Annotated in this window: 52 protein-coding genes and 1 tRNA gene (1 of these 53 running past the window's edge); 32 read left to right on the top strand and 21 right to left on the bottom strand. The window is 38.5% G+C overall.

The window, feature by feature from the left end; genetic code table 11:
• Positions 1–203: the final stretch of a malic enzyme-like NAD(P)-binding protein gene (locus tag H6G25_RS17595; RefSeq protein ID WP_190393605.1), read on the top strand. 1,189 nt of this gene lie to the left of the window's left edge; 203 of the gene's 1,392 nt are visible here — the last part of the coding sequence; the start codon falls outside the window, past its left edge; the stop codon is at positions 201–203.
• Positions 204–520: 317 nt separating this feature from the next.
• Here the strand turns inward: H6G25_RS17595 and H6G25_RS17590 are convergent, their stop codons facing one another.
• On the bottom strand, positions 521–2,107 hold the full coding sequence (locus H6G25_RS17590) for a glucose-6-phosphate isomerase (RefSeq protein WP_190393604.1): 1,587 nt from the start codon (positions 2,105–2,107) through the stop codon (positions 521–523).
• A gap of 240 nt (positions 2,108–2,347) precedes the next feature.
• Between H6G25_RS17590 and H6G25_RS17585 the strand changes: the two genes are divergently transcribed.
• The 6 genes from H6G25_RS17585 to H6G25_RS17560 all read left to right on the top strand — a co-directional run bounded on the left by H6G25_RS17585 (position 2,348) and on the right by H6G25_RS17560 (position 6,892).
• Positions 2,348–3,481, top strand: coding sequence for a branched-chain amino acid ABC transporter permease (locus tag H6G25_RS17585; RefSeq protein WP_190393603.1), 1,134 nt, complete (start codon positions 2,348–2,350; stop codon positions 3,479–3,481).
• Between the two features lie 56 nt (positions 3,482–3,537).
• Positions 3,538–4,107: a Uma2 family endonuclease gene (locus H6G25_RS17580; RefSeq protein WP_028083028.1), complete on the top strand. Its 570-nt coding sequence runs from the start codon at positions 3,538–3,540 to the stop codon at positions 4,105–4,107.
• Between the two features lie 88 nt (positions 4,108–4,195).
• The gene (locus H6G25_RS17575) at positions 4,196–4,981 is read left to right on the top strand and encodes an ABC transporter ATP-binding protein (protein ID WP_028083027.1); all 786 of its coding nucleotides are present in this window, start codon (positions 4,196–4,198) and stop codon (positions 4,979–4,981) included.
• 13 nt (positions 4,982–4,994) lie between these two features.
• Entirely contained in the window at positions 4,995–5,225 is a 231-nt protein-coding gene (locus tag H6G25_RS17570) for a type II toxin-antitoxin system HicA family toxin (RefSeq protein ID WP_027402977.1), read from the top strand.
• Positions 5,222–5,446: a type II toxin-antitoxin system HicB family antitoxin gene (locus H6G25_RS17565; RefSeq protein ID WP_137907159.1), complete on the top strand. Its 225-nt coding sequence runs from the start codon at positions 5,222–5,224 to the stop codon at positions 5,444–5,446. The genes H6G25_RS17570 and H6G25_RS17565 overlap by 4 nt, the downstream gene beginning before the upstream one ends.
• Positions 5,447–5,530: 84 nt before the next feature.
• Entirely contained in the window at positions 5,531–6,892 is a 1,362-nt protein-coding gene (locus H6G25_RS17560; protein ID WP_190393602.1) for a DUF697 domain-containing protein, read from the top strand.
• Between the two features lie 246 nt (positions 6,893–7,138).
• Here H6G25_RS17560 and H6G25_RS17555 read toward each other — a convergent pair whose 3' ends face one another.
• The 4 genes from H6G25_RS17555 to apcB all read right to left on the bottom strand — a co-directional run bounded on the left by H6G25_RS17555 (position 7,139) and on the right by apcB (position 14,190).
• The gene (locus H6G25_RS17555; RefSeq protein WP_190393601.1) at positions 7,139–7,960 is read right to left on the bottom strand and encodes a TlyA family RNA methyltransferase; all 822 of its coding nucleotides are present in this window, start codon (positions 7,958–7,960) and stop codon (positions 7,139–7,141) included.
• Positions 7,961–8,162: 202 nt separating this feature from the next.
• On the bottom strand, positions 8,163–8,810 hold the full coding sequence (locus H6G25_RS17550) for a DUF1361 domain-containing protein (RefSeq protein ID WP_190393600.1): 648 nt from the start codon (positions 8,808–8,810) through the stop codon (positions 8,163–8,165).
• A 264-nt stretch (positions 8,811–9,074) separates the two neighbouring features.
• A complete protein-coding gene (locus H6G25_RS17545; RefSeq protein WP_190393599.1) occupies positions 9,075–13,361 on the bottom strand; it encodes a hypothetical protein in 4,287 nt (1,428 codons plus the stop codon).
• A 319-nt stretch (positions 13,362–13,680) separates the two neighbouring features.
• Entirely contained in the window at positions 13,681–14,190 is a 510-nt protein-coding gene (gene apcB, locus H6G25_RS17540) for an allophycocyanin subunit beta (RefSeq protein WP_028091669.1), read from the bottom strand.
• A gap of 370 nt (positions 14,191–14,560) precedes the next feature.
• On the opposite strand from apcB, the gene glnA reads away from it, so the two are divergent.
• Entirely contained in the window at positions 14,561–15,976 is a 1,416-nt protein-coding gene (gene glnA, locus H6G25_RS17535) for a type I glutamate--ammonia ligase (protein ID WP_190393598.1), read from the top strand.
• A 64-nt stretch (positions 15,977–16,040) separates the two neighbouring features.
• Here glnA and H6G25_RS17530 read toward each other — a convergent pair whose 3' ends face one another.
• The 5 genes from H6G25_RS17530 to H6G25_RS17515 form a co-directional block, all read right to left on the bottom strand.
• Complete coding sequence (locus tag H6G25_RS17530) at positions 16,041–16,241, bottom strand: hypothetical protein (RefSeq protein WP_028091667.1); 201 nt, start codon at positions 16,239–16,241, stop codon at positions 16,041–16,043.
• Between the two features lie 229 nt (positions 16,242–16,470).
• Entirely contained in the window at positions 16,471–17,517 is a 1,047-nt protein-coding gene (locus tag H6G25_RS17525) for an alcohol dehydrogenase catalytic domain-containing protein (protein ID WP_190393597.1), read from the bottom strand.
• A gap of 56 nt (positions 17,518–17,573) precedes the next feature.
• A complete protein-coding gene (locus H6G25_RS21340) occupies positions 17,574–17,981 on the bottom strand; it encodes a hypothetical protein (protein ID WP_242035008.1) in 408 nt (135 codons plus the stop codon).
• On the bottom strand, positions 17,969–18,424 hold the full coding sequence (locus tag H6G25_RS21335; RefSeq protein ID WP_242035007.1) for a PIN domain-containing protein: 456 nt from the start codon (positions 18,422–18,424) through the stop codon (positions 17,969–17,971). Before H6G25_RS21335 ends, H6G25_RS21340 begins: the two co-directional genes overlap by 13 nt.
• A 12-nt stretch (positions 18,425–18,436) precedes the next feature.
• The gene (locus H6G25_RS17515; protein WP_190393596.1) at positions 18,437–18,910 is read right to left on the bottom strand and encodes a helix-turn-helix domain-containing protein; all 474 of its coding nucleotides are present in this window, start codon (positions 18,908–18,910) and stop codon (positions 18,437–18,439) included.
• Positions 18,911–19,058: 148 nt separating this feature from the next.
• Between H6G25_RS17515 and mreD the strand changes: the two genes are divergently transcribed.
• Both mreD and ribD read left to right on the top strand, forming a co-directional pair.
• Positions 19,059–19,673: a rod shape-determining protein MreD gene (gene mreD, locus H6G25_RS17510; RefSeq protein ID WP_190393595.1), complete on the top strand. Its 615-nt coding sequence runs from the start codon at positions 19,059–19,061 to the stop codon at positions 19,671–19,673.
• Between the two features lie 123 nt (positions 19,674–19,796).
• Positions 19,797–20,867 (top strand): bifunctional diaminohydroxyphosphoribosylaminopyrimidine deaminase/5-amino-6-(5-phosphoribosylamino)uracil reductase RibD, encoded by a 1,071-nt coding sequence (gene ribD / locus H6G25_RS17505; RefSeq protein WP_242035009.1) that lies wholly within the window; start codon positions 19,797–19,799, stop codon positions 20,865–20,867.
• 26 nt (positions 20,868–20,893) lie between these two features.
• Here the strand turns inward: ribD and H6G25_RS17500 are convergent, their stop codons facing one another.
• Positions 20,894–21,112 carry a hypothetical protein gene (locus H6G25_RS17500; protein WP_028085144.1) on the bottom strand — a complete coding sequence of 73 codons (219 nt, stop codon included), beginning with the start codon at positions 21,110–21,112 and terminating at the stop codon, positions 20,894–20,896.
• Positions 21,113–21,634: 522 nt separating this feature from the next.
• On the opposite strand from H6G25_RS17500, the gene H6G25_RS17495 reads away from it, so the two are divergent.
• The gene (locus H6G25_RS17495; protein WP_190393593.1) at positions 21,635–23,779 is read left to right on the top strand and encodes a DNA phosphorothioation-associated putative methyltransferase; all 2,145 of its coding nucleotides are present in this window, start codon (positions 21,635–21,637) and stop codon (positions 23,777–23,779) included.
• A gap of 7 nt (positions 23,780–23,786) precedes the next feature.
• On the opposite strand, the gene H6G25_RS17490 is transcribed toward H6G25_RS17495, so the two are convergent.
• Positions 23,787–24,437, bottom strand: coding sequence for a hypothetical protein (locus H6G25_RS17490; protein WP_242035006.1), 651 nt, complete (start codon positions 24,435–24,437; stop codon positions 23,787–23,789).
• Between the two features lie 229 nt (positions 24,438–24,666).
• Between H6G25_RS17490 and H6G25_RS17485 the strand changes: the two genes are divergently transcribed.
• The 6 genes from H6G25_RS17485 (at position 24,667) to H6G25_RS17460 (ending at position 31,917) form a co-directional block, all read left to right on the top strand.
• Complete coding sequence (locus H6G25_RS17485; RefSeq protein WP_028091660.1) at positions 24,667–25,236, top strand: pentapeptide repeat-containing protein; 570 nt, start codon at positions 24,667–24,669, stop codon at positions 25,234–25,236.
• A 393-nt stretch (positions 25,237–25,629) separates the two neighbouring features.
• Positions 25,630–26,382, top strand: coding sequence for a response regulator transcription factor (locus H6G25_RS17480; protein WP_137907199.1), 753 nt, complete (start codon positions 25,630–25,632; stop codon positions 26,380–26,382).
• A 53-nt stretch (positions 26,383–26,435) separates the two neighbouring features.
• The gene (locus H6G25_RS17475; RefSeq protein WP_190393592.1) at positions 26,436–27,746 is read left to right on the top strand and encodes an ATP-binding protein; all 1,311 of its coding nucleotides are present in this window, start codon (positions 26,436–26,438) and stop codon (positions 27,744–27,746) included.
• Positions 27,747–27,787: 41 nt separating this feature from the next.
• Positions 27,788–28,456 carry a phosphate signaling complex protein PhoU gene (gene phoU, locus H6G25_RS17470; protein ID WP_190393608.1) on the top strand — a complete coding sequence of 223 codons (669 nt, stop codon included), beginning with the start codon at positions 27,788–27,790 and terminating at the stop codon, positions 28,454–28,456.
• A gap of 490 nt (positions 28,457–28,946) precedes the next feature.
• The gene (locus tag H6G25_RS17465; RefSeq protein ID WP_190393591.1) at positions 28,947–30,644 is read left to right on the top strand and encodes an iron uptake porin; all 1,698 of its coding nucleotides are present in this window, start codon (positions 28,947–28,949) and stop codon (positions 30,642–30,644) included.
• A gap of 790 nt (positions 30,645–31,434) precedes the next feature.
• Complete coding sequence (locus tag H6G25_RS17460; protein ID WP_190393590.1) at positions 31,435–31,917, top strand: NADAR domain-containing protein; 483 nt, start codon at positions 31,435–31,437, stop codon at positions 31,915–31,917.
• Positions 31,918–32,141: 224 nt separating this feature from the next.
• On the opposite strand, the gene H6G25_RS17455 is transcribed toward H6G25_RS17460, so the two are convergent.
• The gene (locus tag H6G25_RS17455; RefSeq protein WP_190393589.1) at positions 32,142–34,157 is read right to left on the bottom strand and encodes a family 10 glycosylhydrolase; all 2,016 of its coding nucleotides are present in this window, start codon (positions 34,155–34,157) and stop codon (positions 32,142–32,144) included.
• A gap of 1,005 nt (positions 34,158–35,162) precedes the next feature.
• Here H6G25_RS17455 and recN point away from each other — a divergent pair.
• Positions 35,163–36,893, top strand: a complete 1,731-nt coding sequence (recN, locus tag H6G25_RS17450) for a DNA repair protein RecN (protein WP_190393588.1) — start codon at positions 35,163–35,165, stop codon at positions 36,891–36,893.
• A gap of 36 nt (positions 36,894–36,929) precedes the next feature.
• Here recN and rdgB read toward each other — a convergent pair whose 3' ends face one another.
• Entirely contained in the window at positions 36,930–37,508 is a 579-nt protein-coding gene (rdgB, locus tag H6G25_RS17445; protein ID WP_190393587.1) for an RdgB/HAM1 family non-canonical purine NTP pyrophosphatase, read from the bottom strand.
• 86 nt (positions 37,509–37,594) lie between these two features.
• Entirely contained in the window at positions 37,595–39,037 is a 1,443-nt protein-coding gene (locus H6G25_RS17440) for a phosphoglucomutase/phosphomannomutase family protein (protein WP_190393586.1), read from the bottom strand.
• 153 nt (positions 39,038–39,190) lie between these two features.
• Here H6G25_RS17440 and H6G25_RS17435 point away from each other — a divergent pair, with 153 nt between their 5' ends.
• Positions 39,191–39,478, top strand: a complete 288-nt coding sequence (locus tag H6G25_RS17435) for a DUF4090 family protein (protein WP_190393585.1) — start codon at positions 39,191–39,193, stop codon at positions 39,476–39,478.
• 22 nt (positions 39,479–39,500) lie between these two features.
• Here H6G25_RS17435 and H6G25_RS17430 read toward each other — a convergent pair.
• From H6G25_RS17430 to pdxH, 4 genes are all read right to left on the bottom strand, one after another.
• Positions 39,501–39,574 (bottom strand) — tRNA-Val (locus H6G25_RS17430).
• Positions 39,575–39,668: 94 nt separating this feature from the next.
• The gene (locus tag H6G25_RS17425) at positions 39,669–40,448 is read right to left on the bottom strand and encodes a photosystem II S4 domain protein (RefSeq protein ID WP_190393584.1); all 780 of its coding nucleotides are present in this window, start codon (positions 40,446–40,448) and stop codon (positions 39,669–39,671) included.
• Positions 40,449–40,875: 427 nt separating this feature from the next.
• Entirely contained in the window at positions 40,876–41,937 is a 1,062-nt protein-coding gene (locus tag H6G25_RS17420; protein WP_190393583.1) for a glycosyltransferase family 4 protein, read from the bottom strand.
• 394 nt (positions 41,938–42,331) lie between these two features.
• The gene (gene pdxH, locus H6G25_RS17415; RefSeq protein WP_190393607.1) at positions 42,332–42,976 is read right to left on the bottom strand and encodes a pyridoxamine 5'-phosphate oxidase; all 645 of its coding nucleotides are present in this window, start codon (positions 42,974–42,976) and stop codon (positions 42,332–42,334) included.
• A gap of 156 nt (positions 42,977–43,132) precedes the next feature.
• Here pdxH and H6G25_RS17410 point away from each other — a divergent pair, with 156 nt between their 5' ends.
• The 3 genes from H6G25_RS17410 (at position 43,133) to H6G25_RS17400 (ending at position 46,524) form a co-directional block, all read left to right on the top strand.
• Positions 43,133–44,227, top strand: a complete 1,095-nt coding sequence (locus H6G25_RS17410; RefSeq protein ID WP_190393582.1) for an AI-2E family transporter — start codon at positions 43,133–43,135, stop codon at positions 44,225–44,227.
• Between the two features lie 258 nt (positions 44,228–44,485).
• Positions 44,486–45,274 carry a ScpA family protein gene (locus H6G25_RS17405; protein WP_190393581.1) on the top strand — a complete coding sequence of 263 codons (789 nt, stop codon included), beginning with the start codon at positions 44,486–44,488 and terminating at the stop codon, positions 45,272–45,274.
• A gap of 80 nt (positions 45,275–45,354) precedes the next feature.
• Positions 45,355–46,524: an NDP-sugar synthase gene (locus H6G25_RS17400; RefSeq protein ID WP_190393580.1), complete on the top strand. Its 1,170-nt coding sequence runs from the start codon at positions 45,355–45,357 to the stop codon at positions 46,522–46,524.
• A 143-nt stretch (positions 46,525–46,667) separates the two neighbouring features.
• Here the strand turns inward: H6G25_RS17400 and speA are convergent, their stop codons facing one another.
• A complete protein-coding gene (gene speA / locus H6G25_RS17395) occupies positions 46,668–48,683 on the bottom strand; it encodes a biosynthetic arginine decarboxylase (protein ID WP_190393579.1) in 2,016 nt (671 codons plus the stop codon).
• A gap of 329 nt (positions 48,684–49,012) precedes the next feature.
• On the opposite strand from speA, the gene ndk reads away from it, so the two are divergent.
• The 8 genes from ndk (at position 49,013) to H6G25_RS17355 (ending at position 53,738) form a co-directional block, all read left to right on the top strand.
• Positions 49,013–49,462, top strand: a complete 450-nt coding sequence (ndk, locus tag H6G25_RS17390; protein ID WP_137908743.1) for a nucleoside-diphosphate kinase — start codon at positions 49,013–49,015, stop codon at positions 49,460–49,462.
• 380 nt (positions 49,463–49,842) lie between these two features.
• Positions 49,843–50,178, top strand: coding sequence for a cation:proton antiporter subunit C (locus H6G25_RS17385; protein ID WP_028082268.1), 336 nt, complete (start codon positions 49,843–49,845; stop codon positions 50,176–50,178).
• The gene (locus H6G25_RS17380) at positions 50,175–51,608 is read left to right on the top strand and encodes a cation:proton antiporter (protein WP_190393578.1); all 1,434 of its coding nucleotides are present in this window, start codon (positions 50,175–50,177) and stop codon (positions 51,606–51,608) included. Before H6G25_RS17385 ends, H6G25_RS17380 begins: the two co-directional genes overlap by 4 nt.
• Positions 51,605–51,991 carry a Na+/H+ antiporter subunit E gene (locus tag H6G25_RS17375; protein ID WP_190393577.1) on the top strand — a complete coding sequence of 129 codons (387 nt, stop codon included), beginning with the start codon at positions 51,605–51,607 and terminating at the stop codon, positions 51,989–51,991. Before H6G25_RS17380 ends, H6G25_RS17375 begins: the two co-directional genes overlap by 4 nt.
• Positions 51,988–52,245: a hypothetical protein gene (locus tag H6G25_RS17370; RefSeq protein WP_028091286.1), complete on the top strand. Its 258-nt coding sequence runs from the start codon at positions 51,988–51,990 to the stop codon at positions 52,243–52,245. The genes H6G25_RS17375 and H6G25_RS17370 overlap by 4 nt, the downstream gene beginning before the upstream one ends.
• Positions 52,242–52,520 carry a monovalent cation/H(+) antiporter subunit G gene (locus H6G25_RS17365; RefSeq protein WP_190393576.1) on the top strand — a complete coding sequence of 93 codons (279 nt, stop codon included), beginning with the start codon at positions 52,242–52,244 and terminating at the stop codon, positions 52,518–52,520. The genes H6G25_RS17370 and H6G25_RS17365 overlap by 4 nt, the downstream gene beginning before the upstream one ends.
• Entirely contained in the window at positions 52,513–53,055 is a 543-nt protein-coding gene (locus H6G25_RS17360) for a DUF4040 domain-containing protein (protein WP_190393575.1), read from the top strand. The genes H6G25_RS17365 and H6G25_RS17360 overlap by 8 nt, the downstream gene beginning before the upstream one ends.
• A 20-nt stretch (positions 53,056–53,075) precedes the next feature.
• A complete protein-coding gene (locus H6G25_RS17355; RefSeq protein ID WP_028082275.1) occupies positions 53,076–53,738 on the top strand; it encodes a Na(+)/H(+) antiporter subunit B in 663 nt (220 codons plus the stop codon).
• 68 nt (positions 53,739–53,806) lie between these two features.
• Here the strand turns inward: H6G25_RS17355 and H6G25_RS17350 are convergent, their stop codons facing one another.
• A complete protein-coding gene (locus H6G25_RS17350; RefSeq protein WP_190393574.1) occupies positions 53,807–54,529 on the bottom strand; it encodes a TerC family protein in 723 nt (240 codons plus the stop codon).
• 608 nt (positions 54,530–55,137) lie between these two features.
• Between H6G25_RS17350 and H6G25_RS17345 the strand changes: the two genes are divergently transcribed.
• Complete coding sequence (locus H6G25_RS17345; protein ID WP_190393573.1) at positions 55,138–56,598, top strand: aminotransferase class I/II-fold pyridoxal phosphate-dependent enzyme; 1,461 nt, start codon at positions 55,138–55,140, stop codon at positions 56,596–56,598.
• A 101-nt stretch (positions 56,599–56,699) separates the two neighbouring features.
• Positions 56,700–57,212, top strand: a complete 513-nt coding sequence (locus H6G25_RS17340) for a DUF2059 domain-containing protein (protein WP_190393572.1) — start codon at positions 56,700–56,702, stop codon at positions 57,210–57,212.
• Positions 57,213–57,671 lie beyond the last annotated feature (459 nt).

Genomic DNA, 57,671 nt, shown 5'->3' with positions numbered 1-57,671 from the left:
TTCGTGGAGCTTTAGATTGTCGGGCGAGGAGGATTACTACTAATATGTGTTTAGAAGCGGCTAATGCGATCGCTTCTTTGGTTAATATTTCCGATTTAAACCGCCAACATATTATTCCTTCTGTCTTTGATAAACGAGTTGCTAGTGCGGTTGCTGCTGCGGTGCAACAAGCCGCAAGAGAAGAAGGTATTTGTTCTAATTAGGGTTTACTCAGTAGCCATAAAAGTTGTCTGTGAGGGCAGGGAACTCTTAACAGGGAACAGTTTTAACTGTCTGGATATCCTCAATTTTCCAAATCCGAGAAAGAAAAATGCACCTATTTTGAGACACCATTAGCCAAAACCTTGCACTTTTTTGTGGTAAAAATCCACGAAACCCTTTGTTAATAAATGGTTTTAGCTTTATATGGCTAACGCCACGCTACGCTATCAGCAAGCCCTAATTACAAAAAACAAAAAACAAAATCCCCGACTTATGGAAGAAGTCGGGGATCTGATTTTAATGAACAAAGGTAATTTTATTAACCCAAAGAAACAGTTAAACTCCCAGGTTTAGCTAGATCTCCTGTTAACACCACACCCCGATGATTACTATGTAAATGACGGAGAATTTTGTAAATTGCTTCAATTTCCTCAGTAGCACCGGCAATATCTGCCACTTCAGCAATAGAAAGTGCTTTCTTCTGGGTTTGTAACACTTCTAAAACTCGTTTTTGTAAATCGAGAATCACAGCAGCGGCTTTTTTACCAGCTTCTACACCAGGTTGGTGATAAGCATTGACATTGATCAAACTGGCATACAAACCTACTGCTCTCTCATACAATGCGATTAATGCGCCTACAGTACGGGCATTAACTTGGGGAATAGTGACTGTAATGGAATCGCGGTTATTCTCATACAATGCTTGACGAGTTCCCAACAAGAAACCGGAGAGATAATCACCAGCGGTGACACCGGGATCAACTTCTGGGGATTTTCCTTGACGGTCTTCTAAAACTTCAATCAAGGTAGCAAAGAAATTAGGTACACCTTCCCGTAATTGTTGGACATAGGCGTGTTGGTCTGTTGAACCTTTGTTACCATAAACTGCAAGACCTTGATATACAGTTTTCCCGTCCAAATCCTTTTCCTTACCCAAGGATTCCATAACCAGTTGTTGCAAATAGCGGCTAAATAACAACAAACTGTCCTTGTAGGGGAGAACCACCATATCCTTCTGGCCTTTGCCATTTCCAGAAAAATACCAAGCCAGGGCTAATAAAGCGGCTGGGTTATCCTTGAGATGAGGGACGCGAGTGGCATCATCCATCTCTTTTGCTCCAGATAGCATAGCACGGATATCAATGCCCTGTAATGCCGCAGGTAATAGCCCTACAGCGGACATTTCCGAGGTACGTCCACCCACCCAATCATACATGGAAAATCGGGCTAACCAGTTTTCCGATTTTGCCACTTGGTCTAAATTACTATTTTGTCCAGTAATGGCAACTGCATATTGGCAAAAATCTAATTTTTGGGCTGTATAGGCTTGTTTTACCTCAATCATGCCATTGCGGGGTTCGGGAGTTCCTCCGGATTTGGAAATTACTAACACCAAAGTGGTAGCCAGTTTATTTCCTAATTGGGATAGAACTCTATCAATACCTGCGGGGTCGGAATTGTCAATAAAGTGAATTTGTAGGGGGGGGAAGTCTGGGGAAAGGGCTTCAGCGACAAATTGGGGACCCAAGGCCGAACCACCGATACCGATAGAGATAATATCTGTAAAGCGGCTTTCTTTGGGAGGATGAATTGCACCGGTGTGTACCTGGTCTGCAAAAGCTTCGATTTGTTCTAGAGTTTGAACTATTTCTTGAGTTAGTTCTGGGGTGGGGGCTAAATCTGGATTTCGCAACCAGTAATGACCTACCATGCGGTTTTCATCGGGATTAGCGATCGCACCTTTTTCCAGTTCTAGCATATCCGCAAACGCTTTGTCAAACTTAGGTTTTAATGATGCTACAAAGGCATCATCAAAGCGCATCCGACTAATATCTAAATACAGTCCTAATCCCTCGTGTAAATATAACCAATCTTGGTATCGTTGCCAAAGTGCCTGAGCATTCATAAGAGGGAAATCTCAAATAAAGTGTTGGTCAAACATAAGTTTAATGTATGGTTTTGGTGATCCCTGCTTTGTATTATACAGTTTTTAATAGAAGCACAGATAATGATATTATACTACTGTTAGTCTTAATACTTATTATGGCTCAGAATTTAGTAATTAATGATACACAAAACTTGACAACGGACAATTGACAATTGACAATTGACCACTAACCACCGACCACTGACAAATGACCAGCTAATGATTGAATATCTAATTTTTCTAGCTATTTCTACCGCAACCTTCGCGCTATTTGCGCTAGGACTGAATTTACAATGGGGTTTTACGGGTTTAATTAACTTCGGTCATATTGCTTTTATGACTTTAGGAGCGTATACAACAGTTTTGTTAACTTTTAAAGGTGTACCATTGTTGCTTTCTGCTATAGCTGGAGCAATTGTCGCCGCTTTATTAGGTTTAGTCATAGGTTTTGCGACTCTCCGCTTACGAGAAGATTATCTATCAATTGTTACCATTGGTACAGGGGAATTAATTAGATTAATAGTAAATAATCAGGAATTACCTGTAGGTAAAGATTGGATATCTGGCTCTTTTGGTGTGCAAAGTTATGTCATACCGTTATCAACAACCCCAAATTTGTTTTTCCGGTTGCTGATGATTGCTGTGTTAACTTTATTAACAGGGATCACATTATTTTCTTTGTGGAATTGGGTACGAACTGCTCAAATTTCTGCAAATAATAATCCCATTAGAAACAGCAGCCTTAAACAAGAATTTACTTCCCGATTGATAGTAGGAATTGCTTTAGGACTATTAGCTCTAGCAATTTATATCTCTGGTATAATTGGATTATACAATTATAATCCCAAAGCCGGTTTAATGTTGTTGGCATTGTTAATTTTAGCTTTCATATTTTGGCGGTTAGAAATTTTAGTCCGATCTCCTTGGGGAAGAGTGCTAAAATCTATTCGTGAAGATGAAGAAATTCCCAAAGCATTAGGTAAAAATGTCTTTTCTTATAAACTACAATCATTAATGTTGGGCGGTGCAATTGCTGGTATTGCAGGAGCGTTCTTTGCTTGGCAATTGGGAGCAATTTATCCGGATAATTTTCAACCTCAACTTACCTTTGACGCTTGGATTATGGTAATTTTAGGTGGTGCAGGAAATAATATTGGCACAATTTTAGGTGCGGTTATTTACTTTGCTTATGACTCTTTAACTAGGGAATTTTTACCGAAAATTGTTCCTTTAGATGTAGAAAGAATTGGTGCTTTTCGGGTAATGTTTATTGGTTTGATTTTAATGGTGTTAATGATTTGGCGGCCTCAAGGTATTTTAGGGAAAAAGGAGGAACTTACTCTTGGTAAATAATTAGAAATTTGTGATGTTAAAATAGTTGATACAAGCCGTTTATGGGAGGAATAGCCATGATAGTTGCAACTGCTAACAAGATGACTTTTGAGGAATTTCTTAATTATGACGATGGGACAGATAATTTATATGAATTTGAGAACGGAGAATTAATTCCTATGCCTTTAGAAAGTGAGATAAATCGGCGCATAGCAATGTTTTTAGTTGCCTATTTTCTGCAATTGGGTATTCCCTATTACCGCTTGAGTATGAAAACAGAAATTGCTGTGAATAGTCGGCAGGTGGGGGTGCGTGTTCCTGATTTGACGGTGTTTTCTGAAGAATTAGCTCAAGTGATGCAGGGGGCTACACGCTCGCTGATTTTAATGGATATGCCGCTGCCTTTGTTGGTGGTTGAGGTAGTGAGTCCAAATCAGGAAAATCGTGATTATCGTTATAAGCGTTCTGAGTATGCGGCGCGGGGAATTACTGAGTATTGGATTGTTGATCCAATTGGGCAAAAAGTGACGGTTTTGGAATGGGTAGAGGGTTTTTATGAGGAGCAGGTTTATAGGGGAGATGATATGATTTGTTCGCCTCTATTTAGTGATGTAAAGTTAACTGTGGCTGAGGTTTTACAGGGATGAAATTTGATGAACTGCAACAGTTTTTATTTCATAACAATAATTAAAAACCAACAAAAAACCTAAAAATGAAGTTGAGAAGAAAATCATCATGGTAAATAATATCAAATCACCGGAATTACCGCTATTAGCTGCAACTGGACTCTGTAAAAATTTTGGTGGAATTAAAGCAGTTGAAGAAGCGAATATTGAAGTTATCAAAGGTAGTATTACTGGGTTAATTGGTCCTAATGGTGCTGGTAAAACCACCTTATTTAATTTACTTTCTAATTTTATCCATCCAGATAAAGGTAGAGTCATTTTTGATGGTGAACCTATTCATCAATTACAATCATATCAAATTGCTCAACAAGGATTAGTCAGAACTTTTCAAGTTGCCCGGGTTTTATCAAAATTATCGGTATTAGAAAATATGCTTTTGGGAGCGCAAAAACAAACTGGTGAAAACTTTTGGCAAGTGCAACTGCAACCTCATGTTATTCTTAAAGAAGAAAAACAATTAAAAGAACGGGCTATGTTTTTGTTAGAATCTGTAGGCTTGGAAAAAAAGGCTTCAGACTATGCTGGTGGTTTATCTGGAGGACAAAGAAAACTTTTAGAAATTGGCAGGGCATTAATGACTAATCCTAAGTTAATATTATTAGATGAACCTGCTGCTGGTGTCAATCCTCGATTAATTGATGAAATATGCGATCGCATTATAACATGGAATCGTCAGGAGGGAATGACATTTTTAATTATTGAGCATAATATGGATGTAATTATGTCCTTGTGTGATAGAGTTTGGGTATTAGCAGAAGGAAAAAATTTAGCTGTGGGGAATCCTCAAGAAATCCAAAATAATACCAAAGTTTTAGAAGCATATTTGGGACAATGATATTATATTAGATATGCCTAAGAAAATTAGAGAACTGAAAAATTTATTACTGCAATCCGGTTTTACATATAAACCGGCAAAGGGAAGTCATAGCAAATGGATACATCCAAAATTATCTAAAGCTATTATCATTGCTGGTAAAGATGGTAGTGATGCTAAACAATATTTAGAGAAGCAAGTTAATGAAGCAATAGTAGAATTGAATAAAATAGAAACAGAAGAAAAGGAGGAATCAGAGGAATGAAATATACAATTATTATTCAATGGTCTAAGGAAGATGAATGTTATGTAGTTTCATTACCAGATTTTACAGATGTCATGCAGCCTTGTACTCATGGAGACACTTATGAAGAGGCTTTAAAAAATGCCCAAGAAGTTTTAGAAATGCTGATTTCATCTTATTTAGAAGACGGACAACCAATACCTGAACCGCAAATTTTAGGAAAATCATTAACAGCAGCTTAGTTTTTCATTACGCAGGTGGACTTTATTTGTATAGCTGTGATTTATAATCGCCAAGGCTTTTTATTCCTATAAAAACTAAAACCAGTGAGTAACCGTAACCTACAAGAAACCCATTTAAACCGCGCCCGTGCTAGTCTTAGACAAGCATTATCTTGGTATGGATATCTCCGTAAATCTGGACAACTAGCCGCCAACCCAGAATTAGAAAATTTACTCAAACCGGAAATAGAAGCTTTAAATAACACATTGAGTAAATTAGATGCAAATGTGATTAGAATTGCGGCTTTTGGTTTAGTTAGTCGGGGAAAATCAGCAGTATTAAACTCTTTAATAGGGGAAAAAATTCTGCAAACAGGACCTTTAAATGGTGTGACTCAATGGCCGCGTTCTGTGCGCTGGAAACCGGGGGATAAGGTATTAGTCGAATTAATAGATACCCCTGGTTTAGATGAAATTGCAGGAGAATTAAGGGCGGAAATGGCGCGAAATGTAGCCCGTCAAGCTGATTTAATTTTGTTTGTTGTTTCTGGAGATATTACTAAAACTGAATATCAAGGATTATTGGAATTACGTCAAGCCCAAAAACCCTTAATTTTAGTATTTAATAAAATTGATTTATATCCAGAAATAGATAGAAATGCAATTTACAAAAATCTCCAACAATTAGGGGCAGGAAATTTACAAAATAATCCTTTATTACCAGATGAAATTGTTATGGTAGCCGCCGAACCTGCGCCCATGGAGGTGAGAGTAGAATATCCAAACGGAACTATTAATTATGAATGGGAAACACCACCTCCCCAGGTAGAGGAATTAAAGCAAACAATCTTGAATATATTAAACAGAGAAGGACGATCTCTTTTAGCTTTAAATGCACTAATTCAAGCTAGGGAATCTGAGGAAAATATCGCCCAAAAAACCATTGATATGCGGGAAAAAGAAGCAGAAGATATTATTTGGCGATTTAGTCAATATAAGGCTTTAGTTATTGGTTTAAATCCTATTGCTTTTTTAGATATAATTGGCGGTTTTATTACTGATTTAGCCTTAATTCGTACCTTAGCTAAATTGTATGGTTTACCTATGACTAGTTATGAAGCCAGTAAATTATTAAAAACCATTTTATTTAGTTCCGGTGGTTTATTATTGGGAGAAATCAGCAGTAATTTAATATTAGGTTTAGGTAAAACTACCGCAGCCCTAACTAGTGGTGATAATCCATTTAACATTACCACTTTTACCAGCAGCGCCATTATTCAAGGAGGAATTGCTGGTTATGGTGCTTATACCGTCGGTAAAGCTGCAAAGTTATATCTAGAAAAAGGCTGTACTTGGGGACAGTTGGGCGCTAATACCGTCATTCAGGAGATTTTATCCCAAGTTGATAAAAACACTATTTTGTATCGCTTACAGCAAGAACTGGGCGGTAATTTTGGAGAATTATAAATCTTTTAATTGTAGCGAGGCTAGCTATCTTTTCATAAATCAAATATTATTCCTATATAACTTGAACTTATAACAATGCTATTGTTTAGCTTTCCATCAGTTGGTAAAAAAGTCTTATTCTTAGTTTTTTTAAATCTATTCTTATTTGATGGTATTACAATATGAACGTATAACGTTACATTGTTTATAGATAACGTTACATTATTGATAGTTTTGTTTACAGAAAGACTGCAAACACTGATTACCTTATTGTTTTTTCACAAACTCCTGCATTACTTGTTTAGTAATTTCTTGAATTGCTGCTAAATTTGGTGGTTGGATTTCACTTTCCATTTTTAACCACAAAAGATATTCAATATTTCCCGCAGGTCCAGTTATGGGAGAATAAGTTAAACCTTTATATTTCCAACCTAATTCTAAAGCCTTTTGCATCACTTGAAAAATTGCATCTGCTTGGTCATCAGAATCACGCACAACGCCTTTTTTCCCTATGCGAGACTTCCCAACCTCAAATTGAGGTTTTACCAGCAATACAGCCTCTCTAGAGGGTTGTGTTAATCCCCAGACAGCAGGTAAAATTTTAGTGAGAGAAATAAACGAAACATCCACAACCACCAAATCAGGAAATATAGCATTTTCAGTATATAATTCCTGTGGTTGTAATTGACGTAAATTCGTGCGTTCCCTTAAAATTACCCTTTGATCATTTCTGATTTTCCAGTCAACTTGTCCATAACCGACATCAATTCCATAAACTTGTTTCGCACCAGATTTTAACAAACAATCTGTAAAACCTCCAGTAGAAATTCCCCCATCTAAACAAATTCTTCCCCTCACAGAAATCGCAAATTGTGCTAAAGCTTTAGCCAATTTTTCTCCACCACGGGAAACAAAAAGAGGACGTTCTTTAACTTGAATTTGTGCGGTAATATCAACCTCAGTTCCTACCTTATCAATTATTTGTTGATTTACAGTTACTTCTCCAGCTTGAATAAGTCTTTGTGCTTGTTGACGAGAAGGAGACAATCCCAAATCAACTAATAATGTATCTAATCTTTGTTTAACCAATGTTACCTTCTTTAATGCTTACAAAATCTCCGAATTGCAGATTTTAAGTAGGTGGGCGTTAAAAATTGTCGTTGGGGCAAGGGAACAGGGAACTCTTAACTGGGAACAGGAAGAGAGTTTTGAGTGATTTTACTTTTCTTCACATACCTTTAAATTTTTCTGTTCATCTACTTAGTCATCTTTTAGTCATCTAAAATATTATCTAATTAAAACGACGAATTTTATCATCTGAATTAAAACCTTTATCAACAAAATTCAAAATAATTTTTTTCAGTAACCAATGTAAACCGCAAAGAATGATAAAAGTAAGGGTAATGATAATTAACGGTTGTTTACCAAGAATTTCCTCCACACCTTTTGTAATTATTTCATCTGGTTGAGTGACAAAATCCCAACTATTAAAACGTAAAAATCTTCCCCAATAAATACCGACAGCACAAAGAGCGTGAGTAATTAACTCAACTGGAAAAATCCATTTACTTTTATCAATGCGATGTAAATAATAACCCAGGTTTATTAATGATATCACATAGGCTGCAAAACCGGAGAAAATTACTACAAAATAAACAGGAATTAAGACTAATGTAATCATCCATATTGACTGGACTGTGCGAATATCGTCTATTAAGTGAATAACATCAGTTAATAAATAAGGTGCGTTTGGTAAAAAAGCGTAAAAAGTCAGAGATACTGGCCAACGTAACCAAGAACGACTACGTTTATTGCGAAATAACCAAACACTTAAAGCTAGGGGAATAAAAGCTAAAAATAAATTCCATGTCATCCACCGCATATTCACTTGTAATATATGCAGAACAGTTTTCATTAATTCAATGATTTCTGGTTTCATACAATTTTAATAATAAAAAATAGAATAAATCTGGTCTTTTGTTTAGACAATGTTTCCATATTATATCACTATTTTATGAACTGGTGGTTTTTCAGTATTTTTGTGATCCAGCAGTTAATATTCAAACACCAGGAGACTTTTAATATGGCAATTTTGTTACTTGATCTAACTACAACAGTTTTGGGAAAATTTCCTAATTAACTTAGGTTTTGATTTTAACTCAATTTGCGTTTTTGTGTGCTGAGTAGCCAATTATCAACCCCCTTACTCCACAGCCCCCAACGCCTTCAAAGTTAATATTTCCGCCCGGCTTAACCCCTTCACCCCCTGAATCTTCAACCCTGCATATAACCTATGGTCAAAGGTAGCGATACATTCCCCAGACTGCACATCCCACAGTTTCACCGTATTATCATAACTACCACTAGCCAAGGTCAAACCATCTCCACTCCAGGCTACTGACGTAACCACACTGTTATGACCCTCTAGGGTTCGCACACAGTTCCCAGACTGGACATTCCACAGTTTCACCGTTTTATCATCACTACCACTAGCCAAGGTCTGACCACTCCAGGCTACTGACGTAACCACACTGCTATGACCCTCTAGGGTTCGCACACAGTTCCCAGTCTGTATATTCCACAGTTTCACCGTATTATCAGAACTACCACTAGCCAAGGTCTGACCATCTCCACTCCAGGCTACTGACCTAACCCAATCGCTATGACCCTCTAGGGTTCGCACACAGTTCCCAGTCTGTATATTCCACAGTTTCAAGGTTTTATCATAACTACCACTAGCCAAGGTCAGACCACTCCAGGCTACTGAGTTAATCCAATTACTATGACCCTCTAGGGTTCGCACACAGTTCCCAGTCTGTACATTCCACAGTTTCAAGGTTTTATCGTCACTACCACTGGCTAAGGTCAGACCACTCCAGGCTACTGACCTAACCCAATTGCTATGACCCTCTAGGGTTCGCACACAGTCCCCAGTCTGCACATTCCACAGTTTCACCGTATTATCAGAACTACCACTAGCCAAAGTCAGACCACTCCAGGCTACTGACCTAACCCAATTGCTATGACCCTCTAAGGTTCGCACACAGTCCCCAGTCTGCACATTCCACAGTTTCACCGTATTATCATCACTACCACTAGCCAAGGTCAGACCACTCCAGGCTACTGACCTAATCACACTGCTATGACCCTCTAAGGTTCGCACACAGTCCCCAGTCTGCACATTCCACAGTTTCACCGTATTATCGTCACTACCACTGGCTAAGGTCTGACCATCTCCACTCCAGGCTACTGACCTAACCCAATTGCTATGACCCTCTAGGGTTCGCACACAGTCCCCAGTCTGCACATTCCACAGTTTCACCGTATTATCATAACTACCACTAGCCAAGGTCAGACTACTCCAGGCTACTGAGTTAACCCAATTGCTATGACCCTCTAGGGTTCGCACACAGTTCCCAGACTGGACATCCCACAGTTTCAAGGTTTTATCGTCACTACCACTGGCTAAGATCAGACCATCTCCACTCCAGGCTACTGACCTAACCCAATTGCTATGACCCTCTAGGGTTCGCACACAGTCCCCAGTCTGCACATCCCACAGTTTCACCGTATTATCAGAACTACCACTAGCCAAGGTCAGACTATCTCCACTCCAGGCTACTGACGTAACCCAATTGCTATGACCCTCTAGGGTTCGCACGCAGTACCCAGTCTGCACATCCCACAGTTTCACCGTTTTATCACCACTACCACTGGCTAAGATCAGACCATCTTCACTCCAGGCTACTGACCTAACGCGGCCGCTATGACCCTCTAATGTCATGACACATTCGCCAGTCTGAACATTCCAAAGTTTCACTGTCCTGTCATCACTACCACTAGCCAAGCTCTGACCATCTCTCCTCCAGGCTAATGACCAAACCCAACTACTATGACCTTCTAGGTTTAATAACTCCTGTCCTGTTACAGCATTCCAAATTTGGACTCTACCGTTACTATCTCCTGTAACCAGGTATTTTCCATCTGGACTATAAGCAAGGGAATAAACTGCTCCTAATGCCTTAGCAAAAAAAGTCTCTGTTAAATTTGCCCCCGTCAGGTTGACATTATACAAACTAGCCAAACCAAAATTTACACCAGGTATAACTGTCTCACTCAAATCCTGTTTTTCTAAAGCCAACCGACTCCCTTTGAGTAACAACTGTACCGCATTACTGCCACAATAACCTGCTTCTGCTTCGGTTTTACCTTTGGTGGCTTTGACTTCTGCTAATAACCGTTGATTTGCTGTTGTTGACAACATGGGAAACATTAAATCTAAGACGGCTTTGGCTAACAGAGTTTTCCCAAAAGTTTGACTGAAATCTATTTTTCCTTGGTCGTAGGGAAGAACCTTCACAACTTCCTGAAAATCTGCTGCTAAAATCCCTAATTCTCGTCCCAATTTATAAGACACAAAAAATTCTAATAATGAACGATGAGCAGGATAATAATCACCATCAGCATTTCTAATTAACATGGTTTGCCCCATCATGTCATAATGCCAATGATCTAAATCTTTTTGTTCCTGTACCGTTTCACTAAAATAACTACGAATCAAATCAGGAAATTCTTTATAATTTAAACTCATTTTATCATTTGACAGCATTTCCCAGGATAATTCACACAGGAAATATAATTTATCTGCCATTGAGGTAAAAGTGCGGTCAGCTTTAATATCCCGTTCCATTTTACGCCGCACCGCATAAAGATAAACACGGGAAATATCCACAGGTTTACCAGTTTCAATATCCGGTAATGCTTCCATAATCAAATCAATCATTACCGGACGACGTGCCAAATCTAATAATTTTTCATTATTAATGATAATATCAACGGTTTCTGGTTTGGCTTTAAAATTAAGTACCTGTTTGATTTGTTGATCATCAAATTTTTCTAATTCTAAAACTTCAAATTGGGGTGATTCTCCTGTGAGATTAGAAGTAGATGCTTGTAATTCGGCATTTAACAGGCTGCGTCCTTCCAATGCTTCAGGGAAATGTTCTGTCCGACAGGTTAAAATTGCTTTTGTTCCTGCTGTTCCCACAACTTTTGCTAATTCCCAGAAATTATTAATCATTGCTTGACGGTCTACCCGTGCGGCCATTTCGTCAAAGCCATCAAAAATTAATAATAATTTCCCCATGCGGTTAAGTTGTTCAAAGACAGAATATCCCGATAAACCAATGTTATGTTTACGAAAAAAGAACTCAGAAAATAGAGATTCAATACTCACCGCTTTAGCATAATCTCTTAAAGGAATGACTAAAGGAATTCGCGGAATAGGTAAACCTTCTTTTTTAGCTTGACGATATTTTTCTAAAGCCAACCAAGCATAATGAAAAGCAAACCAAGTTTTACCTGTACCAAATTCTCCTAAAACAGATAAATGTTCTTTTACTGGGTCAGCCAACCATTCATTAATATAACGTTCAATCCAACCATCTGCTTCACCATAATGACTAATTCCTATTCGCTGTTTAGTTTGGGGATTAATTTCTTCTTTGGTACAAGCTAATGGAACATAATATTGATCAATTCCTCTGCTTTTAACTTCGTTTTCTAACCACTTAAAATAAACAGTAAAATTAGCATTCTCTTCAATTAATTCATCAAAGGTATAACAAAGAATTTGTTTATTTTCATCTTTTTCAACTTCGTTTCTAGCTGATTTACTAACTCGACGGGGTGCGACAATCCAACCTTCATCAGTTTTGTAAGTTTCTACGGCTTGTTTTACTGTATTAATATGATGAACTCCTGCTTCTGCTTCGACTCCGTGAATGAAAATCCGGTCATATCCTCGCCGTTTGGGAATATTAATAATCCATTCAAAATAATCTTTTTCTAAGACTTCGTATTGTTCAAATTTATAACCCAGTGTTTCAAGCCATTTTTTTAATTGTTTAGCTAATTCCGTTTCTCTGGGAATTTCCCCAGGTGGTAATAATTGCTGTTGACTTTGGACTAATTGAGCAATAATTTGTTTTTGAATTTCTGGTGAACTAAGTTGGTTAATTTGTTCCCGAATTTGATTTAAACTAGTTTGTAAACTATCTAATTTATGGTCTTGTAAAATTTCCGTTGCTGTTCTGGCTCGTTTGGCAATTTCAATAAATAATCTGGCAAATTCAGTCAATTCTCGCCGATAATCAATTTTTTGCTCTTTGATTTTATCGCCAATATCAGAACTTTGAATAAAATTATCTAATCTTTGAATATTAAAACTTCTCTTTTGACTAAATGCTTCCCTAAATTCTTCTTTAATTTCTGTTTCTTTAAATAATTGTAAAATAACTTTTTGTTTCCCTACACCATACTCAATCAAAGTATAAACATAAACACCATCAAAATCATTTGGTGGTGTATCTGGTTTCAAACCAAATTTATTTAAAAGTCGTAATCTTGTCTCATTACACTGTAAATCATCTAATATTTTGCCTACAGCCTCCCCAACTAATGCTGAAATTACATCATCAATGACCGACATATAAAACTCCGTGTAAAAGTAGGTAGTAGATAGGTTGGGTTAAGTGAAGTTAATGCTAAACCTTGATTCCAAGGGTGTCTGGGTACTCAGAGCGTATTGTGCCAGTAGTAGTCTTTGTTGCTTGTTTACCATGAGTTTTTCTTGAATCATAGTAGCATGAAGGCATCTTACAACAAAATCCTAATCTAGTCAACTATGAAAATCATAAAAAAAATAAACGCACCTTGGCAAAAAGTCAAAGTGCGATGCAGATTTAGTCCGTCTTAGCAGACTTGGTTTGTGTAGCCGCGATTTATAATCGCCAAAATTTAGTTAGATATTAAACATCAATCTCACTCAACTCACGAGTGATATAATCAAAAGGCTCATCCACAAAAGCAGCATTGGTAATACCTGCAACTGCTACTTGTTCCTTAACAAGATCCTTCATAATCTGGATACCTTGCACTGTTGAACCAATGGGTACACCCAAGGAATTGTAAGTTTCCCGTAGTCCTTGTAATACACGCTCGTCAAGTACATTCATATTACCTGCAACTAACGCATAGGTAGCATAGCGCAGATAATAGTCCATATCCCGTAAACAAGCCGCAAAACGACGAGTTGTATAAGCATTACCACCAGGACGAATTAATTCTGGTAACTGTTCAAATAACTTTGCACCAGCTTGTTTAACAATTGCGGCTGCATTAGCATTAATTGCTGCTGCGGCTTGTATTCTGGCTGTTCCACTCTCAAAGTAAGATTTGAGACTATCAATGGCGTTCCGGTCAAAATAACGACCGGTTACGTCATAATTCTTAATTAAAGTTGTAACGGCATCGCGCATTTTTTTCTCCCAATTGTCAACTATTTATGGTTTGATATTAAATTGGCTGCAATTACGCACCAATAGAATTTTGTGCCAATTCGCATAAAATAGACTTTGGCACAAAACTATTCATCTACTACTTAAGGATTTTATGCCAAAGTTGACCCTTGATGATAAAGTTTATAGTTTTGTACAAATTACGAAAGAAAGGTTAACATAACCTGTAATCCAGACAATCTGTAACTAACATGACAAAATCATGTCAAGTTAACTATTTACGATATTTCAGGTGGTGTGTGACAACTTGGTTGAGCGTAACAGGGTGAGAACGTCTTATGATGGTTTGGGTTTATATTAGGTAATTGCCTACAGAAGGAGTAAAGTAACAATGGCAACCCCAAAAGAAATCTTGAAGAAGATTCAAGACGAAAAAATTCAGATGATTGATCTGAAATTCATTGATACACTGGGAACTTGGCAGCATTTGACCATGTACCAAGACCAAATTGATGAAAGTTCATTCTCTGACGGTGTTCCCTTCGACGGTTCTAGTATTCGGGGTTGGAAGGGTATCGAAGAATCTGACATGACAATGGTACTTGATCCTAACACTGCTTGGATCGATCCCTTCATGAAAGAACCAACTCTAAGTATCATTTGTAGTATTAAAGAACCTCGTACAGGTCAGTGGTATAACCGTTGTCCCCGTGTTATTGCCCAAAAAGCCATAGACTACTTAGCTTCTACTGGACTTGGTGATACAGCTTTCTTTGGTCCTGAAGCTGAGTTTTTCATTTTTGATGATGTCCGCTACGACCAAACCACTAACTCAGGTTACTATTATGTAGATTCTGTAGAAGGTCGTTGGAATACTGGTAGAGAAGAAAAGCCTAACCTGGGTTATAAAACCCGCGTTAAGGAAGGTTACTTCCCCGTACCACCCACAGACAGCTTTCAAGATATGCGGACGGAAATGCTGTTGATCATGAAAGATTGTGGTGTACCTATTGAAAAACAACACCATGAGGTAGCCACCGGTGGTCAGTGCGAACTTGGTTTCCGTTTTGGTAAGTTAATTGAAGCTGCTGACTGGTTAATGACTTACAAATATGTCATTAAGAACGTTGCTAGAAAATATGGCAAAACTGTCACCTTCATGCCTAAACCCATTTTTGGTGATAATGGTTCTGGTATGCACTGTCACCAGTCTATCTGGAAAAATGGTCAACCTCTCTTTGCGGGTGACAAGTACGCTGGTATGAGTGAAATGGGACTTTACTACATTGGTGGTATTCTCAAGCACGCTCCAGCATTGTTGGCAATCACTAACCCCACCACCAACTCTTACAAGCGTCTTGTACCCGGTTATGAAGCACCTGTAAACTTGGCTTACTCCCAAGGTAATCGTTCTGCTTCCGTCCGCATTCCTCTTTCTGGAAATAACCCCAAAGCCAAGCGCTTAGAATTTCGTTGTCCAGACGCTACTTCTAACCCTTACTTGGCTTTTGCGGCTATGCTTTGTGCTGGTATTGACGGTATCAAAAACAAAATTCATCCGGGTGAACCCTTAGATAAAAATATCTATGAACTTTCCCCAGAAGAATTATCTAAGATTCCTTCCACTCCCGGTTCTTTAGAATTGGCTTTGGAAGCTTTGGAAAATGATCACGCTTTCTTAACTGAAACTGGTGTTTTCTCTCAAGATTTCATTGAGAACTGGATTGATTACAAAATTGCTAATGAAGTTAAGCAAATGCAATTGCGTCCACATCCTTATGAATTCTTCTTGTATTACGATTGCTAATTACAACAATTACTAACGTACAACTAATTTTTTAGCCACCCTCTGGGGTGGCTTTCTTTTTCTCTTAACTCATAGTCGCTTGGCTGCGTCCATAAAGGGTCTGGGTAGCCGCATCCATCTTACCTTGAATGGGATTCCAATAGTGAGACATTTCTTCGTGCAAACCAAGTTCCTGTGCAGCACGCATCAGCATGGACTGTTGACGGTTTTTAGCTTGCTGATGTTGACGTACCATCAATTGACGAGCTTTTTCTTGAATAGACATGACACTACCTCCCTGTATTTATTTACTAAGAAATAATTTCCTACTTCCTGCAATTTGATGATAACACAAAAATCTGTAGTGTAAACTACAAAATCTTAAATAAATATGATTATATTTCTTCTATGCTGCTTGTACTCTACATGAGAACATAAAAGTCTGTAGCGTAACTTACAAAATTGAGAAATGATATAAAAATTCATAAATGCTTTCCCCCTCTCCCCTGGTTGTCTTAGGGATAGATTAAGATTTTATAAGTTTCTGCTGTCGGGGCGATCGCTTGGTCTACGGCTTGTGGTAGATCTTGTAGGGGATAGCGATCGCTAATTAAAGCTTTAACATCAATGCGGCGATTAAAGACAATATCCGCAGATAGACTTTGTAAACGGTAGGATGAGCTATAACTACCCATTAGATCTATTTCTCGACGATAGAGGATATTAGGATTAATGGGAATGGTCAATTCATCGGGAAATTCCGCAAAAAATAGGATTTTTCCACCTTTGCGAGTACAGTCCAAAGCTTGAAAAAACGCTTTATCGCTAGGAACTGCTAATAAAGTGACATCAACACCCATACCCCCAGTTAAAGCTTGAATTTTGGCGGGTAAATCAGGATCACGGGCATCAAAAGCTGCTTGTGCGCCTACTGCTAGGGCTTTTTCAATTCTAGAAGGCAAGAGGTCCGTAGCGATCGCTTTAGCCCCAAAGAACTTCACCAACATCATAAACATTAAACCAATCGGACCTGCACCAGTGACCAGTACAGTTTGTCCTGGTGCAATTTGGGCTTTTTTAACAGCTTTTAAACAGCAATTAGTAGGTTCAACAAAACTCGCCTCTTCAAAACTGATATCATCAGGGATGGGAATTAAGCCACCATTTTCCACAATGTGGGCTGGAACTTTCACATACTCAGCAAAACCGCCGCCACTGGGGTTAAAACCCGCGCTAGTGGAGATATTTTTATAAACATCGCACATGGAAAAATTATCATTTAAGCAATAGGCGCAACGCATACATGGTATATGGTGCATCACCGCTACCCGTTGTCCTACCTGCCACCCTTGCACCTGAGAACCAACAGCCGCAATAGTTCCAGCGGTTTCATGTCCAAATATGCGTGGCGGTTCATACAAAGGATAGCGAATCTTTTTAATATCTGACTGACACAAACCGACAACCCGCACCTGGACCAGAACTTCATCTGCTTCCAGTGTGGGAACTGGGACTTCTTCGTAGGATAGGCGATTTACGCCTCTAAATACTTGTGCTTTCACGTTGGTTTTTTATGATTCAACGTTACTAGATTTAACATCTTGTGGTTAAAGTTAGGTTATGGAGTTTGAGACTTTTGTATTTCAGCTTCTTGTAATTGCTGCTCTAAGCTTTTTTCAAATCTTTGGAATGCTTCAACATCTGCTGATGAGAGGTTTGCTTCTATTCTACCATTTTGCACTTGCAGAATCTTCTCCCGATTGTCCTTAGCAGTAATTGTTAAAATTTCCTTATTTTGGAAAAGTTGATACCGTTTACCATCCAAGTATCTACCACCTTCTCTAGTTTGTCTTCCTAGAAGAATCAAAGCTTTGTTGGTAATTTGGAAAATACTCTCGCTGTATTCATACAATATAAGCTGTCTGGTAAACTTCGGTATTTGTTTACTCAACTTATCAAGTAGTTCGAGAAAAGTCCTTGGATGTCTTCTATACCTTTGTACTTGGTTTTGAATTACTTGAACCATTTCATCTGGGTGTATTCATTAAATAGCTCACAAAGAAAATCATCAGGTGACTGTGCTTTAATATTCCAAGGAATCAAAGCTTTATCATCGAAGTCTTTAAGATTACTGGTAACAATAATATCAGCTTTAGCTATGACAGCAGCAACAAGAACATGACGATCTTTAGGGTCATTTCTCATCAGATCCTCTAGTCCTACAGTCACTTCCGTCATTGCTTCAGGAAAAGCTTTTTTCATTGTTTTTTCTAAATTTTGAATCTTTTTTGCAGAAACATCTTTTTCAGCTTTTTTAGCTATAAGAACAATATTTCTCGTTGTTTCATCTAAGATTTTCTCTGACCAATATGGCATATAAAGACCAGCCTCAGCAGTAGTCAGCAAGGTGTCTCGTAGGTACGAAGGAATCAGAACACAGGCATCTAAGACAACACTGGGCATGGTCATTTGACTTTTTACTCACTCCTCATCATCATAAAATCCAGCTTCTTCGCTAATATCAATCATCTCCTGCAAAAATTGGCTACGTTTAGCATCTCTTTGCTCCTTATATTTCATTAAATCATCAAAGCGAACACGCCGATGTGTTCCTACTCTAATACAAGGAATTTCACCTTGATCTAATAACTTAATCAGATAAGGACGGGAAACTTTAAGCAGGTCTGCTGCTTCTTGTGTTGTCAATTTTTGCTCTTGGGGGACTATAGAAATGGCCTTACCTAAAGCCATTGCATGAACAGCTTGAAGTAATATCTTATATACTGAGTCGGGAATGATAATTTCTTGACCGTCTGCTGCTACTAATTTTGGTTGAGAAGGTTGAGCTTTGAGTAAATTTTCCAGGTGTTTGATTGATAACTGTTCATCTACTACATGAAAATGAGGCTTAATTGCCTCTACAGGTTGGTTTTGGACAGGTATGACATTCTTCATAATGGTTAGATTTGTGATATATTTTGTAATTGCATAATATCTTTTATTTTCGCTAAACGCAATATCCGAAACGATAGTTAAATAAAAAAGCGTTGCATAATGGCGGATGAATGACAGCTTCAGGAGATAATCACCAATCACCAAAACGATGAAAATACCTGGATTTCCTGGAGACAGGAACAAAAAAGCAGCATCACCAGCCCGAAAATCCCATTCTTTGATTCCGCCATTAGTCCAATGGCATCCTTGGTGGTGTCAATTTATAGATTGGATGATCACATTTGGGACAGTGCTGTTATGTTTACTAATGTTGCCAACTCGCCTCATTGGGATGGAGTTATTAGGCATAGGTCCTAACTGGTTACTAATTTGGGTAGTGTCTTGGAGTGTAAATCGCTCGGTATTATCTGGCATACTATCAGGAATTATTTTAGGGCTATTGCAAGACGCAATGACATCACCAGATCCAACTCATGCCTTGGGTTTGGGAATAGTCGGAATGTTAACAGCACTAATTCAAAAACAGCGGTTTATTCAAGAAGACTTTATTTCTATTGCTTTAATTGTATTTGGGATGGCTGTGGTGGTAGATACTATTTTTGCTGTGCAGTTGTCTTTGCTAGGAAATCGTCATCTAGCCAGCATTTGGACTTATTACCAGCGTGTTACCCTAGCTTCGGCAATTCTTAGCAGTTTGTGGGCACCGGTAGTTTATTATCCTCTTAATCGCTGGTGGCAGCAGATAAAATTAATTCGTAACTAACTCATAAGTCCAATGGATAAGCTCCCGGAAATCTCGCTAACATCTCTATCTTTTCCTCAAGATACTCAACTGCTAGGGCGGCCTGTAGTCAAAGAAATATTAGGTAATGACTTTGACTCTAGGATGATGCTACGCTGTCTAGAACTAGCTGCTAAAGCTTTGGGACGGACTTCACCAAATCCCTTAGTCGGGGCGGTGGTTGTTCAAAATGGGGAGGTTGTGGGGGAAGGATTTCATCCCCGTGCCGGTGAACCTCATGCAGAAGTTTTTGCCCTGAAAGCAGCGGGAGAAGGAGCGCGAGGAAGCACTATTTATGTCAGTCTTGAACCTTGTAACCACTATGGACGCACTCCTCCCTGTTCAGAAGCATTAATTAATGCTGGAGTGTCTAAGGTGGTGGTGGGAATGGTTGATCCTAATCCCTTAGTCGCTGGTGGCGGTATAGCGCGGTTACGTGCTGCTGGTATAGAAGTTGTTGTCGGCGTAGAAGAAGCAGCCTGTCGGCGATTAAATGAAGGGTTTATTCATCGTATTCTCTATCAGCGACCTTTAGGGATTTTGAAATATGCTATGACCTTAGATGGCAAAATTGCTACTACTTCCGGTCATAGTGCTTGGGTAACAAATCAAGATGCTCGCGCGGAGGTTCATCGCTTACGAGCCGCTTGTGATGCTGTTGTTGTCGGTGGAAACACGGTTAGACAAGATAACCCTGATTTAACTAGCCACAACTGTAATACTCATAATCCCCTGCGAGTAGTGATGAGTCGAAGTCTGAATTTACCAGAACAAGCTCGCTTGTGGGATACCCGGGAAGCTCCAACTTTAGTTTTGACGGAGGTTGGTAGCTCACAGACTTTTAAAAATATGCTGCGGGAAAAAGGGGTGGAGGTACTGGAATTTAGATCACTGACTCCAGAACAAGTTATGACTCATTTATATGAGCGCGGTTTTTGTAGCGTACTATGGGAATGTGGTGGTATTCTAGCAGCTAATGCGATCGCTCAAGGCGCAGTCCAAAAAATTATGGCATTTATCGCCCCCAAAATTATTGGTGGAAATCATGCTCCCACACCTGTAGGAGATTTAGGTTTAACCAGTATGACCCAAGCATTACCTCTGGAACGGGTAAGTTGGCGAATTATCGGCTCTGACTGCTTAGTAGAAGGTTATTTACCATCAGTAATTAATTAAATTAATTAAATAGCATAAAGGCTTAATCATGTTTGTTGACGCTCATAAGCTAAGTCACGAATCAGACTCAGCCGAGATTGAATATAATCACAGAGGAAATCAATCTCACTGGCATCTAAGAAGGCTTGATTAGTGATTTGTTTTACCAACCACTGTACTAAACTATCATCATCAAGCTGTAAAAGTGTTACTGTGTGGGTAGCTTCAATTATAGACCAAAGCTGACGCATGATTGTGGGAGTCATTAGACCTCTATTTAATCATTAGTTAGTTGTTTTCAGATTACACAATTCTCATATTAAGTGACTGCATAAATCCACAACTAGATATAAGTATTATTAAAAATTTAATAATTAGACAAATATCTTGATTTTAATTAAGAATTGTCAATTTATATGAATTAACAAAACTTTACTTATCTCAAATTTTTGTTTCTGGCCTTTTCGCTCTTTTTGCTATATTTGATGAATACAAAAACGAACCTACTAGGACACAGACGACACAGAGGACGGAGAGAAATGAGGCTTTGAGCGGTTTTTGTCTAATTTATCACGTTTTTTATTTCCATTTTCAGCTTTTTGTACTAAAGTAATTTTAATCAAGTAGGTTGGCGTTAAAAATTGTCGTTATGACAAGGGAACAGGGAACAGGGAACAGGGAACAGGGAACAGGGAACAGGTTTTGGGCAACTTTACTTTTCGTTACTTATGTCGGTTTTTTCCGTTCACCTACTCAGGTTATCTCTATTTCTACAAGATGACAGATTCATGTTTGAACCTGACAATATCACCCATACCCTTGAGGAAAACCTCTCCAAGTTTTATCCTCTTGAACTGAGTAACATAATTCAATATTGCCAAAATAGTCCTTTTGGCAAAATTTTACCTGATGCTTTTTACATTCATGTTTTAGCATTACATACTCTTGACCCCTGGCTTCAAGAATATGAAGGTTGTGTTCGTAGGGCTTTACCTCAAGTTCAGTCAGCAACCATAGTTAAATTTAGCACTAATAAACCCAAAATTTCCTATTTATTTTATCCTGAATTTGATACAGACCCTCATCCGTCTTTACACTACAGTATTCAGGTAGATTTAGAAACTCTAGAAGTTGGTTATCGGGATTATAGCGATTCCCAAAACCCCCCCGTTTTACACCGCAAAGAAACTTTTGTTACCCCAGAATATCCTTTGTATGCGGAGTTCGCTGCTTTAACTCGCGCTCAAGTAACTTTAGGTCTACTTAATCAGACTAAAGGCATTGGCACTAAGTTAGGTTGGCAACAAAGGCTACAAATTTTTGGAGTGGAAATTCAGGGACATCACTTAATTCAACGGGAAAGCCGTTCTGTAGCCACAACCATAGTCCCCAAAATAGAGCGTCACAAAGCCGCAATTATCCGTCCTGATTTATCCCGTCCCGTCCGTTTAGCCCTGGAATCTGGCTTATTTAGCCCAGAAACCACCTTTTTTGATTACGGTTGTGGCCATGGTGGAGATGTGACTCGTATGGCTGAACAAGGTTATATAAGTTCTGGCTGGGACCCGTACTATTCCCCAGATACACCGCCCATGGCTGCGGATATTGTTAATATTGGTTTTGTGATCAATGTCATTGAAAATACTAGCGAGCGCCGGGAAGCCCTAATTCAAGCCTGGGAACTGACTCAAAAGGTACTGTTAGTAGCTGCCCAGGTGTTGATAGCCGACATTAAACGCGGTGTCATTGCCTATGGCGACGGAGTGATTACTAATCGTAACACATTTCAGAAATATTATGAACAAGAAGAATTAAAAATTTACATTGACCAAGTGTTAGGAGTGGACGCTATTCCCGTGGCCTTGGGTATTTATTTTGTCTTTCGAGATGAAGCTAACGCGGAGTTATTTCGGGTTTCTCGTTTCCGGTCTCGTGCTACTACCCCTAGAATACGTAATTGTGTGAAACAGTTTCAAGAATACCAAGAATTATTGACTCCCCTGATGAATTTTATCACGGAACGGGGAAGACTTCCCATTAAAGGTGAATTACCCCAAGCAGCCGAAATTGCTCAGGAATTTGGGAGTTTACGCCGGGCTTTTAATGTCATTATACAGGCAACAGACTCAGAAGAATGGCAAGCGATCGCTGACAAACGCCGTCAAGATCTAATGGTTTATTTAGCACTGTGTAATTTTAGCCGTCGTCCCAGATTAGGACAATTAGCACCAGCGGTAAAAGAGGACATAATTGGTTTATATAGTAGTTATAAACAAGCTTGTTTAGACGCCGATCAAATGTTACGTAGTTTAGGAAATACAGAACTAATCATTAAACGTTGTCAAGAAAGCAAAGTAGGTAAAAAACTTCCTAATTCTCTTTTGGTACATATTTCCGCATTACAAGCAATAGACCCTTTATTACGGCTTTATGAAGGCTGCGCTAGTCGCACCATTGGCAGATTAGAAGCCGCAAATGTGATTAAATTCCATCTAAAAACACCGAAAATATCCTATTTATTTTACCCTGATTTTGATACCAACCCCCACCCAGTTTTATCAAAAGTGATGACAATTGATTTAAGAGACTTGCAAGTTACTTATCAAGATTATCATCTAGAAGATGACCCACCAATATTACACCAAATAGATACTTTAGTCACTCCCGATTATCCCCAGTATGAGAAATTTGCTAAATTAACTCGTCAAGAAGAAAATAGAGGACTTTTCGATAATTGGCACAGTATTAGTCATCTTTCTGGCTGGAAAAAATGCTTAAAAGAAAACTGCACTGTTATTAACGGTTATAGGTTAAGTTGGTGCAAAGATGCGGACGCTTATAAATTAAAAGCACTTAAAGCAGCTTTGAAAACTCGACAAAAAAAGAAGAATGTTACTCACGCACAGTCCGAGAGTCGCACAGAGGAGGAATAAAAGTTTATTAAGTTTGTTTTGTTTGTTTTGCTAGTTTTATCCAGTTTTCAATTCCTTTTTTTGTCGGTGTTCCTAAGTTATTAAATGTCCAAATATCCCGTTTATGTTGTTGTCCATAACTAATGTGAATTGGTTGATAGTTACTATAAAAATACAGGGAATCAAAAGGTAGTTTACTTTGTAATATCCATTCTACTAATTCTGTGCTGGGTAAGTCTCTAATTAGAAAATCACAGGCCGCACCTAATCTTTGACAGTAATATTGACCATTTTTGTTAATTTCATGGCTGATATGTTGGTCAAGATTTGGGGCTACACGCCCATTTTTTTGACCTGTAACTGGGTCTTTTTTCTCAAGATACTTTTTTAAGTCTGAAGAACAAAAACCGTAGGTAAGATCAAATTTATCCCTACCAAAATAATCTATAATTGGGTCAATGATAAATTTGTTTAAATCCTGTAAAGCCGGAATTACTTCCGGTAGATTTTGAGGATAGGGGTTGATATTTTTGGCGTATTTCTGATAGGTTTGAGTGCAGGTACAAAATTCTTCTAAAGTTAGATGTTTGCCTAGTTTTAAATTGCTATTATCCATAAATACAAAAGCATTAAGGTTAACTGTTATATTGTAAGTAGGTAAACGGAAAAAAACCGACATAAGTAACGAAAAGTAAAGTTGTCCAAAATCTGTTAAGAGTTAAGAGTTAAGAGTTAAGAGTTAAGAGTTAAGAGTTAAGAGTTAAGAGTTAAGAGTTAAGAGTTAAGAGTTAAGAGTTCCCTATTCCCTATTCCCTATTCCCTGTTCCCTATTCCCTATTCCCTATTCCCTATTCCCTATTCCCTGTTCCCTGTTCCCTATTCCCTGTTCCCTTTATCAAGGTATATATATGAATGTTAAAGAACTTTTAGCTAGATACGCGACAGGAGAAAGAAGTTTTAATGGCATTGTATTAAAAGGAGCAAACCTAGAAGGAGTCAATTTGGGTGGTGTAGATTTTGGTAGAGCAGATTTAAGAGGAGCAAATCTGACAGATGCTTTTTTAAGTGGAGCTAATTTGAGTAAAGCCAATTTACAAGGGGCAAAGTTAAAAGGGGCGCACTTATCTGAAATTATTCTCTGTGGTTCTGATTTAACTCAAGCTACATTGGAAATGGCACATTTAAACGAATCTGACCTCAGCGGCGCATTGTTAAGTGGTGCTAACTTGTGTGATGCTAATTTACACATGGCCTCAATTTCTGCTGCAAATCTCCGGGGTGCAAACCTGAGTGGTGCGAAAATGGGGGGTGTGAGAATGTGGAAAGCAGACTTACAAGGAGCAGACTTGAGCGGTGCTGATTTAAGCGAGGCTAATTTGTGCGAAGTTAATTTAACAGGTGCAAACTTAAATGCTACAGATATGAGCGAAACATTCTTAACAGGTGCGATTATGCCTGATGGTAGCATACATAGTTAATTCAGATACTTCAATCCCGGACATTAACTAAAGCCCTGACTACAAAAGGATGATAAGTAGGTGAACGGAAAAAAACCGACATAAGTAACAAAAAGTAAAGTTCCCTGTTCCCTGTTAAGAGTTCCCTGTTCCCAGTTAAGAGTTCCCTGTTCCCTGTTCCCTATTCCCTATTCCCTGTTCCCAGTTAAGAGTTCCCTGTTCCCTGTTCCCTATTCCCTGTTCCCTGTTCCCTGTTCCCTATTCCCTGTTCCCTATTCCCTGTTCCCTGTTCCCTGTTCACGGAAAATTACTGCTACAAAAATTTACAAATAAACCAAATAGAAAAAATTAAAATCAATATCTTCTGGGCATGATTTCCCATATACTAGACTTTGTTATACACTTAAAAAATTAATGTATACCAGCGAATTAGCTAAATATTCTGCGAAAGCGGACATTGGAAAAACCAGCCGTATCTTCATAGTCGAAGATGAAGAATTGATTCGAGAAATGATAGTTGTGTCCTTAGAGGCGGAAGGATATGATATTATCACGGCTAGTGATGGCCGGGCAGCGGTAGAATATCTCAAAAGTTATGAACATAATTCTGAGGAATTATCTTTAGACTTAGTGATATTAGATCTAATGTTGCCCCAGATCAATGGTCTCGATATTTGCCGTTTTTTACGTCATCAAGGGAACTCAGTACCGATTTTAATGCTCAGTGCTAAAGGTAGTGAAACCGACCGGGTGCTAGGGTTAGAAGTGGGTGCTGACGACTATCTCACCAAACCATTTAGTATGCGGGAATTAGTAGCGCGGTGTCGGGCGTTACTTCGTCGCCAACGTTTAAGCATATTACCACAAATCCCTATCCTCAAGCACAAAGATATAACTTTAAATGCTCGTGAGTGTCGGGTTATGGTGCGTGGAGAGGAGGTAAATTTGTCTCCTAAAGAGTTTCGGCTGTTAGAACTCTTTATGAATTATACCCGTCGGGTATGGTCACGGGAGCAATTACTAGATCAGGTGTGGGGACCTGATTTTGTTGGGGATAGCAAAACCGTTGATGTTCATATCCGCTGGTTACGAGAAAAATTAGAAATAGATCCCAGTCATCCAGAATGTATTGTTACTGTGAGAGGTTTTGGTTACAGATTTGGGTAATTAGTCAAGATAGTTGTTAGCTTTGAGTGATAATACACCAACTAACAACTTCCATGTTCTTACTGGGATTTTTACTGGGTTTAGCTGTCGGCCTTGGTTTTTGGGTTTGGCAACTAGTTCATCTGAACTGGTATCTAGAGCGGTTACTGCAACCGTTAAATTCTCATTCCCAGAAAATGACGAATATCAAACTGCTGCTCAGACCTCGCTTACGTCAGGAAATTGCCATAGTCAATAGACAGCGACAATATCTACAGCAGTCCCTATCTACCTATCAGGAATTGCTGGATTTTGCACCCCTGGGATATTTACAAGTAGACGAAGAAAACCAACTCCTGTGGTGTAACCAGCAAGCACGGGAAATATTATATCTCCAAAGATGGCAACCAGGACAAGTCCGGTTATTATTAGAATTGGTCAGATCCTACGAATTAGATCAGTTAATTGAACAAACTCGTGATTGGCAAAAACCGCAGGTACAAGAATGGGTTTTTCATCCCCCTTGTGAAGATGCTAAGGTGATGACACAATTAAAGTCTATGTTCCTACGGGCTTCTACTTTACCTTTACCAACAGGACAAGTAGGCGTATTTTTGGAAAATTGCCAGCCGGTGCTAGATATCAAGCAAGAACGCGATCGCTCTTTTTCCGATTTAGCTCACGAACTCAGAACACCCCTAACTGCAATTCGTCTAGTAGTGGAAACCCTCTTAACTCGGTTAGAACCACCCTTAGATCGTTGGGTTAATAGGCTGATGCAAGAAGTTGACCGACTAATTAATTTAGTACAAAGTTGGTTAGAATTGACACAAATAGAAAATAACCCCACCATGCAGTTAAGTTTAGAAATGGTGGAAATGCGATCGCTTATCACCTCAGCATGGCAAACCCTAGAACCAATTGCCCAACTTCAATCTTTAACTATAGCCTATTCTGGTTTAGAAAGTATTAAAATTCAAGGAGATAGATCCCGACTTTATCAAGTATTTGTTAACCTACTAGATAATAGCATCAAATATAGTCCCCCTGGGACAACTATTCACATTGAGACTAAAATAATTACTGTTGACCACAGGCACATAGTGGAAATAAATATTATTGATGCCGGTATTGGTTTTGCTATTAGTGACTTACCTCATGTATTTGAACGGTTTTATCGAGGGGATAAAGCCCGTTATCGTTCACCAGTCAATGAAGTAAATTCTACAACGGGAATTGCTGGTAGTGGCTTAGGTTTGGCCATTGTCCAGCAAATAGTTATTGCCCATAGTGGTTCAATTCAGGCCATGAACCATCCAGACACTGGTGGCGCTTGGATACAAGTTCAATTTCCGCAAATGATCACAAATTCAACTGAGTCTTGACTATAGTTAAGACAATATATAGTTTTTTTAATATGACCAGCGTGGAAACTGTACTTTATACACCGAATCATGAAACACCCCAAATAAAACGTTCCATTAGGCGTTTAGAGCGGGATTTATTACGTATGGGTGCTTTAGTAGAACAATCATTTCGGCTCTGTCACCAAGCCCTATTTAACCGCGATTTAATGGCAGCAGAACAAATACCCCGACTAGATAAAAAAATTGACCGCTTTTATCGGCAAATAGAATCAGACTGCACCACCATTATTACCCATCAATCACCCACGGAACAGGATCTACGGTGTTTAAGTGCTTTTATGCAATTAGTCCGCGATTTAGAACGCATTGGGGATTATGCTAAGGAATTGGCAGATATTGCCATTAAAATCTTTCCCTATCCTCCCCATAGTTCTCTACCAAAGATCGCTATTATGTCTCAACACGCCCAAGCAATGTTAGCAACCTGCTTAGTTGCTTTAGCAGATTTAGACGAAACCGGTGGACAACGGATGAATCAGTTAGATGACGCTGTAGACAATGCTTATGAGCATCTTTATCAAACTTTTGCCCACATTCAGGATTTTCCGGGAGTAATTGAACCAATTTTACTCTTAACCTTAGCAATTCGGTGTTTAGAACGCATGGCAGATCACGCTACCAACATTGCCCAACGAGTCACATATATTGTAACTGGTCAACGTTGTTAAATTGGATTTCCGGCAGAAATTAATTCCCGTAGGGTGTGTTAGCTGTCTTCGTAACGCACCAAACGCTTGATACAGGGGTTTCCGCTCTTATGAAGTACTTCATTTGCCCCCTCCTCGCACCGCTCTCAATCCCCCCGCTGCGGAGGGAAGAAAAGGATAAACTTTTGATATTGGAGAGGGTTGGGGGTGGGGTTCTTGTACCTCATGACATCGGGAAGTGCTGTAATTCTGGGTTACAGATTTGATCTTCACAACCCCCCAATACCATAGACTATTTTTGACAAGACATTCCGATTCATAACCCTGTGTTTACCCAATCATAATCATAAGATAAAAAAATTATAACTTCGTATAAAAATTTTAATATTCTGTTGTGTTAAGTGTTATTTATGATGTAGAATCAAATCAGAAAATTTATGTGTAAGTTCCTCAAGTGGGACTTTACCATAAACTGAGTTCGTTTAGGTGTGTGTGAGAGAAATTAAAACCTATGAAAAAAGCTTTCTGGAATATCCTCAAAGTTAGCCCTGCTGTGGCCTTGACCTTATTGGCTGGTAACAGCGCCTTTGCTGGTGAAGTTAATGGTAAAGTGACAAGTGTTGCTGAATTATCCCAAGATTCCAACAACCTGGGTCAAGTAACATCTGTTTCTCAATTTTCCGACGTACAGCCCACAGATTGGGCGTTTCAAGCATTACAATCCCTAGTTGAACGTTATGGTTGTGCGGCTGGTTATCCCAACGGTACTTTCCGTGGTAATCGTGCTTTGAGTCGTTATGAATTTGCGGCTGGTTTAAATTCCTGCTTAGACCGCGTTAATGAACTTATTGCTACTGCTACTGCTGACCTAGTGACGAAGCAGGATTTAGCCACCTTGCAACGGTTGCAAGAAGAATATCGCAATGAATTGGCAACTATTCGCGGTCAAGTAGACGCTTTAGAAGCTCGTACCGGCGAACTAGAAGCTAATCAATTCTCTACCACCACCAAACTAGCTGGGGAAGCTATTTTCAGCCTATCCCAAGCCTTTGGAGATACGGTAGCATTTGCCGACAAAACACCTACCAATGCTAATAATCCTCCTAGGAATACCAAGTTAGACTCCAATACAACTTTCTCTAATCGAGTGCGGTTGAGTTTAAACAGTAGCTTCACTGGTACAGACCAATTACAAACTCGTTTGCAAGGTCGGAATATTGTCGGTAATGAAGGTATCACTGGTACTAACATGACCCGTTTGGGTTATGACGGTGATGACAAGAACACCGTAACTATTGACAAACTCAACTACGCCTTCAATTTAACGGACAAAGTTCGTGTCAAAATTGATGCTACTGGTGCTGAGTTAAACGAAAACGTCAATGTTTTCAACCCCGACTTTAGAAGCAGTGGTACAGGTGCTTTATCTCGCTACGGACGTTTCAGCCCCATTTATCGTCTAGCAAATGACGGTGCTGGTATCACCGTTAACGTCACTCCCAATGATAAACTAGCATTGAGCGCGGCTTATTTTGCCACAGGTAGCAATAATGCTGCTAATCCTGTCGCAGGAAACGGACTATTCGATGGTAATAATACCATATTTGGTCAGTTGGCTTTGAAGCCCAACAAAGCCATCAACCTTGGTCTAACCTATGCTCATGCTTATCAGGGTAGCGGTTTCAATCTTTTCGGAGATACAGGCAGCAATGTTGCTAATAACCCTTTTACAAATGATGTCAGTCAAGCTGTTGCGGGTAGGAATTTGAATGCTACTCGAATTGAATCTAACAACTATGGTCTAGCAGTTAGCTTCCAACCTAATGCGAAGATCACATTAGGCGGTTCAGTAGGTTATACAACAGCCAGCACTTTACAAGCGGCTCTTCCAGCAAGCGCTGAAATGTGGTATTGGGCTGCTAGCTTGGGTATCAAAGACTTCGGTAAAGAAGGTAATACTTTGGGTTTAATCTTCGGTCGCTCACCTAAAGTCACTGGTGCTAAACTAAATGGACAATCTGTTATCAATAACATAAAAGATACAGGTCTAGAATCAGGCACTTCTTATCATATAGAAGGTCTGTACAAAGTGAAGCTTTCTGATAATATCCTTGTTACTCCAGGTTTAATAGTCATTTTAAATCCTGAGAATAACAACAGAAACCTCAACGAATATGTTGGTACTTTACGGACCACTTTCACTTTCTAGAATTAACTGAGGTTAACCCCACCCTAACCCTCCCCTTGCTAAGCAGGGGGTTTTCATTTTCTAAATTCTAGCAGAAGAAAGAGCGAAACTTTTACTATTATTCGCTCTTTTTTCCGTTCATAATCTATTGAGAAATTATTTTATTTTATCATTAGGTATTCCTTGTTTAAAACATCCTCTTAGATAAGTCTAAAAACTTAGTAACATTTTTACAGTTACTAAATTGAGAATAACATTCTTCAGCTTTGATTATTTATTAACAGGAAATGCGAAAAGAATAAATAGGTGAACGGAAAAAAACCGACATAAGTAAGGAAAAGTAAAGTTACCCAAAACCTGTTCCCAGTTAAGAGTTAAGAGTTCCCTTGTCATAACGACAATTTTTAACGCCAAGCTACTTACAGCGAATTTCAGGTAAATGAACCACGGTTTTTGTTTCGCGCAATCTCTCTTAGAGATCCAAAAGGGTAGGCGCAAAGTAAGGAAGGCGCAAAAGAAGAAGGTAATCAAAGTCTGGTTTAAATAGATGAAAACTGCTGTAATTACGACTATTTATTGCTAATTCAAAATCTGGTTTAGATGTTTTTATAGCCCTGTTTCTATATATGATAGCTTGTAGCTTGGAGATGTCCGACTTCTTTAAAAATTCGGGTAGTTGAAAAAAATATTCTGATTATTATTTGATTATTATTAAATATTGAAAATCCCCAGTATCTATCTCTATTATTTCCGATTATTTATTTTGATCATGGCTAAGTTTGCTAATTTAGTATAAAAGAGAATTTTTACCATGACTATTTACTTTTATAAGGTTTCCGACCCCTATGGCTGTTTTTCTAATTTTTCCGCTCACGGTATTAATATCGAAGGTACTTACTGGCCAACTGTTGAACATTATTATCAAGCACAAAAGTTTGTTGGTAGTCCAGATGCTCCAATTATACCTTTAATTCACGCTGCTGCTACTCCTGAACAAGCTGCTGCTTTAGGGCGTTGTCACTCTCGTTGTCTGCGTCCAGATTGGGAATTGGTAAAAATTCAAGTTATGCGGGTTGGGGTACTACAAAAGTTTATTACTCATTCTGATATCAGGGAAATCTTATTACTTACAGGTGATAAAGTCCTAATAGAAGATTCACCTATAGACTATTTTTGGGGTTGTGGTGCTGATGGTACAGGAAAAAATCACCTTAGTAAAATTCTTATGAGTGTACGTGCGGAAATACGCGAATTAACCACTTTAGAATATTTTGACACCCCTATAAAGTATTAAATATAAAGTATTAAAGTTTTGTGGTGTCCTTTCCTCTTGTTTCTTTTTTCTATACGTTTTAACGCTTTTTACTGTCAGTCAGAGTTTTCGCCTATTTTAACTCTTTTTCTTGCACCTTTTTCACCTTCTAACCCACATTAAAGTTAGGAATGTGGGTTAGATAGATATTTTGACTCAGTTACCAGCCCCATTTATTCCCCGGCTGCTTGTAGCTTCTGGCTAACCTACGCTACACTGATCATGACACCTTCACTTTCATTCCCTAATCTATCCACAGCGCAGACAGCATAAGTACCGGGTGTAACTGTCGCAAAGGTAGTACCAGCGGATAAAATGCGTTTAATTGTCCAATTCTGACCACTTCGAAAATACAGACTCCAAGCACGCATAGGCCGATTATCTCCTGGTTCCCAGTTTAATTTACCATCAACAAATTTGAGATTTTTGGGCGGTATCGGTGTTGCGGAACTTTTCCATGACATACTAGGAACGAGGGCTGGTGTGGGATAATAGGTTTTAAACTCGTCACTAATGCCTTGACGATTTTCCTGAATGCCAGTCATACTAAAAAAGATATTACCCAAAGACAAATTAGCCGCTAAATTCCGAGAAATCTGAATTTGCTTGGTAATTTCGCTGTTTTTCCAGGTTTTACCATCCAATTGTCCTAGATTGTTACCGGCATAAACATGACGCTGCTTACTATTGATTTTAGTCCACCATTGCAGTAGCAATTCATAGCTTTGTTTCGTTTGGTCGGTACGCCAGTAGAGTTGAGGCGCAATATAATCTACCCAACCTTGTTGTAACCATTTTTTAGAATCAGCATAAAGGACATTATAGGCATCTAAACCAACAATCCCCGCAGGTTCTCCAGAACGATAAATACCAAAAGGACTAATACCAAATTTAACATCAGGTTTGGTGGCTTTAATTCCTTGAGAAAGTCGCAATACCATTTGATTAACGTTTTCTCGTCGCCAGTCTTCTAAACTGAGTTTACCACCTTGGGCTTGATAAGCAGCATAGGTTTTATGATCGGGAAAGGGTTTACCAGATATGGGATAGGGGTAAAAATAATCATCTAGATGAATAGCATCTACATCATAACGCCGGACAACATCAATAATCACATTGTAGGCTCTGTCTTGAACAATTTTTGCCCCTGGGTCCATCCATAGTTGAGTACCCCATTGATAAACAACTTCTGGGTTAGTCACCGCAATGTGGGGACGGACAGGAGAAACTTGACTATTGGCTCTAGCGCGGTAAGGGTTGAACCAAGCGTGTAATTCAATATTGCGTAGATGACATTGAGCGATCGCAAATTCCAAAGGATCGTAAAATGGTGTTGGTGCTTTTCCCTGAGTTCCTGTAATCCAAGCACTCCAAGGTTCTAATTCAGAAGCATATAAAGCATCACCTTCTGGTCGTATCTGCAAAACTAAAGCATTGAAATTCAAAGATTGTAACTGTTTAATAATTGCTAATAACTCTGCTTTTTGCTCTTCCACAGTCAGTCCCGGTTGAGAAGGCCAGTCACTATTCCACACAGACGCTACCCAAGCACCTCGGAACTCACGCCGATGACCGACCTTGATAGTATTAGTATTAGGGGCTGGAGATAAAGCCCCAGGCACAACAATATAAGCAGAAGGAATTTTTTCCGCCTTGCCCAAATATACTAACCCTTGATAAACTACCGCCGCTACATCCGCGCGAGTAACCGCTGTTTTATAATTAAGGATTTTGACATTGGGATAATTTACTACCCAACCAACACGAGTCGCTAAAGCTATCTGATTAATTCCATAATAAGGAATTAAAGCTCCATCTTGATAAATTTCCGCTAGTTTACTCACTAGGTCTAGGTCAACTTGACCAGCAATTCCCAAGCCATTGACCATGGCTACTAAAACATCACCTTTAAAAATACTTTCATCTATACCGAAACGCTTATTTGGATATCCTGTCAAGAATCCACTTTCATAAACTTTTTTAATCGCCTTGAACGCCCAATGGGTATCAGGAACATCCACAAAACCCGCATATTCACGTTTCACTGGTGGGGAAAAAACAGCAGCGATAATAGCCGCGAACTCAGCCCGAGTTACAGGGTTATTAGGGCGGAAAGTTCGATCAGGATACCCTTTGAGAATTCCCCTTGCGGCTAAAGCCTCAATAAATGCCCTCGACCAATGACTTTGAATATCGGAAAATGTTATGGGAGTAGATACCATATTTCTGGAGATAGTTACATCCTTTATTAATTTAGCAATATTTAAGTAGGTGAACGAAAAAAAACCGAAATATGTAACAAAAAGTAAAGTTGCCGAAAACCTCTTCCCTGTTCCCTCTTCCCTGTTCCCTGTTCCCTTGTCATAACGACAATTTTTAACGCCAACCTACTTAAGCCATAGCCACTAATTTTTTAATCCAGTCAGATATATAAGTTTTTTAAATATCCCTTTAGGAAAAAAATCGCCTTTCTATGTTTGTTGAGAATATAGCCCGTTAATTCTCAATAATCTTGAGAATATAGTCAATAAGCCAACGAATTTACTAGGGTATTGACATCTTGACATTTTGTGCTAATATCATAGTGTATAATCTTGAGCTTTCTATATTTAAAATACATACTGAGAATAATCATTACTAAGCTAGAGGCTCAAAATCCAGACAATAAATTCTGTGTCAGGTAAAAGCCAAGCATTGAGAATATAAAGTTTTATTTTGTTAACTTGATTAAGTATAATTCATGGTAAACTAATCATAATTTGGCAAATATTACCAAATAAGATGAATAACATAACTTACAGGGGTTTCCGCTCTTATGAGGTACATCATAAGCCCCCTCCTCGCACCCCCCTCAATCTCCCCGCTGCGGGGGGAAGAAAAGGATAAATTTTTGATATTGGAGGGGGTTGGGGGTGGGGTTCTTGTACCTCATAACATCGGGAAGTGCTGTATTAGTAACAGGACTTACGCAAAATCTCTCTCAAATCCTCATTTCTCCGTGACCTCTGTGCCTGGAGTGGTTCGTTATTCCATGAATCTTGCGTAAGTCCTAAGTAATTCAGGCGTTGCTAAAACCAGGTATGAATTTAGGTGTAGAGCCGAGAATCCCTACCCATGGAAGGTCTTTACAAGGGTTTTGAAATCATCAAAAATCATTTTCATACCTCAAATCAGCAACGCCGTAATTCAGAGGAAACCAGGAAATCTGCAATCTGAGGATTATGTAAATGCTGCTATATCTAAGAATTGAAAACTTTGCCTTAATTGATCATTTAGAATTAGATTTTGGGGCAGGTTTGAATGTATTAACAGGGGAAACCGGGGCAGGAAAATCAATTATACTAGATGCCATTGATGCAGTTTTGGGTGGTAAAGTCTCTAGTCGAGTCATTCGTACTGGCACAAATCGAGCTATGGTAGAAGCAACTTTTAGCGTCACCCCACCTCTGGCCGCTTGGTTAAGTGAACAAGAAATTGATTTAATAGATGATAATGCTGTGATCATCAGTCGAGAAATTGCCACCACAACTAGTAATATTCGCAGTAGATCACGAGTCAATGGAGTCCTGGTAAATCGTCAATTAATGGGAGGATTGCGAGATCATTTAGTAGAAATAACAGCACAAGGACAAACCGTAAAAGTAGGACAATCGGCTCAAGTTCGAGATTGGTTAGATTTATATGGTGGTGATTTATTGCTACAAAAACGCCAAAATGTCAGCATTGCTTTTAGTATATATCAACAAGCACGTCAAACACTAGAAAAACGCCGAACATCAGAACGGGAAAGGCTACAACAATTAGATCTATTAACATATCAGGTACAAGAATTAGGTGCTGCTAATCTTGATGATCCCCAGGAAATGGAAATATTAAATCAAGAACGAGACCGTCTGAATCATGTTGTTGATTTACAACAAATGAGTTACAAAGTTTATCAGGCTTTGTATCAAGATGATCAGGAAACTCCCACGGCCGCTGATTTATTAGCCGATGGAGAGATGATATTAACTCAAATGATAGAGTATGATTCTCAACTACAATCTTTATTAGAATTGGTGCGGGATGCAGTCGCAGCCGTCATGGAAGTGGGTAGACAAATTAATATTTATGGAGAAGGATTGGAAGCAGATCCCCAACGGTTAGAAGAAGTAGAAGAACGAATACGGGAATTAAAACAAATTTGTCGTAAATATGGTCCAACTTTAACAGAAGCGATCGCTTATTATCAACGTATTCAAAATGAATTAGCTGAATTAAATAATAATGAACAATCTATAGAAACTTTAGAACAAGAAGAACAATTATATTTACAACAACTCCATCATCTCAGTCAACAATTAAGTCAATTACGTCGTCAAACTGCGGCTGATTTAGAATCTCGGTTACTAGCTGAACTCAAGCCCCTAGCAATGGATAAGGTAAGATTTCAAGTAGAAATTGTCCCCACTACCCCCACATCAGCAGGTGCAGATAAAATTACTTTTATGTTTAGTCCTAATCCTGGTGAACCTATTCAACCATTAACAGAAATTGCTTCGGGTGGAGAAATGAGCCGATTTTTATTAGCCTTAAAATCTTGTTTTCACCAAGGAAATGAAGTGGGAACTTTTATTTTTGATGAAATTGATGTAGGAGTTTCTGGTAGAGTTGCCCAAGCCATAGCAGAAAAATTGCATCAAATTAGTCAAGGACATCAAGTATTATGTGTAACCCATCAACCTTTAATTGCAGCTATGGCAGATCGTCATTTTCGCGTCGCTAAATTAGTGATTAATAAAGCTGTAAATAGTAATGATGAACAACGAACAGTTGTCAGAGTCACAAGTTTGGATAATTTAACTACCCGTCGAGAAGAATTAGCACAGTTAGCTGGTGGTAAATCCGCAAATCAAGCGATCGCTTTTGCCGAGTCTTTATTATTACAAGCTGCTAATCATCGGGAAAGGAGGACATAAAAAACCATACAAATTTTAGGATGAGAAATAATAGGTTTACATTATTAATTTCCTTAACTGGGGAACTAAAGCCTGGAAAGCATTTCCCCGATGACTAATTGACTTTTTCAAATCTGTTGTCATTTGGGCAAAAGTCAATTGTTTTTCTGGGACATAAAAAACCGGATCATAACCAAAACCACCATCTCCAGAAGGTGCAAATAAAATTTCACCTTGACAAATACCCTCAGATTGAATTACTATTTCTCCCTGGGGATTGGCAACTGCGATCGCACACACAAACCTAGCTTGACGATTTTCTTCATCACCTAATTCTCTTAATAATCTACCAATCCGTTCTGTATCATTATTTCCATAACGAGCAGAATACACCCCAGGCGCACCATTCAGGGCATTTACCGCCAAACCAGAATCATCGGCTATCGCCCAATTACCTGTAAATTTAGCAGTTTCCGAGGCTTTGAGACAAGCATTTTCCGCAAAGCTCTCCCCTGTTTCTTCCACATCCAAATTTTCCGGTTTTATAGTTAATTCCCAACCAGAATCAACTAAATAAGCTTGCATTTCCCGTAATTTACCGGTATTTCCTGTCGCTACTACGAGTAATTTAGTCATTAGTCCGTTGTCCATTGTCCGTTGTCCGTTGTCCGTTGTCAGGAAAAAGGCAAAAGGTAAAGATTTTACCAATTACCCATTACCAATTAATTTGATTCAGCCCAAGTTTCTGCCCAATTTAGAGTTTTCTGAACTTGTTCTATTGTTGCTGCTTCACAATAAAGCCGTAAAACTGGTTCAGTACCGCTAAATCTAATCATTAACCAACTTTGATCAGCCAGACGGAATTTATAACCATCAATAGTTTGACAAGCGATGACTTGTTTACCTGCAATTTCTGTTAAAGGCTGAGATTGTAACTGTTGTAATAGTCGCCCTCTCACTTCCATATTCGCTAAAGGTAAATCAATGCGATCATAGACCGATGAAAAATCAGTTTGTTGTTGTAAATAACGATAATATTCGCCTAAATCTAACCCTGATTCTACCACAGCCTCCAATACATACAGCGCCGATAATAAAGCATCACGTTCGGGAATATGACTACCATAACCAATCCCACCAGATTCTTCACCACCTAGCAATACCTGTGTAGTTAACATTCTGTCAGCAATGTATTTATAACCTACAGGGGTTTCATAGATAGAAAGGTTATGTAAGGCGGCTACACGGGGCATTAAGTCCGACCCACTCACAGTTTTGACTATTTCCCCCTGAAAGTTGCGCCGCCGGGTCAGGTGGTCAATTAAGATGGGGATTAAAATTTGAGAACTGAGGAAATTAGCATCTTGATCTACCGCTGCAATGCGATCGCAATCGCCATCAAATATCAAACCTACTGTTAAACCAGTTTTATTACTTTGGCGATGGTTTTTGATGACTGTAAATAGTCGTGACAGGTATTTTGGTAAAGGTTCCGGCGCACCACCTTCAAATAAAGGGTCACGTTCGCTATTTATTTCTTGAACCTGTGACCCTAATAGTCGCGCTAGTCCCCCAGCCGCAGCCCCGTGCATGACATCCACGAATATTGTTAATTTACCAGCAGCGATAACTTGTTTAATTTTGTCAATATCAACTTTACCCGCTAATGCCTGACAATAACTCGGCCAAGGATCAAAACTATGTTCCTGACCTGGAATCGCTACTGGTGGCACTTTTTCTGATAATAAAGCTTCTATCTCTTGTGTAACTTCCGGTGGAACTGAACCACCAAAGGCACTTTTAACTTTTAATCCTAAGTATCTACCCGGATTATGACTCGCTGTCACAACTAGCGCCCCTAAAGCCTTGAGTTCTTTAGCCGCCCAGCTATAAGCCGGAGTTGGTGCTGAAGTTTCGCTAAACAGGACATCAAAACCCACTGCGGTAACAGCATTAGCGACAACACGAGCAAAATCTTCCGCCATAAATCGGCGATCATAACCGATAATAATTGTCCGGCTACCTACCTCGGAAAAGTAAGTATTATGTAAAACCTTGGCGGCTACAGTTGCTACTAACGCCAGGCGTTCAAAGGTAAACTCCTCACCTATCACACCGCGCCAGCCATCTGTGCCAAACTTGATTGGGTTAGTTACAACTGGCATGAAAATATCCTCAATTTCTAATTGAGGATTTTAGCATTTATGCGGGTAATTGGTAATGGGTAATTGGTAATGGGTAATTGGTAATGGGTAATTGGTAAAAATCCTTGAGGTGGTAAAATACTTTTATATCTTTATCTTTGAAAATGAGTTACCATGTCTACTGACACTACCACAGGTGCTGATGCTATTGACCAAGCGATCGCTAAAGGAATTGATTTTGATGGTTCTCCTATTCCTCCCGCTAAGTTAGAATTGTATGCACAAGTTATGGCTTTAGAAGCGAACAGACAGCGTAGTGGTGTATCCAACACCATGCGTTCTCGCATTGTCCGCATTGGTGCTAAACATATTCCCCAAACTGAACTAGACCAAAAACTAATTGATGCCGGTTTCGCGCCTCTAAAAGAAAAGGAAATTGCCTTTTTCTACAGCGGTAAATAATCAGTCACTTTAAAAAACAATATGGACGGTATTGGACTCGAACCAACGACCCCATCGATGTCAACGATGTACTCTAACCACCTGAGCTAACCGTCCGTAATCACACAGATTAATAATCTATCATCTAAAATATCATCTGTCAACCCCTAAAACCAAAATTTTATTTTAGATATATTTTAGATATATTATTTTACATATATCTAGTTAACTGCACCCGATAACGATCCTTTTTTGTCACCGCAATTTCTCCAACTTCTAACCGACCTTTTCCCCGAATAGCAATTAAATCCCCCGTTTTGACTTGGGAACTGGCTTGGGTCACTTCCTTCCAATTAACACGCACATCATTGGAGTCTATTAAATCTACCATTTTACTGCGAGACATCGCAAACCCGGCAGAAGCCACCGCATCTAACCGTAAAGAAGCTTCCACAGTCGTTAATTCTTTTTTCTTTGGTTCGCGGATTTTTAACTCACTAATATCAATGCGTTGAGTTTTCACCGGTACGGAACGCACCTGTTTTAAACTCATCTCTAAAAATTCTGCCAATTCCGGGACAACAATCACCTGCGCCCCTCTTTCCCCCAAAACAATCACATCTCCCGTTTTTTCCCGGACAATTCCCGTTCCCAACATCGCACCTAAAAAATCTCGGTGATTCGCTGTATCAAATAGGAAATTACCAGCAATTTCTAAAGCCATGATAGCAACTTGAGACTGATCTAATGGTAACTCAGCGCGGGCGATCGCTATTCTTTGTCTTTCCGCTTGGGGATATCCACCCCAAGTCACTAAATGCACCTCTGTTAATCGGCTAAATACCCGGTTAATTTCCGCTAACTCTGGCGGAGACAAAAAATCTGTTAATACCACTTCCCAGGTCTTTATAGCCTGGTCAGCTTGATCAATTACACGGGCAATGGTATCGCGGTTTTCAACCCCTTTTAAAAGTTCTTCTCTAGGTAGCATAGAATTATGGAAATTACAGAAGGAATCATCATACCAGGCGATTAGAAATCGCCTCTACACAAACAAAACCCACCGGCGTGGGTTTAATATCCATTAGTCCGCGTAGGCATAATTCGCCCTATGCTTATAAGTAGTCATGCAAAATAAATTAAACATTATATTTTAGTAATATCGTTTGCACCTAACTAGATAAATTTTTCTCCATCAAATCCTGTCAAAAAAGAACGTACTCCTGGGTCAAGATCAATTATTTTTTCACTCTCTGATTTTTGTGGTATAAACTCAATGGGGAATACAGTAAACCACCACTTTTTATCATAGCTGGGTTGATTGTAACCAACTTTGTTGAATAATACAAGTTTTCGATGATTTGTCTTTCTGTTTAGTTTGATATTCTATGTCCTTTATAGGTAGAGGTTCAGAGGCTTCAAATTTCAAGTTTTTCATGATACACAGCTAATGTTTCTTGATGTACACGGGCAACATTTAACCATTCTAAGTTTTCTTGCGTCCGATTTTTCCATTCTTGAAGGGTATCTGTATTACTCAATAGTTTTATTAATGCTTCAGCCAATTTATGGCTATTCTGAGTCGGAACTAACATTCCTGCTTTCCCATTATCTAACGCCTCTGGAATCCCGTCTACCTCAGTAGCCACAATAGCTAACCCAGCTTCCCTCGCTTCTGAAAGCACCAAGGGACAAGGATCACGGTGGGAGGCTAAGACAAAAATATCACTGGCTAGTAAATAACGTTGTGGTTCGGGACAAAATCCAACAAAATGAATTTGATCACTAACGTTCGTTGCTTGAGCTTGAGCTTCAAATATTTGTTTATCTGGTCCATTTCCTACTAGATATAAATTGACTTTGGGAAAATTTTGAGTAACTTCCTCAAAAGCCGCAATTAACTCAGCAATTCCCTTCCGTTTGTACATTCCTGCTACAGTAACAATGGCGGGACGGTGTAAACTTAAAGGTTGATAATCTGATATTTTCCTAGTCCGAGGACTACCCAAAGTTCCATTACAAATTACCCGTAATTTATCTTCAGAAATTCCCCGTTGTACCATTGAATTTTTAACGGCTTTACTAACAGCAATTACTCTGTCAGCTAAACCCATTAATACACTACTACGCTGAAATTCATTATGGACAGTAGCCACTAAAGTATATCTATTTCCCCACCTCAATGTACTTGCTAAAACCACGCCTGTCATCATGTGAGCATGAACTATATTTGGCTGAAATTCTCCCACAATTTTCCGATAACCTACCGCCGCTTTGATCATATTTATTGGCTGGCGACTTTGGTTTATTGTATAGTGTTTAACCCCAAATTTATTTAATAATTTTTCGTATTCTCCCCCCGCTGAAATTACCACTACATCATCACCAGCTTGGGATTGTAAACAAGCTAGATCCACAGCTACATTCACGATACCATTACCGATTTCTTGGATATGATTCAATATATGTATAATTCGCATAACCTGAAGAGCTTGTATTAAAAACTATTGAAATTTCACAAAAAACGCAAATAATATAGCAGTCAGAAGTAAACTTTTAAAACCTTTCTGTGATCAGTATTTAAGAATCTTCCGCTGTTTTAATTACCCTGATAACTACTATATTTATAAATTTCAGTACCTTTGGTAAGTTCTGTTTATAATACTTAATAACATTTTATTTTGTCTGTACTTTAAGAAACAAATATCTAACATAATTTGACCAGGGAACTTCTTAGGAATCATTAATTAATAATCATCGTTTTTTGCTTTGATCAGTATCTTTCTATAGGAATATTAAATCATCTTTGATGGCTGGCATTATGAAGTTGCATAAAAAGATTCCCGACTGCTTGGAGAAGTCGGGAATCTAAAATTAAGGTGATAACCGCTCGATTTTCCAATTTCCATTATCTACGAGAGTATATCGCAACCGATCATGTAAGCGGCTGGATCTTCCTTGCCAAAACTCAATTTCCTGGGGAATAACTCGAAACCCCCCCCAATGAGGAGGTCGAGGTACTTCTTGATTTTCATATTGACGCTGAAATTCTATTAATTGTGCTTCTAATACATCTCTATTGGCAATAACTTGACTTTGATTAGAAGCCCAAGCACCCAAACGACTGAAGGGTGGACGCACTTCAAAATAGCTATCAGACTGTGCTGAGGAAATTTTCTCGACAGTCCCCACAATTCTGACTTGACGTTCTAGTTCAGCCCACCAAAAAACCAAAGCTGCCTGTGGATTTACTGATATTTCTTGTCCTTTTTGACTCTTGTAATTAGTGAATAATACAAAACCTCGTTCGTCAATATCCTTGAGTAGTACCATTCTTGCCGAAGGCTTACCATCAGGTGTACAGGTAGCCAAAGTCATAGCATTAGGTTCAGGTAGTTGGGCCGCTACGGACTGGTTAAACCAGATTTTAAATTGTATAAATGGATTTGGATCAATTTCTTTTTCATTTAAATCTTTTAGGGTGTAGTCTTTACGAAGATCGGCAATGCTTTTATCTATCATTTTTATTTTCTCACGATTTAGATTCAGCGTATATTAGTATTGGGGAAAACATTCTATGATCAAAATTAGTACGTTTTTTGGACAATAGGGAATAGGAATTACGCCACCCTGCCCTGCAAGCCCCTGAAGCCCCCTATTTATACATTAAATCAGATGCGCCGTTTTGCCCCTCTGCAAACTTTGTTAATTTATGGACTCAGTGGACCGATTATTGCTCTCAATATCTGGTTGATGTCTGTATTATTTCATTTTTTTCAAAATCCCCTGACTATCCTGAGTATTTCTGCCATTCTGGCTTTTTTACTGAATTATCCAGTCAAGTTATTTGAAAATATTAGAATTAAACGCACTCAAGCAGTAATTATTGTTTTAATACTTACCTTAACTATATTTATTGTTTCCTGCGTTACTCTTATACCAATGTTGATTGATCAAACCATTCAACTTTTAAATAAAATACCAGATTGGTTAGCGACTAGTCAAGCCAATTTCGATAATTTAGAAATGTTAGCGAAGCAAAGGCGATTATCTATAGATTTAAAATTGGTGACAAATCAAATCAATGCTAATATACAAAACTTAGTTCAGCAAATAGCTTCAGGGGCTGTAGGATTTGCGGGAACGCTATTATCGGGAATACTCAATGTTATATTAGTCATAGTTCTCGCCTTTTATATGTTAATATATGGCGATCGCGTCTGGACTGGACTAATCAATCTGCTGCCATCAAATATTGGTATCCCCTTTAGCAAGTCATTACAATTAAATTTCCAGAACTTTTTTCTGAGTCAATTATTACTAGGACTATTTATGATCATAGCCCTCACGCCGATTTTCTTATTTTTGAGAGTACCATTTGCCCTGTTATTTGCTATTATTATCGGTATTTCTGGACTTATTCCCGTTGTTGGCGCGACCTTGGGCATTGGTTTAGTCACAATGTTAGTATTAATTCAAAATTGGTGGTTAGCATTTCCAGTCGCTACAATGGCAGTTATCATGCAACAAATTAAGGATAATCTATTAGCTCCCAAACTAATGGGTAATTTTATCGGACTCAACCCCCTGTGGATTTTTATCGCCATTTTAATGGGATTTGAAATTGCGGGTTTACTGGGAACACTGGTGGCTGTACCAATTGCTGGAACTATCAAAGGTACTTTTGATGTGATCAAAAACAGTCAGCATAGTGATTTTGTGGCAAATTTTCGGGCTAATTACGGCTCAGAATTTCGGGAAGATGAATAAATTAGTCATTAGTCAGTGTAACTATTATTCTTGAGCAAATTTTAGATTTTAGATGTTAAATTTCGGCTTGAATATTCAATATCTAATCTTAAACCAAGATTTAAACCAATATTTAAAAAGGTCTGATAAACTAGGTAGTGTAGCTATATTTATACTTACTGGATTCAGAAATAAGCTACTTGGAATAAATCTAAAATCTAAAATCTAAAATCTAAAATTGCGTGACCTCTGATTTCTGGTATATTAAATTTTGAATTGATGGATGCAGTTGAATTATTAGAAACAATTACACATCTGATTTCCCAGGCCGAAAAAGGGGAAATTGATCCTTGGGACGTGCGAGTTATTGAGGTGATTGATCATTACTTGAAACTAATGTCCCCAGAAGCAACTACCAGAGGCTATGAAAGTGATTTATCTCAATCTGGACAAGCTTTTTTATCAGCATCAAAGCTTGTATTATTTAAGGCAAATACATTAATGCAATTGTCAACGGTATATAATACTTCAGAAGAAGTTATAGATGATACAATACTAGAAATTGAAGATGGATTGTTATCTCCAGCCCGTCCCTTACAATTAGAACAACACCTGCGTCGTCGTCCAGCAGCTATGCCACCTCGGAAACGTCGAGTGACATTGCAAGAGTTAATAGACCAGTTGCAAATCATGGCCAGCCAGTTAAAACTGGTAGAAAAGTCTGATAAACCTCAGCGAACTAAGCGCCAGTCTAGGGTGCAAACCATGGGGGAAGCCCTAGAGTTAGCCCACCAAGAAAATTTAACGGAAGTCGCGTTAGAACTAGAACAGGTGTTACATAGTGCTGCTAAAGAGCGAAATTTGGAGGAACAATGTTGGAATCTAGAAGAACTGATAGATTTATGGATACAGACAAAGCAACCAGAAAAAAATGGCCACTATCGTGAATCAGAAAACGATAGCGTGATTAGCGTTTTTTGGGCATTACTACTGCTCTCGGCTCAATCTAAGGTGGAGTTATTCCAAAAAGAATTTTACCAGGAAATTTTAGTTCGTTTACCTACTTAAAGGCAAGTAGCAGGGGGAGAATAAATTTCTATCTCCTAATCACAACTGACAACTGACCAATTACTAAGGAATAAGATTTTATGAAAGCAATGATTCTTGCAGCAGGAAAAGGTACTCGTATCCGTCCCATTACTTATACAATTCCCAAGCCCATGATTCCTATACTGCAAAAGCCAGTCATGGAATTTTTACTGGAATTATTGCGCCAACACGGATTTGATCAAATTATGGTCAATGTCAGCCATTTAGCGGAGGAAATAGAAAGTTATTTCCGTGATGGTCAGCGGTTTGGAGTGCAGATTGCCTATTCTTTTGAAGGTAAAATTGATGATGACGGTAAACTCGTGGGGGAAGCCATTGGTTCGGCTGGAGGTATGCGGCGGATTCAAGACTTCTCACCGTTTTTTGATGATACCTTTGTAGTATTGTGTGGTGATGCTTTAATTGATTTAGACTTAACTGCGGCGGTAAAATGGCATAAATCCAAAGGTGCGATCGCTACTATTATCACTAAATCAGTTCCCAAGGAAGAAGTTTCTAGTTACGGTGTAGTGGTTACTGACGACGATAATCGGATTCAAGCCTTCCAAGAAAAACCCCCAATAGAAGAAGCCCTTAGCACTAATATCAATACAGGTATTTATATTTTCGAGCCAGAAGTATTTAAGTATATACCCTCTGGAGTAGAATATGACATTGGTGGCCAATTATTTCCCCAACTTGTGGCCGATAATGCCCCTTTTTACGCTATTCCCATGGATTTTGAATGGGTAGATATTGGTAAAGTTCCAGATTATTGGCGAGCAATTCGGGGTGTTTTATCAGGGGAAATCAAAAATGTACAAATCCCCGGACATAAAGTCGCTCCTGGTATTTTTACTGGGTTAAATGTATCTGTAAATTGGGATAAAGTTGATATTACCGGACCTGTTTATATTGGTGGAATGACCAAAATTGAAGATGGAGCAAAAATTATCGGACCTGCTATGATTGGTCCAAATTGCTGGATTTGTAGTGGGGCTACTGTAGATAACAGCGTGATTTTTGAATGGTCCCGTTTAGCTCCCGGAGTCCGCCTAGTTGATAAACTGGTGTTTGGGCGTTACTGTGTAGACAAAACGGGAGCATCCATTGATGTCCAAGCTGCGGCTTTAGATTGGCTGATTACAGATGCGCGTCAAACTCGCCCTTTAGCAACCCCTTTAGAACATAAAGCCATTGCTGAATTATTGGGAACAAGTTCAATTTAGTTAGTTGTCAGTTGTCAATTGTCAGTTGTTAGTTGTTAGTTATTCGTTGTCAATTGTTCGTTGTCCGCTGTAATTTACTACTAACTAATGACCACTGACTACTAACTAATGACTACTGACAACTGATCCCTGACTAATGATTATTAACTATTCAAGTAAGTATACCGTTGTAAACTTTGCTCGTAAGTTTGTAGAAGTCGCTGGGATTCCGCTAAGGTGATGTGCTGTTCTTCTAAAGCCCGCTCACAACGCTGGCGAATATTTTCTACCATGTCTTCAGCATCATATTGAACGTAACTAACGACTTCACTCATGGTATCACCTTTAACAACGTGTTCAATTTGGTAGCCCTTGGGAGTTAAATTGATATGAACGGCGTTAGTGTCACCAAAGAGATTATGTAAATTCCCCATAATTTCCTGGTATGCTCCATTCAGGAACATTCCCAAATAATAGGGTTTTCCTGGATGAAATTTGTGTAATTCTAACACTGATTTCACATCTCGCAAATCTATAAAGCGGTCTATTTTCCCATCACTATCACAGGTGAGGTCTGCTAAAATGCCTCTGCGGGTTGGTTCTTCATCCAGACGATGTATGGGCATAATGGGAAATAGTTGATCTATAGCCCAACAATCTGGTGCTGATTGAAACACAGACAGATTGATATAGTAAATGGAAGCCATGATTTTTTCTAGGTCTTCCAATTCATCAGGTACGTATTCTTCCTGACGGATGATAGTTAAAACTTTTTGACAACAAGCCCAGTAAAGACGTTCGGCCTTAGCGCGTTCATTCAAGCGCAAAATTCCTAAATTAAAGCGACTGATAGCTTCTTCTTTGAATTGAGCAGCGTCGTGATAAAATTCTTGGTAATTTTCTTTATTGATGGATTGGTAAGTTTCCCACAGGTATTTAATAATTGGAGATTCTCCGTCTTGGGGAGGATCAGGGGGATTAAGGGGAACATCACTGGTACTAAGAACGTCAAAAATTAACACTGATTGGTGAGAAGAAATCGCCCGACCACTTTCACTCACAAGAGTAGGTACGGTAATTTGTCGTTCATCACAGGTATCTTTTAACTCGGCTACAATGTCGTTAGCATAGTTTTGCATATTGTAGTTTTTTGAGGTGTAGAAATTCGTTTGCGAGCCGTCATAATCTACACCCAAACCACCACCAACATCTAAATATTTCATATCTGCCCCTAGCATCGCCAATTCTACGTAAATACGACTAGCTTCTTGAATGGCATCCTTAATGACATTGATAGCGGAGATTTGCGAACCGATGTGAAAATGTAACAGTTGTAGAGAACCGAGTAAGTCAGCTGCACCTAATTTTTCCACAGCTTCCATAATTTCGGGAATTGTTAAACCAAATTTAGCGCGATCGCCTGTAGAAGTTCCCCAGCGACCCATACCTTGGGTGCTTAATTTTGCTCTAACTCCCAAAATGGGCTTAATTCCTAATTGACGACTAGCAGCAATGGCTAAATCCACCTCTTCAATTTGCTCTAGGACGATAATTGGTGTTTGTCCTAGTCTTTGGGCTAACATAGCGGTTTCGATGTATTCCTGGTCCTTGTAGCCATTGCAAATTAACAATGCTCCAGGGGTATCCAATAAAGCCAAAGCGATCATTAATTCTGGCTTAGAACCTGCTTCCAAACCAAATTGATGGGGTTTACCAAAACGAACTAAATCTTCAACTAGGTGACGTTGTTGATTGCACTTAACAGGAAAAACCCCACGATAGACACCAGGGTAATTATAGCGGGCGATCGCCTTAGCAAAACAAGCATTTAAGCGCTCAATCCGGTCTTCCAAAATATCGGAAAAGCGGATTAACATAGGAAGACCTAAATTACGCTGTTGTAGAGCATTGACCAACTCAAACAAGTCCAAAGACCCACCACGTTCACCTTTGGGAGAAACAGTCACATGACCAGCAGCATTAATCGAGAAATAAGGCCGACCCCAACCTTCAATCCGATAAAGGTCTTCACTATTCTCAATTTTCCAGGGAATAGATAAATTTCCCGTGCTTATGCTAGTAGGTACTAACAGTTTCTTCTCTCTTTGGCTTTTCAATTCAGCTTTATGCCCATTAGGCGGCATTTTTACAATCTCATCAGCAGTTGACTCGACACCCATTTCTTCCTGACCTCTGTGTGTTGCCCACGAATTAACAATTTAACAAAATAGTCTGGTAAAGGATATAAGACTAGAAATAATTTCTGATTAAGAATTAGGATAATCACCCAATACTCCCTTGTGCTGAGAATGGTTAGTTACAAAAATCTGCGTTTATCTGCGTTTATCTGCGGTTAATTACCTGTTGCTATATGTAATCAGGAAAAAAATGGTAATTCAATCCGGTTATCCACCATGATCAGGGAAAATTGCTCAGACTACTAGACAAAAGACCTCAATACAACTGACAATTAACCCATCAAAATTTGATTATGTTTTTGGAGACAGACTTGGAACGCACATTTTTAGCAATTAAGCCGGACGGTGTACAGCGTGGTTTGGTGGGTGAAATTATCCGCCGTTTTGAAACTAAAGGCTTTACTTTAGTTGGGTTGAAGTTTATGAAAGTCAGTAGAGAATTAGCGGAACAACACTACGCTGTTCACCGTGAAAGACCTTTTTTTCCTGGGTTAGTGGAATTTATCATTTCTAGTCCAGTTGTAGCAATGGTTTGGGAAGGTGAGGGCGTTGTTGCAGCAGCAAGAAAGATTATTGGTGCAACCAATCCCTTAAACGCAGAACCAGGTACAATTCGTGGCGATTTTGGCGTTAATGTAGGTCGTAACCTGATTCACGGTTCTGATGCTCAAGAAACAGCCCAAACAGAAATCGCTTTATGGTTTAAGGATGAAGAATTAGTTGCTTGGCAACCTCATTCAAAACCGTGGTTAAATGAGTAATTAGGTAATAGGTAATGGGTAATGGGTAATGGGTAATAGGTAATAGGTAATAGGTAATGGGTAATAGGTAATGGGTAATGGGTAATGAGTGGTAAAACTCTTAGCTGTTACCTGTCACCTGTTACCTGAAATGAATATAAAACATTTAATACACCATTAATACACCATCAGAGATTTTGAAAACATCCTGTTGGAGAGTAGGAAAAAAAGATTGCCAGCCAAGATGTGATAGATAAGTTTGTTAATACCGTTAATACTAAATCATTAGATATGATTATAATAATCATCAAAATATTTTAGCACTTGATATTAAGTTAGTACCAAAAATCTGTGCTTATATTAAATTATCACTTGATCATAAAGTTAAATAGTTAATTACTGTGTTAGAAGCCTGTGTACTAATAACAATATTGTGCGGTTTTTTCGGGATTATCCTCAAAAAAAACCTGGTGATGAAAATTGTCTCCATGGATGTGATGAGTACAGGTGTGATCGCCTTTTATGTACTAATTGCATCACGAGAAGGCCTATTTACCCCCATTATTTCTAGTGTAAAAAACATTAATTATGCCGATCCTGTTCCCCAAGCAGTGATATTAACAGCGATAGTTATTGGTTTTTCTATTCAGGCTTTGATGCTGGTTGGTGTGATGAAATTAGCACAGGATAATCCCACCTTAGAAACCCATGAGATTGAGAAAAATAATACACCATGAATACTATTACATTGACTTGGATTGCTACCCCATTTTTCCTAGGATTCATCATTTTTATCGTTCCCAAACTCAACCGACATTTAACTCTGTGGGGAACTATTGCTTCTGCTGCTTATGGGTTGCAGTTATTTCTCAATCCATCACCTGTGACACTGAATTTACTAGATAGTTTCGGTATTAAATTAGAAGCAGACGAGTTAAGCGCTTACTTTATCATCACAAATGCTATAGTCACGGCTGCTGTTGCTCTTTACTGCTGGCGCAGTGATAAAACGGCTTTTTTCTATGCTCAGATGATTATTGTCCATGGTAGCCTCAATGCTGCCTTTGTCTGTGCAGATTTCATTAGTTTATATGTGGCTTTAGAGGTAAGTGGTATTGCGGCCTTTTTATTGATTGCTTATCCTCGTAGCGATCGCTCAATTTGGGTAGGTTTACGGTATCTGTTTGTAAGTAATACTTCCATGTTGTTTTATCTGGTTGGTGCGGTGCTGGTTTATCAGACACATCATTCCTTTAGTTTTACAGGTTTAAAGGGATCACCACCGGAAGCACTAGCATTAATTTTTCTGGGATTATTAATCAAAGCGGGGATTTTTGTATCCGGTTTATGGCTACCTTTAACTCATTCTGAATCAGAAACACCAGTTTCTGCATTGATGTCGGGAATTGTCGTTAAAGCCAGTGTTTTACCTTTATTACGTACTGCATTCGTTTCCGAAGAAATTGATATCATAGTCAGAATTTTTGGGGTGGGAACAGCTTTAATGGGTGTATACTATACTGTTTTGGAAAAAGATACCAAGCGCCTGTTAGCATTTAGCACTATTTCTCAGTTAGGCTGGATTCTCGCTGCACCGGCTGTAGGTGGATTTTATGCCCTCACCCATGGATTAGTCAAATCATCTTTATTTTTGATTGCGGGTTCTTTACCCAGTCGCAATTTTAAAGAATTGCAATATAAACCCATTCATACAACAATTTGGATAGCCTTAGTTATCGCTAGTTTATCAATTTCTGGTTTTCCTTTATTATCAGGTTTTGCTGCTAAGAGTTTAAGCATGAAAAATTTAGCATCTTGGCAATTTATAATTATGAATATTGCCGCACTTGGTACAGCAATATCCTTTGCTAAATTTATTTTTTTACCCCACAGTCGAGAAGGAGAACAGAAAATAAAACCAGGTTTTTGGATATCAATAATATTTTTGATCACTGGTTTAATTGTTGCTAATATTGTCTATCCTCAAGCTTATAATACTGCTGATATTACAAAAGCACTTATAACCATTGTTGTAGGCTGGTTAGCCTATCATCTTATTTTCAAAAAGTTATCAATATCTTTACCTCGTGTATTTGAAGAATTTGAGCATTTGGTTGGTGTCATGAGTCTAACTTTAATTTTGCTATTTTGGATGGCTTTACCATGATTGGACATCTCATATTAAGATTATCAATTTGGTTTTTACTCACTGCTAACGTGAGTTTAACAAATATTATCATTGGTGTAATTATTGCCTTAGTTTTACCACGTGGTAAATCGTCACCAGAAAAATTAAAAGCTTGGTTAAAGGTGATAGTTAAAATCTTTGTTGCCATTCCGGTAGCTTTTATGGAGGCATTTGAAATTATCCTCCGTCCCCATAAACAAGAAGAAATTATCATGGAGAAAGTCAAACTCAACAGATCACCATTATTGGTTTTTATTGATATATTTCTGATTACCTTTACCCCTAAAACCATAGTTTTGAAATACCACGAAGAAGGATGGTATGAAGTTCACTATATTAAACCTAGGAAAAAACAAGCATGAACTTAGAAATAGTCTTAATAGCAATGATTTTGGCTTTACTTATTCCCATCTATGAAGCTTGGAAAAGTGATGATACATGGCAGAAAATGTTAGCTTTTGGCAGCATTTCCAGTAAAGTAGCAATCATGATTCTCGTAATTTCCGTTTTGCGAGATGATTGGATGATTGGTGTAGTTGCAGCGATTATTCTGAGTGTAGGAAATGCCGGATTAATGTTATTAGCACATATCCTGAGAAGATTGGGTGAAGTATGATCAACTTTCTGAGTTATAGCTGTATAGGTATAGGCATAGTTTTTTGGTTTTGGGGAACTTTTCATTTAGTTAGCAACAGATCAGTCTTATTCAAATTACATGGACTTTCTGTTGCTGATACTTTAGGTTCAATGATGATTATTGTCGGACTATTACTGAAAATACCCAGTGAATGGCCATTACTTATTCTGGGCATTATTTCCTTAGCAATTTGGAATACTATGCTGGGTTATGTATTAGCATATTGTTCAACACAAGAGGCAAAAAATGAATGATACTTATCTCTATTTAATCATTGCTTTATTACCCTTGACTGCGGGGCTGTTAGTAACCCAAACTAACCCCTATCATGCTTTAGTGATTCGTGGGGTACTTGGTGCCATAGCCGCAATGGTAGATGCAGTTTTAGGGGCAGCAGATGTGGCTTTAACAGAAGCATTAATGGGAACAATGCTATCAATTACTCTCTATGCAATTGCAGTCCGTTCATCTTTAGTTTTGCGTCTTGGTGTCATTGAAAATCAGTCAATAGAAAAAAATCAGGATAGCACTTTGCAACAACTTATCAACGAATTTCGCCAGATTTTTAACAAACATTACTTACGGTTAGAAATTGTTCCCTATAGCAATAACCAAAGTTTACAACAGGCATTAATAGAAAAGGAAATTCATGCTACTTGTGTGCGTTTGGAAGAAAGTAATCCAGGAGAAGAAACCTACCAAACTGCAATTCGAGTGCAACGTATCTATAACATTATAGAAAGTGAACTTTCATCACCAAAAACAATTTTAAAATATTTCCATGTTTGACATTTAGGGGAGCAGCATCTATGAAATTAGTCTACATTTTAGCGGGAATAGCTTTATTTGTGAAAATGCTGATCATGCCTAATTATGAACCGAATTTATCAGATATTTCCATTGTGGAAACAGTAGTTAAAGAAAGTGGTGTTCCCAATGCGGTATCCGGGATTATTTTCAGAAATCGGTTATATGATACAATCTTTGAAGTAATTGTTTTTACTATCGCCATTCTCGGAGCTAATTTTTTACTAGCTAATGACAAACCATCTTGCAGTATTTATCAATTCAAAGATCAACCATCAATAATATTAGCTCGTCTAGGGGCGACAATTGCGGCGTTAGTGGGTATTGAATTAGCAATTAGGGGACATTTGAGTCCTGGGGGTGGTTTTGCGGCTGGTGTGGCTGGTGGTACAGCAATTGGACTTATAGCAATTACTTCATCATATCAGTGGATGCAGGATATTTATCACCGTTGGCACGCTGCTACTTGGGAAAAGGTTTCGGTATTGGTTTTCATTGTTTTAGCAGTGATAACTTTATCGGGGCTAGAATTACCCCACGGTGAGTTAGGGGCCTTATTTAGTGGTGGAATTTTACCGATATTAAACATCCTAGTTGCTGTTAAGGTAGCATTAGGTTCTTGGGCTGTGGTTTTGATTTTTATTCGTTATCGCGGTTTGTTATGAATTGAGGAAAGGTTCAGGAAAGGTAATTGGTAATAAAACTCTTACCTGTTACCTAGTTCCCGTCCTCCTCACTTTGAGACTTCAGTTTTTTCCCTTTCTTCTGGGACTAATTCAACAACGGTACGCTTAGAAAATCCCCAAGCTAAAATCACACCAATAACAGTTACTACCAGCCATTGTGGTGGCACTAAATCATCATTGATGACTTTTAACAGCAACCGTAAACCCACAAATGCGACAGTAATATAACCCGCGTCTTCTAAATTTTCATATTCATCTAACCAGCGGATAAATAATCCAGCCATGAATCTGAGGGTGAAAATACCAATGGTTGTACCGGTGATTACTAACCATGTTTCTTGGGAAACTGCGATCGCGGTTGTGACACTATCCAAGGAAAAAGCTAAATCTGTCAAGGCAATTACGGGTATAGCTTGCCACAGGGAGTTAAACCGTGGACCGTGATGATGATTGGACTCGTCTTCCTGAGAACTAAAGTGTTGAAATACTAACCATAAGAGATAACCAGCGCCCAAAAGTTCAAATTGCCAAAATTTTTGTACCCAAGTCGCTGTTAACAGCAGGGTAATTCTTAAAATATAAGCGAATACTAAGCCAATGTTGAGGGCTTGATCTTCTCGTTTTTTGTCTTCTAGTCCTTGGGCGATCGCAGCGAGGGCGATCGCATTATCAGCGGATAGTACCGCTTCTAGAAATACTAATATCAAGAGAACAATGGACGCTTCAACGCTGAAGTGAAAGTTTAGGTCATTAAATATTTTGTCTAACATTTTTCACAAGAGGGGGATAATTAAAAATTAATAGGAGATTTTTACTGTAGAACGCACATTGACACTCTAAATTACCTCCTTGTTACGCAATATGTTTATTATATATCAGAATGTTATATTTGTAGGTTGGGTTGAGGTACGTTCACGAAGTGTGGCGAAGCTATAACCCAACATGAGCGTCGGGTTGCGCTGTCGCTTAACCCGACCTACAAAAAATGGACAAGGTATTGTGTTGTTTACGCAATATGTTTATTATATATCAGAATGTTAGATTTGTAGGTTGGGTTGAGGTAAGAAACCCAACATGAGCGTCGGGTTGCGCTGTCGCTTAACCCGACCTACAAAAAATGGACAAGGTATTGTGTTGTTTACGCAATATGTTCATTATATATCAGAATGTTAGATTTGTAGGTTGGGTTGAGGTAAGAAACCCAACATGAGCGTCGGGTTGCGCTGTCGCTTAACCCGACCTACAAAAATGGACAAGGTATTGTGTTGTTTACGCAATATGTTCATTATATATCAGAATGTCAGAGCCGAGAAAATAGTTAGTATTGCTGAGAGAGTTTTTATCCCTTGCTTAAAAGACGCTAGGGGACATTGAAAATATGCTGAATCAAAACCAAACCCCGCTCATAGAGGCCTTAAAAGCCTGTACAACCCGTTCTCATGCGCCATTTTACACCCCAGGGCATAAACGCGGCCAGGGTATTTCCCCAATTTTCAGCGATTTATTAGGTAAAGATGTCTTTCGTGCTGACTTAACGGAATTGGCAGAATTAGATAATTTATTTACACCCCAAAGCGTAATTTTAGCAGCACAAGAATTAGCAGCGGAGGCTTTTGGGGCTGAGAAAACATGGTTTTTAGTTAATGGTTCTACCTGCGGAATTGCAGCTGCAATTCTTGCTACCTGTAGAATGGGAGAAAAAATAATTCTCCCGCGCAATGTTCATTCTTCAGTTATTTCTGGATTAATTCTTTCTGGTGCGATTCCTATTTTTATAAATCCTGAATATGATGAATATTTAGATATCACATATAGTATAACACCCGAATTAGTAAAAGCAGCATTAATCAAACATCCAGACACAAAAGCCGTATTGATAGTTTATCCAACTTATAATGGTGTTTGTGGAGATATAAAGGCAATTTCACACCTAACTAATCAATATAATATTCCCTTAATTGTAGACGAAGCCCATGGCGCACATTTTCATTTTCACCCACAATTACCCACCTCAGCTTTAACCGCAGGTGCAGATTTAACTATACAATCAATTCATAAAACATTAGGGGCAATGACACAAGCATCAATGTTACATATTCAAGGAAATAGAATTGATATTGATAGAATTAATAAGGCCTTACAATTAGTTCAATCTACCAGCCCTAGTTTTATACTTTTAGCTTCTTTAGATGCTGCACGTCATCAAATGGCAATACATGGAAAAAAATTGATGTCTCAAACTTGGGAATTAGCGCAAGAAGCAATAATTAAAATTAATCAAATTCCTGGTTTATCTACTCCTTTAATTAATAGCAAAAAATCACCAGGATTTCTAGATTTAGATCAAACTAGATTAACTGTAAATGTTAGTGAAATAGGATTTACAGGCTTTGCGGCTGAAGAAATTTTAGATAAAAAATTTCATGTCACTCCAGAATTTTCATCTTGGCAAAATCTCACATTTATTATTAGCTTAGGAAACACAAAAGCAGATATTCAAAACCTAATTCAGGGATTAAATAATCTTACCCATGTCACCCCCTTGACATCTGAGTGTCAACCGTGTAAGAATAGAAACGATGCTACAATGGGTTATGATATGTCCATTTCTCCCCGTGAGGCCTTTTTTGCTAGTAGCGAGGTATTACCTATAGAGGAAACCCAAGATAGAATTTGTGCAGAAATTATTTGTCCTTATCCTCCAGGAATTCCTGTATTAATGCCAGGGGAAATAATTACAAAATCAGCTTTAGAATATTTGCAAGAAATTCAAAATATGGGTGGTTTTATTAGTGGTTGTGCCGATGAAACTTTACAAACTCTAAAAGTTGTGAAATAATATAAGATAGTGTTTCTAGATCATAACCCCTGCTTTGTTACGGGGATATTATACTTTACTCAACCAACAACCGCTGTAATACAGAATTGGCTTTTAAAACAATGCAAATAAAAACTTTTATTTTCGCGGTTTCACTGTCCTTTCTCTCTACCGTCAATATCCCAGTTTTTGCTCAAGTTCGAGTTCTGCCAACTTTACCAACTAACAAAATTGAAGATCAAGAAAAAATCAGTAATATCAAGAAATTGTTAGATATAACTGGTTTTAAAAACATAGCAAGGTTAGAAACCATCAAATTAAGAGATAGCTTCAAAGCTAAATATCCTCAAATACCTGCAAAATTTTTAGATGCTTTTTTGGCTGAATTAAAACTAGAGGAAATAGTAGATGAATTAATTCCTCTTTATAGCAAATATTTTACCAATGAAGAAATAAAAGGAATTATTGCATTTTACGAAACACCTCTGGGAAAGTATTATTTAACTGTCAGTCCTCAAATTTCTAATGAAGCAGAAGAAATTGGCCGAAAACATGGGATACGAGCCATGCAGAGAGCATTAGAAAAATTGAAATTAGAAGGATTGAAATCAGAAGGATATGTCACCCCACGTTAATGACACCTGATCTTTATATAGAACTCGTATTTGATTTTTGAAAAAAATTAGGTATTGTAGGGTGCTTTACTACTGCATAAATTCTATCAATAAACAGATTTGTAATATCTGACGCACCAACCGTATCTTTTCATAAATCAAATATTATTCCTATATTTATGCTATATTTGCGGGTATTTATTCCTCAATTTCATAACCATTAGTTAGATTTTCCGGCCTTGCTGAAACCAGGTATGAATTTAGGTGTAGAGCCGAGAATCCCTACCCAGGTCACGTCTCTACAAGGGTTTTGAAATCATCAAAAATCATTTTCATACTTCAAATCAGCAACGCCGATTTTCCTTAGCTGCTATATAAAACCTAGACAAAACTAGACTTTACTTTCTACTTCAACGGGAGCATGGGAGCAGTTATCCCTCGGTAGACTTTCACGCTTTAGCCAAACGCGATAAATTAATT

Origin of the sequence: Dolichospermum sp. FACHB-1091 (genome assembly GCF_014697585.1) — a bacterium.
Taxonomy (GTDB): Bacteria; Cyanobacteriota; Cyanobacteriia; order Cyanobacteriales; family Nostocaceae; genus Dolichospermum.
This window is presented reverse-complemented; position numbering and strand designations above follow the sequence as displayed.

Bases quoted from the DNA above. Each gene is read 5' to 3' on its own strand.
- H6G25_RS17590 (WP_190393604.1), bottom strand. From the start codon at position 2,107: ATGAATGCTCAGGCACTTTGGCAACGATACCAAGATTGGTTATATTTA.
- H6G25_RS17585 (WP_190393603.1), top strand. From the start codon at position 2,348: ATGATTGAATATCTAATTTTTCTAGCTATTTCTACCGCAACCTTCGCG.
- H6G25_RS17580 (WP_028083028.1), top strand. From the start codon at position 3,538: ATGATAGTTGCAACTGCTAACAAGATGACTTTTGAGGAATTTCTTAAT.
- H6G25_RS17575 (WP_028083027.1), top strand. From the start codon at position 4,196: ATGGTAAATAATATCAAATCACCGGAATTACCGCTATTAGCTGCAACT.
- H6G25_RS17570 (WP_027402977.1), top strand. From the start codon at position 4,995: ATGCCTAAGAAAATTAGAGAACTGAAAAATTTATTACTGCAATCCGGT.
- H6G25_RS17565 (WP_137907159.1), top strand. From the start codon at position 5,222: ATGAAATATACAATTATTATTCAATGGTCTAAGGAAGATGAATGTTAT.
- H6G25_RS17550 (WP_190393600.1), bottom strand. From the start codon at position 8,810: ATGAAACCAGAAATCATTGAATTAATGAAAACTGTTCTGCATATATTA.
- H6G25_RS17545 (WP_190393599.1), bottom strand. From the start codon at position 13,361: ATGTCGGTCATTGATGATGTAATTTCAGCATTAGTTGGGGAGGCTGTA.
- apcB (WP_028091669.1), bottom strand. From the start codon at position 14,190: ATGCGCGATGCCGTTACAACTTTAATTAAGAATTATGACGTAACCGGT.
- glnA (WP_190393598.1), top strand. From the start codon at position 14,561: ATGGCAACCCCAAAAGAAATCTTGAAGAAGATTCAAGACGAAAAAATT.
- H6G25_RS17530 (WP_028091667.1), bottom strand. From the start codon at position 16,241: ATGTCTATTCAAGAAAAAGCTCGTCAATTGATGGTACGTCAACATCAG.
- H6G25_RS21340 (WP_242035008.1), bottom strand. From the start codon at position 17,981: ATGGTTCAAGTAATTCAAAACCAAGTACAAAGGTATAGAAGACATCCA.
- H6G25_RS21335 (WP_242035007.1), bottom strand. From the start codon at position 18,424: ATGACCATGCCCAGTGTTGTCTTAGATGCCTGTGTTCTGATTCCTTCG.
- H6G25_RS17515 (WP_190393596.1), bottom strand. From the start codon at position 18,910: ATGAAGAATGTCATACCTGTCCAAAACCAACCTGTAGAGGCAATTAAG.
- mreD (WP_190393595.1), top strand. From the start codon at position 19,059: ATGAAAATACCTGGATTTCCTGGAGACAGGAACAAAAAAGCAGCATCA.
- ribD (WP_242035009.1), top strand. From the start codon at position 19,797: ATGATGCTACGCTGTCTAGAACTAGCTGCTAAAGCTTTGGGACGGACT.
- H6G25_RS17500 (WP_028085144.1), bottom strand. From the start codon at position 21,112: ATGACTCCCACAATCATGCGTCAGCTTTGGTCTATAATTGAAGCTACC.
- H6G25_RS17495 (WP_190393593.1), top strand. From the start codon at position 21,635: ATGTTTGAACCTGACAATATCACCCATACCCTTGAGGAAAACCTCTCC.
- H6G25_RS17490 (WP_242035006.1), bottom strand. From the start codon at position 24,437: ATGTCGGTTTTTTTCCGTTTACCTACTTACAATATAACAGTTAACCTT.
- H6G25_RS17485 (WP_028091660.1), top strand. From the start codon at position 24,667: ATGAATGTTAAAGAACTTTTAGCTAGATACGCGACAGGAGAAAGAAGT.
- H6G25_RS17480 (WP_137907199.1), top strand. From the start codon at position 25,630: ATGTATACCAGCGAATTAGCTAAATATTCTGCGAAAGCGGACATTGGA.
- H6G25_RS17475 (WP_190393592.1), top strand. From the start codon at position 26,436: ATGTTCTTACTGGGATTTTTACTGGGTTTAGCTGTCGGCCTTGGTTTT.
- H6G25_RS17465 (WP_190393591.1), top strand. From the start codon at position 28,947: ATGAAAAAAGCTTTCTGGAATATCCTCAAAGTTAGCCCTGCTGTGGCC.
- H6G25_RS17460 (WP_190393590.1), top strand. From the start codon at position 31,435: ATGACTATTTACTTTTATAAGGTTTCCGACCCCTATGGCTGTTTTTCT.
- H6G25_RS17455 (WP_190393589.1), bottom strand. From the start codon at position 34,157: ATGGTATCTACTCCCATAACATTTTCCGATATTCAAAGTCATTGGTCG.
- recN (WP_190393588.1), top strand. From the start codon at position 35,163: ATGCTGCTATATCTAAGAATTGAAAACTTTGCCTTAATTGATCATTTA.
- rdgB (WP_190393587.1), bottom strand. From the start codon at position 37,508: ATGACTAAATTACTCGTAGTAGCGACAGGAAATACCGGTAAATTACGG.
- H6G25_RS17440 (WP_190393586.1), bottom strand. From the start codon at position 39,037: ATGCCAGTTGTAACTAACCCAATCAAGTTTGGCACAGATGGCTGGCGC.
- H6G25_RS17435 (WP_190393585.1), top strand. From the start codon at position 39,191: ATGTCTACTGACACTACCACAGGTGCTGATGCTATTGACCAAGCGATC.
- H6G25_RS17425 (WP_190393584.1), bottom strand. From the start codon at position 40,448: ATGCTACCTAGAGAAGAACTTTTAAAAGGGGTTGAAAACCGCGATACC.
- H6G25_RS17420 (WP_190393583.1), bottom strand. From the start codon at position 41,937: ATGCGAATTATACATATATTGAATCATATCCAAGAAATCGGTAATGGT.
- H6G25_RS17410 (WP_190393582.1), top strand. From the start codon at position 43,133: ATGCGCCGTTTTGCCCCTCTGCAAACTTTGTTAATTTATGGACTCAGT.
- H6G25_RS17405 (WP_190393581.1), top strand. From the start codon at position 44,486: ATGGATGCAGTTGAATTATTAGAAACAATTACACATCTGATTTCCCAG.
- H6G25_RS17400 (WP_190393580.1), top strand. From the start codon at position 45,355: ATGAAAGCAATGATTCTTGCAGCAGGAAAAGGTACTCGTATCCGTCCC.
- speA (WP_190393579.1), bottom strand. From the start codon at position 48,683: ATGGGTGTCGAGTCAACTGCTGATGAGATTGTAAAAATGCCGCCTAAT.
- H6G25_RS17380 (WP_190393578.1), top strand. From the start codon at position 50,175: ATGAATACTATTACATTGACTTGGATTGCTACCCCATTTTTCCTAGGA.
- H6G25_RS17375 (WP_190393577.1), top strand. From the start codon at position 51,605: ATGATTGGACATCTCATATTAAGATTATCAATTTGGTTTTTACTCACT.
- H6G25_RS17370 (WP_028091286.1), top strand. From the start codon at position 51,988: ATGAACTTAGAAATAGTCTTAATAGCAATGATTTTGGCTTTACTTATT.
- H6G25_RS17365 (WP_190393576.1), top strand. From the start codon at position 52,242: ATGATCAACTTTCTGAGTTATAGCTGTATAGGTATAGGCATAGTTTTT.
- H6G25_RS17360 (WP_190393575.1), top strand. From the start codon at position 52,513: ATGAATGATACTTATCTCTATTTAATCATTGCTTTATTACCCTTGACT.
- H6G25_RS17355 (WP_028082275.1), top strand. From the start codon at position 53,076: ATGAAATTAGTCTACATTTTAGCGGGAATAGCTTTATTTGTGAAAATG.
- H6G25_RS17350 (WP_190393574.1), bottom strand. From the start codon at position 54,529: ATGTTAGACAAAATATTTAATGACCTAAACTTTCACTTCAGCGTTGAA.
- H6G25_RS17345 (WP_190393573.1), top strand. From the start codon at position 55,138: ATGCTGAATCAAAACCAAACCCCGCTCATAGAGGCCTTAAAAGCCTGT.
- H6G25_RS17340 (WP_190393572.1), top strand. From the start codon at position 56,700: ATGCAAATAAAAACTTTTATTTTCGCGGTTTCACTGTCCTTTCTCTCT.